Genomic DNA, 57,671 nt, shown 5'->3' on the forward strand with positions numbered 1-57,671 from the left:
ACGGGAATAGCTGATTTTGCTTATTTAGGATGGATCAACAAATTAGGTGGAGGCTTTTTCAGGGTTTTGAAAATTGTTTTGATTGTAAGTATTTTTATAGCGCTTTTTGAAAAAATTAATTTCAACCACACTTTTGCTAAAAAAGAAACTTTAGACGGTTATATTTTTTATAACCCAATTAAAAAAGTAGCTGCTTTTGTATATCCTTCGATTGAAAAAGGGTATGAAAGACTGAAAAAAGCGAATGCTGAGGAATCATCCAAAAAAGAATAACTCACTATAAATAACTTTAGTGTTTTCTTTATTAAGCCTGATTAGGTGCCTGAGGAAATAAATTTTTCAGAATAATCAGCATCATCCCGATTACATTTATAGATGAAGTGGTCAATAAAGTAATCAGCACATTCTCTGAAAGGTTCAGCTCCAGATTGTGATTGAAATACAAAATTGAGACTACAGCCGCCAGCCAAAGGAAAATGATAAAAGAGAAAATATAAGTAAGATATCTTCGCAGGATCGTGTCTTCTATAAACCTCCCTACTTTCGCATTTCCCAGCCTGTCTTCCAGGATCTGATTTTGTATACGGGCATTATCGATATCTACAGCACTAACTGGTGCACTATTTTCAATAGAAATCTGGCTTAAATTGAGTAACGACATCTTAGTTAGAAATTGGTTTTAACTTTTTATAATGCTCAAAAATGTCGTCATCAGAAATCACAGCATTCAAATCCTTTCGATATACTTTTTGCCATGGCGTTCCATCAATATGCGTTAAGGCACTTAAATATACTCCGTCAAACCTTCCGTATACCTCCCAAATCTTATCTAAAAACTGTTCATCTTCATTTGATATTCTTTCATTTTTGGTAGTATTCGGAATTTTTTCAGTGATTTTTTCTTTCTTATACTGCTTTATGCTGTAATACAAAGAAGGAAAAACAGGGCCGAAATCCCAGGCAATCGGGTTTTCATCAATAAGCTTTTGTTGTTTGTCTGTCAGCGCCAGATACCAGCCATATGCAATATAAGTTAGCTTGATAATTTTCATAGGGGTAAGATCTCCGTTTTTGGAATACTTCTCTATGAAATAATTAGCCACTGTTGTTGGATTGTAAGCCATAATTATAAAATATATTTATCAAAGTTAATTAAAATAACTTTGGAACGAAAATTTAACAACTTATTACAATGTGCATCAGCCTTTTTGCTTTGTAAATTAAAGAAAACCCGACAAATTTTAAATCTATCGGGTTTAATATTTTTTTACCTATAATTGAATTATCTTCTTATCTCCTTTTTTCAGATTGATTTCTCGCTTATTTTCTCCATAAATCAAGGTTGTTTTACCTCCTTTTTCAGAAGAAATAATTAGTTTGTCAAGTTTTTTATTTTTCCAACTCATTTCAATCTCAAAACCGCCTCTTGCACAAAGTCCTTTTACATTTCCGGTTTCCCATGCATCTGGCAAAGCAGGAAGCAATCTGATTTCATTTTCGTCTGACTGAACCAGCATTTCGGCAACAGCAGCAGCCCCTCCAAAATTTCCATCAATTTGAAATGGTGGGTGCGCATCAAACAAATTAGGATAAGTTCCACCACCTCTTCTCGGATTTTGTGTTTTCTTTCCATCAGGATCAACGTAACGAAGTAATTCACGGTACATTTTATAAGCTCTATTTCCGTCCAAAAGTCTTGCCCAAAGATTAATCCTCCAGCCTTTTGACCAGCCTGTGGTTTCATCCCCTTTTATCTCTAAAGTTGTTCTGGCAGCATTGGCTAAGTCAGGTGTTGTTAAAGGCGAAATATGATTCCCAGGAAACAATCCAAATAAATGAGACTGATGACGGTGTTTCGGTTCTTGGTCTTTCCAGTCAAAATACCATTCTTGCAAATTTCCAGCTTTACCAATTTGGTAAGGATATAATTTTGAAAGTGCCTTTTCAAGTTTCGTTCTAAATTCAGCATCCGTATTTAAAATTTTAGAAGCTTCAATTGCATTAGAGAAACACTGTCTAATCATGGCTAAATCTGCACTGCCACCGTACAAAGTAGCACCCACATAACCGTTTGGAGTAATATACATGTTTTCGGGAGAAGTAGATGGAGAAGTAACTAAATAACCATTCTTATCTTCAACTAACCATTCTAAACAAAATTGTGCTGCTCCTCGCATTAAATCATAACCTTCATTTTTAAGGTAATTTAAATCCTGAGAAAACAAATAGTGTTCCCAAATATGAGTACTCAACCAGGCACCGCCCATATTCCAACAAGCCCAGTTAGGATCTCCTCCACCAAAATTTCCAACAGGATTACTCATCGCCCAGATATCAGAATTATGGGCCACCGCCCAGCCATTTACTCCATAAAATGTTTTTGCTGTTATTTTACCAGTTTCAGAAATATTTTTAATAAAACTCAAAAGAGGCCTGTGTAATTCAGAAAGATTTGTATTTTCTGCAAGCCAGTAATTCTCTTCAACATTGATGTTGGTGGTATAATTACTGCTCCAGGGCGGACGCATGTAAGGATTCCAAACACCTTGCAAATTAGCCGGTGCACCCAATGTCCTGGAACTACTTATAAGTAAATATCGTCCGTATTGAAAATACAGAGTCTCTAAATTTTTATCTTCTTCACCATTTGAATAACGCAATAAGCGTTCGTCTGTAGGCAAATTAGGAGCAATTGTCTTTCCTAAATCCAAACTAACTCTTTTGAATAATTTTTGGTAATCTAAAATATGAGCTTTTTTTAATGAAGTATATGATTTAGAAATGGCTTTCGCCATATTTTCAGCTGCAATTGCCTTATCATCCAATCCTTCTGTCCTAGGATTTTTGTCAAAACCATTAAAACTTGTAGCTATAGCAACAAAAATCAAAGCTTCTGTTGCATTTTTTACGCCGATTTTATTATCTGAAGTAATAACAGAACCACCCGTATTTTTAATCTGAACCAAACTTGTAAAACGAGTACCTCTATTTTCATCAAAAAGAATTGGATTACTACTTTCAACATAACTTGGCTCTACATGATACGGCGCATAACCATTAATTTTTAATTGGTTATTACTCGTATCGGTTTTAAATTTCAATAAGCTTTCAAAATCTATTAAAAAATTGAGACTGTTTTTTTTATCAGCTGTTATCTTAATAACCATAATTTGATCAGGGGCAGAAACAAAATATTCACGAGTATATTTTACATTATCAATTTCATAATTTACTTTTGAAACTGCATCATTTATATCTAATTCCCTATAATAATTAGTGGCTTTAGTGCCTTCTGTAAAATGCGAAATATGCATTGTCCCAAGTGGCGAAAAAGACTGAGAATAAGACCCTTCTAATTTTTTATTTAATTCATCCGCTAACTTATAGTCTTCATTCTTCAATGCTGCCCTGATAGCAGGTACATTTTTATAGGCTTCAGGATTCATATTTGCATTTACGGGTTCACCTGACCAAAGCGTGATGTCATTCAGATAAATTTTGTCTGAACTCACTCCGCCAAAAACAGTCGCTCCCATTTTTCCGTTTCCTAAAACTAATGTTTCTTCAAAAAATTCCGCTGGCTGATTATACCATAAAACATGACTAGACTGTGCTGCTGCATTCTGAAAAAAAAGGAAAAATACGCAGCCTGTAATTATTTTTTTAATGAAGTGGAAATTCATTTACAAGGTTTTTTGGTTTGACTTATTCAATATATTATCATATTGTCCATTCACAGAGATTGGATGTGCAATATAATATCTTTTTGCAGCAATTACCCTTCAATCCTACCAGTTCTTGAAAACACAGGTGCTACGTGAGGTTTTTCTTTATTGAAACAATCATTTCATCAGAGTTCATTCCCATTTTTTTGAACGAACTCCAAAACAATACGGATATCCAGACAAGGATTTCAAACGCTTGCCGGATATTGTACCGCTATTTACTCACCTGATATTTTTCATTTACTGTAATCATTTCCCAATTATCGGTTCTGAATGGCGATGCTGGGAATTTTTCTTTGTTGAACAAATTGATATTCGTGTCATCGTCTGCCCAACCGTAATGTACGGCAACTGGATTTTTTACATTTTCGCTTGAAACGATTAGTTTATTGTCTTTGATTATCGCTTTCGCGGAATGAAAAACTTTGTCTCCACCGGCAATTTCGAAACCTTTTAATTCATCGTTATTTGGCGTTGATAATCCGCTGCCGATGTTGTCGAAAGTCAGTATAATTTGATTGCCTTTTATTTCCTGAGATTTATAAGTTGGTCCGCTATGAACTTGTTTTTTACCGTAAATATCGTTCATTGCGATTGCTGCCAAACGCAAACCAATGTCTTGTTTGTTGGTTGGGTGAATGTCTTTTGCATTTCCGATATCAGTCGTAACGGCCATTCCGGTGTTTGGCAATTTTAAAGTTTCAGACTGTGCTTCGCGAAGTTCTGCCCAACGGCTGCCTTTTTGGCTGTTGCCTCCAAATTCGTCGAAGGTTGATAATTGTACAAAATAGAATGGAAAATCGCCTTGTTTGAATTTGCTCCTCCAATCGTTGATCATTAACGGAAATGCTTTTTTGTATTGATTAGCTCTCCAAACATTCGCTTCGCCCTGATACCATAAAACACCCTGAATGGCATACGGAACCAACGGATTTACCATCGCGTTGTATAATAATGACGGATAACTATTTGGCGACAGAGCTGTTTTTACGGCAATCACTTTAAATTTCCATTTTCCGTCAAGCGGAATAATTTTAGTACCGAGAGTGATTTTTAAGTCGGAAGCTTCTCCATAAATTCCGCCACCTCCTCCGGTATCGACAATTCTTACTGCAATTACGTTAGTTCCTTCTCTTAAAATAGTAGTAGGAATGGTATATATTCGTTTAGCATCATAAAGCGTGTTTTTACCAACTTCAATTCCATTTACATAGGTGATATCTTCATCGTCAATTTTTGAGAGACTCAAAACAGCTTTATTTTTAAGATCTTCCGCTGAAAGCGTTATCGTTTTTCTCATCCAGACCACACCGTCTAAATTGCCTAATGGCTGATTTTCCCATAAGCCTGGCGTATTTAATTCACCCCAACTTGAATCATTGAATGTTATTTCCTTAAAAGAACCTTCATTAGCTGCATTTACCGGGCTACCCTGAATTTTTTCTACCCTTTCTTTCATTTTTACGGCATACAACTTTGAAATTGAATCCACGTTCATAACCGGCACACCGGCAATCATTGCTTTAAAATCAGGACTGTTTAAAAATGCTTCACGGCTTGTCCAGGTTTCTACATTGGTTCCGCCCCAGGAAGTATTAATGATTCCGATTGGGATTTTTAATTCTGAATATAATTTTCTGGCGAAATAATATCCAACGGCTGTAAAGTTGCCCACACTCTCTTTGTTGGCAACTTCCCATTTCCCTTGTTTTAAATCGTCTTTTGGTGTACCACTTAAATCTTGTGCAACACCAAAATGGCGAATCATTGGATAATTGGCATCTGCAATTTCTTTTTCAGCATTCATCGTTTTAAAAACCTGAAATTCCATATTCGATTGTCCACTGCAAATCCAGACTTCGCCAACCAAAACATTCTTGATGCTGATTTTATTTTTTCCGATAATGATCAACTCAAATGGTCCCCCGGCTTTTTCTGGACTTAAATTAATTGTCCATTTTCCATTTTTATCGGCTGTTGTTTTTTTAATTTGTTTGTTGAAATGGACTTCGATACTTTCATTTGCATCAGCAAAACCCCAAATCGGAATTTGTTTGTTGCGCTGCAATACCATTCCGTCAGAAAACAGCAAAGGCATTCGCACTTCAGCATTAGCTATAACACTAAATATCAACAAAATAAAAACAATTAACTTTTTCATTTTTCTACTTATTAAATGATTTAAACCACATAAGTGATATAAGTAAATTTAAGCATATGAAAATCAAAAACTAAAAATACCTTATATCACTTATATGGTTTTCAAAAAGATTTTTATAATAATCCTTCTTTTAAAGCGGTTAAAGCTTGTATATCAAAGACAGTATTATTGGTTCTGTTAATGATCCCGAAACCATTATTTCCTAGACTTCCTTCGTCCCAATAAAAAGGTAATAATCCGTTTGCTTTTGCTGTTTTAACTACCGTTTTTAAATAATAAGCTCTGGAGTTCAAATGTAAAGTTAAAGCATCACCAGTTAAAATTGTTCTTCTGATTGCTCCAAATTCTCCCAAAAGAACCGGAATTCCTTTGTCTACAAATTGCGTTTTCATTAATTTGAAGTTCTTTTCTAAATCTGCTTCTTCTCCCCAAGTTGCATTTCTTTCTGTATCGGTTGAAGAGTGAAAACCAGCTCCCCAATAGTAAAACATTTTACCCCAGGTTTCGTCTTTGGTTAAACCTCCAAAATTCCAAGGAGAATAGTAATGTACCTCAACCATCATTCGGCTTGCCACTTTATCGGTTGGCAATGTAGTCATTAATTTGTTTGTTTTTTCGATATCGGTTGTTGGCCCTTGAACTACCAAAGTTCTGTACGCATTTTTTCCTCCTGTCGAACGAACTGCATCAATAAAAGTTTGGTGATAGGAATTTAAAACTGCCATTTGAGCGGCGTCTTCAACCGCTGGTTCGTTGGCGCTTGCAAAAAGTAAATGCTCATCAAAACCTCTCAAGTGCGTTGCAATTTGTTCCCAAAAAGCTTTTTGTTTCGCATTGTTTTCTACTTTTTTGGCTTCGGTAATATTGTTTTCTAACCAGCCGCCGTCCCAGTGAATATTCACCAAAACATACATATCGTTATCTACACAATATTGAATCACTTCTTTAACGCGATTTAACCAATCGGTTTTGATTTTTGCCGTTGCCGCATTTTCTAGGTTTTGATTCCAGGAACACGGAATTCTTACGGCATTAAATCCGTTTGCTTTTACAGCATCAATTAAGGCTTTAGTTACTTTTGGATTTCCCCAAGCGGTTTCGCCTCCTGTTGCTTCTAAAGTGTTTCCGATATTCCAGCCCAATTTAATTTTTGCTGCCAATTGAACGGCTGTACTTGCCATTCCGGTTTGATCTGCTGCAATCGGATTGGTGTTATAACTTGGATATAATCCTGCAACGACAGTACCTCCAGCTTGAGAAACTTGTATTGTTACCGATTTTGATTCGTTAGAACTTAAAGTAAGAACGGCTGTTCTTGCTGTTTTTTCTGCATTTTCTAATGCTGTTATCTTAACGATAATTGTTCCTTTTGTTCCTGCAGACTGACTTACTTTTATCCAGCTCGCTGAACTTGCTAATGACCATGCCGTTGCATCTGAAGTAATTGTAACATCAACAGCATTTTCTTTACTTTCAAAATCAACTTTTGCTGTGCTGGCTGTTAAAGTTTTTACAGTAGTTTCCTGAGAAGTTTCTTTATCCGAACTGCACGCCAAAACTCCTAAAAAGGCAAAACTTAATACTATACTTAGAGTATAATCTTTTAGTGACTTTCTCATCTTATTTGATCGTTACAGCAATTTCTTTTTTAATATCTCTAGAAGAAGTTCCTACTTTAAGGGTATATTTTCCTGGCTCAACAACCCATTTTTTTGAAGTAACATCGTAATATGCTAATTCTTTTACAGGAACTTTAATTGTAACTGTTTCTGAACTTCCTGCTTTAACAGTCGCTTTTTTGAAACCTTTTAGTTCTTTTGCTGCACGTGTAACTTTAGAATCAGATTTTGAAGTATAAACCTGAACGACTTCTTTTCCGTCTGCTTTTCCTGTGTTTTTAACTTCAACAGAAACTTCGATTACGTCGTTTTGTGCGTAGTCTGTTTTGTTTGTTTTTACATTTTCTAAAGCAAAAGTCGTGTATGATAATCCGTAACCGAAAGGATAAAGTGGTGCTACATTTTTAGTATCAAACCAACGGTATCCAATTAAAATTCCTTCGGCGTAATTAACCGCTTTGTCTCCAGGGAAACTGTTTGTGGCGTGTGCAGGAGAATCTTTTAATTGTTTTGGCATTGTCCAGGGTAATTTTCCTGACGGATTTACTTTTCCTAAAATAACATCAGCCAAAGCATTTCCGCCTTCAGAACCGTTGAACCAGCTCCAAATTAAAGCAGAAGATTTCTGGCTTACTTCGTTAATATCAAACGGAGCGCCGGCAATCATAACCACAATTGTTTTTGGATTAACCGCTAATACTTTTTTAATCAATTCTTCTTGTCCGAAAGGCAAGTGTAAATCTCTTCTATCTGAAGCTTCTGTTTCGTAATCACGGTTTGAACCCGCAAAAATGATCGCAACATCTGAGTTTTTAGCTGCTTCTACAGCTTCCTGAACTTTTGCATCGTCTAATTTGTCGATGGTAACAGGCCCGTTAGCAGTAATATTTCCTAAGTTTCCTTTATTTTTCTCGTCGTAACGCTCTAAATATCCTTCGGCATAATTGATTTTTACTGTTGAAGGCAATCTGTTTTTAAGACCTTCAAGTGGCGTAACTTCTCTTTTTGTTTTGACACCAGCTCCAAATCCTCCAAGAGCGTTTTTCTTTGTTGCGTTGTTTCCGATTACCGCAATAGATTTTACTCCGTCTAATTTTAGCGGCAATGCATTATTTTCATTTTTCAATAATACGATTGCTTCAGCAGCAATTTTGTAAGCGTCTTTGTAATGCGCTTCGGTTGCAATGCTTCCTTTTGCACGTGTTCCGCCACCCATTGCTTTAATATGGAATAAACCACGTAAAATACGTTTTACATGAAGATCAATTTCTCTTTCTGAAACTTCTCCCGATTTTACAGCAGCAATTAATTTATCGGCTAAGAAAAATTCGTTGAAAGGTTTTGGTGTTCCCATTTCGATATCCAAACCGCTTTTTAAAGATTTTGCTGTTGAATGCACCGCAGCCCAATCTGAAACTACAATTCCTTTGAATCCCCATTCGTCACGAAGAATTTTGTTCAGCATATAATCATTCTCACATAAATATTCTCCTCTGAATTTATTGTAAGCGCCCATAATACTGTATGCTTTTCCTTCTTTTACCGTTGCTTCAAAAGCCGGAAGGTAAATTTCACGAAGTGTGCGTTCGTCAATCTGAACATCAACAAAATCACGATTCGTTTCCTGATTATTTGCTGCATAATGTTTTACACACGCCATAACATCTTTTTCCTGTAAACCAACTACCAAAGGCACAGCAATTTTTTTATTCAGAAACGGATCTTCCGACATGTATTCGTAAGTTCTTCCTCCAAGAGGTGTTCTTACCATATTGATGGCTGGCGAAAGCAGCATGTCTTTGTCTCTTGCACGTAATTCTTCTCCTAAACTGGTTCCAAAAGTGTGCGCCATTTCTGCATTAAAGGTTGCTGCTAATGCGCCACCAGCTGGATAATATGTTGCAAAATCATTCGTTAAACCAGCCGGAGCCCAGTTATCGAGTGAGATTTCTTCACGAACTCCCAAAGGTCCGTCTGCCATTTTTAATTCCGGAATTCCTAAACGTTTTACACCTGCGTTGGCAAACATGCTGTTTCCGTGAAGCATTCCGATTTTTTCTTCTAAAGTCATCTGCGAAATCAGTTTGTCGATTTCTGCATCGTGGTCTGTCCCTATTTCTTTTCCAACGTATTCTTCGGCCTCCGCCGAATTTGAAGCCGTTGTTTGAGCGTCATTTTTACAAGAAGTAAATAATGCCAAAACAACTGCTGATAACATGATCATTTTGTTTTTCATAGATAGTTAGATGTTTTTAGATTTAAAGATTTTGATTCCTCACACATCATCTGCAAATCCAGTTAATATATTGTTTGTGGTTTTTTGTTTATCGTTTAACCTATCGTTATATTTTTTTTAAACACATAAAATCATAGTTTATTGGAATCTTAAAAAAGGCGTTTCACTTGTTTAAATTCACATAGCTATGTGTTAGAAACTAGTTTCTTTTTGTTTTCTTTTTTTTTAAAAAACAAAAATCTATGTTACTATGTGTTTAATTTTTTAATTTATTGTTTAACTAAATTAAGAAAAACAACGTCGTTTTCATTGATTTTGAATTCTCTGCTAAAAGTTCCTTTTGCATCAATTGTGATTTTTTCTGTTGCAATCGGGTCGGCGTTATTTTTCTTTTTCATGGCATTCACTTGTTCACGCGTTAACTGACTTGGTTTATTCAAAGCCAGATAATCGGCATAAACATCGTTTACTTTGTAACCTACTTTATAGATTTCTAAAGTATATTTCCCTTTCTGCAATCCGTCAACTTCAACTTTAACGATTCCTTTTTCTTTTGATGGAAGATCCTGAACATAATAGGTCTGATTCCAAACTTTTTCGCCTGGATGCGTATTGGTAAAATCCCAAAATAAAAGCTGCACATCTCCTTTTGCGTTTTTGGTTGTCCATGATGTTTTATCTGAATTTTGAAGTTCTGTTTCTCCCAATTTGTTTAAAAACTGATACGAGAAATACGCTGGTTTTTTGATTCCCTGCGTATTCAACAATCCGAAACCGCCGTGAAATGGTGTAAATCTTGGTCCCGGTTCTTCAAAAATATCGGTAAAAACCCAATATGACATTGAAGTCGCTGCATTTCCAACTTGTTTTAATTTCTGCAAAATATAAGCTGCCGAATGATAACTGTCGTGAATTGGATCTGCCGGCGTGTAAGATGAACTCCATTCTGTATAATGCAATTCTAAATTTGGTTTAGCCGAATTGGTGATTTGCTTACGCGAATTAATAACGTCGCCGCTAATACTATTTTCATCTGGACTCAAAACGGTTCCCGAAGTTCCGAATTCATCTAAATATCCTTGATTTACTCCGTACGTATGCGTTGAAACAAAATCCATCGGCACATTGTTCTTGGCACAAAAATCAATAGTTTCTGGAACCCAACCTGCTCCTGCCGTTGCTGGTCCGCCAACTTTATATGCTTTGTTGACCGCTTTTACACCACGCGCCGCATAATCGTATAATTTGAAATATTCTGCCTGAGTTCCTGTCCAGAATCCTGGCGAAAGATTCGGTTCGTTCCAAACTTCAAAATACCATGTTTTTACTTCTTCAACTCCGTATCTTTCTGTAAAATGCTGGGTTAGATTTTTAATTAAATCTTCCCATTTTTTATAATCTTTTGGAGGCGTTACGTTTCCTTTCCACCAAAAAATCGTTTCTGGTCCGCTTGCCAATGCATTCGGCATAAAACCTAATTCAACAAACGGTTTCATTTTCAGACTCAGAATATAATCGAACAAAACGTCAACGTATTGATAATTGTATTCCGGATTTCCTTTTGAATCTTCACGATAAACCGCCATATCATCAGACAATAAACCATGAAAACGAATGTATTTAAAATCGCATTCTTTTTTTGCCAATGCTAATTGCTGCTGCCAGTCGGCGCGAAGACCTTCGTTTGCTCTTCCCGCTCCGATGCATTCTTTAAACATGGTGTTTAACTTTCCGGCCGATTTGTTGTAATCTACTTTTATCGTCCGGGTTTGCCCAAATAAATGGACTGAACTGATTAAAACTGCTGCTATTAAAAGTTTTTTCATCTGGAAATGATTTGTTTTTTGCCACAGATTAAAAGATTTGAAAGGATTCTAATCTGTGATAATCTTATTAATCTGTGGCAAAATATTTATTGTCTAACTACATGTTAGACGCACTGCAGTGCGTCTCTACGATTCACACCCTACGGAAGATAGAAATGATTATAATTTTTTAAATCTAATTGCTGTTCCGCCTGCACCTCCTAAATGCAATTTTAAAGAATCTGTTGCTTTCACTATTTTCTTAGAAATGGCAACGGCTTCCGGATTATGCGTTTCATCTGTTCCTTCTGCATCAGCGTAAATCTGAGCTTCGTATGTTGCATTTGGATCTAAAAAAGACAATGAAACTGTTAAATCCCTGCTTTTTTCATTTGTCATACTTCCTAAATACCAGTCTTCGCTATTTTCATCTTTACGAACGGTTGTCAGGTATTCTCCTATTTCTGCATTTAAAACTTTAGTGTCTTTCCAGTCTGTTGGAACATCTTTTAAAAACTGAAATGCAGGTACATTATAATTTTCAGGTAAATCAGCTAACATTTGAATTGGAGAATAAAAAGCAACATACATTGCCAATTGCTGCGCTGTTGTTCCGTGCACTCTTTTTCCCGGATAACCTTGTTTGATTTCAACATCTAAAACCCCAGGAGTATATTCCATTGGTCCGGATAACATTCTGGTGAAAGGTAAAATCACTACATGATTTGGCGGATTTCCTTCGCTCCAAGCGTTATATTCTTGCCCGCGAGCTGCTTCTCTGGCCAACATATTTGGATATGTTCTACGTTCTCCGGTATCTTTTATTGGTTCGTGATAGAAAACGGCTAAATCATATTCGGCCGCTTTTTGCAAAACGTATCTGAAATAATTCACACCAAATTGTCCGTGGTGCCATTCTTTCATGTTTAATTTTGAACCTACGTGACCAATTTTCACCGTATGAATTCCCAGTTTTTTGTATAAAGCAAAACCGGCATCAATTTGTTTCATGTAATTGATCAGGTTTGAACCTGTTTCATGATAACCAATTAATTCTACCCCTTTTTCTTTTCCATATTCAACCACTTTTTCCAGATCAAAATTATCGGCGCTTTGTGTAAAACTGAACATATGCATACGGTTTTCGTACCAGGCAGGTGTCCAGCCTTTGTTCCAGCCTTCGATCAATAAATGATGTAAACCTTCTTTTGCTGTAAAATCGATATATTCTTTGGCATGTGGCGTTGTAGCTCCTTGTTTTTCGCCTTCCCAAAAAGTATATTTCCCTATATGCATCGCCCACCAAATTCCGAAATATTTATAGGGTTTTACATAAGATGGATTTCCTAATTTGTTTGGCTCATTTAGATTTAAAACCAAATAAGAATCAATTAAATCTCCTGAATTTTCTGCAATTTGAATAGTTCTCCATGATGATGTAAACGTATCTTTTACTCGTACTTTTACTCCATCTGCCCATGGTACTAAATCTGTTTTTAGTTGGGTTCCTTGTGTATTTACCAAAGTTGTACTGGCAAAATCAATTAAGTTTGCTTCATGAAAACTCAATTTCAATCCGCTTTTACTTTCGATTGTTAATGGTGTATGTACGGTATCAAGCGTACTTACCGGAGATTGTTGGTATAAATATTCATAACGATTTTCTTTATACGCCGGAATCCACCATGCTTTTCCGTCTTCTTTTAAATTGAAAGTTGTTTTTTCATCCATGATAAAAATACTGTCTTTCGTTTTTATATTTTGTTTTGGATAAACATATCGAAATGCTACTCCATCATCAAAAGCTCTGAACTGGATTTGCAATTTTCTTTTGTTTCCTGTTTTTTGCTGTAAATCGACTACTAACTGATTGTAATGATTTCTGATGTTTTTCTTTTCTCCCCAAACTTGTTCCCAGGTTTCATCAAAAGTGGAAGTTTTAGCTCCTTTGATTTCGAAATTGGTACTTAAATCTTCATTTCCTTTTAGTAAAAATCCCATATCTGATGGTGAGATCACTTCGGTTTTTCCGTGTGAAACGCCATATTTTGGAGCATTTTTTACTAACTCAAATTTGATTTTATTCTGACCGTTTGGTGAAGCCAGTTCGTAAGCATTTTTTGTTTTCTGACTGTACCCGATCATGATCGAAAGCAGTACGGATGGGAGAATTAGATAGTTTTTCATGTTTTTTGGAATTATGTTTTTTGCCACAGATTAAAATGATTCGAAAGGATTTTTTTCTTTTTTTCTCGCAGATTCTGGAGATTAAGCAGATTTAAATCTTTTTAATTCTTTTAATCTGTGGCTATATTTTTTTGCCACGAATTTCACGAATGATCACGAACTTGAATTAGTGAAAATTAGTGCAATTCGTGGCTAACTTTTTTATTTAACCCACTCCGTTTTGAAAGTGGTTTTTCCGTTTAATGGATTTGTTGTTACGTCAAAATTGTTTCCGTTTTTAGTCACTTTTATTTCTTGTAAAGCGTCTCCATTTGGCAAGTATACTTTCGCGGAAGCGGTAGTTGTTTTATCACTTGCAAAAACTTTCAACGTCAGTTTGCTCCAATCCATATCTTTTGTAGATTGTGCTAAACCGATATGTGGAATTGCAGTTCCGTCTTTCACTAAGACAATAATCGGAATTTCGCCCGCTTTGATTTTATGCCAGCCTGATTGGTACACTTTTTTAGTTTGGTAGTCAATCCACGTTCCTTCTGGAAGATATACATCTCTTTCTTCAACCTCTTCAAAAAGCGGTGCGACCAACATACTTGATCCGAATAAATATTGATTGTCAACTAACCACGCTCCTGGATCGTTTGGATGTTCTACGAATAAAGCGCGCATCATTGGTAAACCTTTTTCTGAACTTTCTTTGGCTTGTGCGTAGATGTATGGCATTAACTCATAACGCATATTATCTGCTTTTCTAAATCCTTCCAAGAAATCTTTGCTGTACAACCAAGGTTCGCGAGGCGGTTCTCCGTGGCTTCTTACGTGCGAAGTCAACATTCCGAATGGTGTCCATCTTCTGTAAATATTCTCAGGAGATTTAGTTGCGAAACCTCCAACATCATGACTCCAAAAACTGAAACCTGAAAGACCTAATGAAAGTCCGCCGCGTAATTCTGCCGACATTGCTCCGTTTGTTGTTTCAGAATCTCCTCCCCAATGCAAAGGATAACGCTGACTTCCTGCCCAAGTACTTCTCGCCCAGATTAAAGTATATCCTTTTTCTTTCTGAGTGATTTCGGCAACGGCTTTGTTGTAACGTAACGGATATAAATTATGCTCATAGAAACCAGTTCTTCCCGAATGGTAAATTCCGTCTGGCGGTGCTGCTTCTCCAAAATCTACTTTGAAAACCGCAACGCCTTCATCAAATAATTTTTTCAATTTTCCTTGGTACCAAGAGATAGTTTCAGGATTTGAGAAATCTAAAACCGCATCTTCGTATGGAAGATTTCCTTTTCTGTCTCTTACTGCAAGATTCTTGTCCATAATTTCTGGAAACAATGTATTTTTTGGTGTGAAATACGGCAATTGCCATAAACAAACCTGAAAACCGTCTTTTTTCAAATCAGACATCATTTTTGTTGCATCCGGGAAACGGGATTTTGCAAACTCGTAATTGTTTCTCCAATCGACATCAAACCAGCCTGTATCAAAATGAATTACGTCTGTTGGGATTTTGTATTTACGCAAATCTCTGGCAACCTCACGCCCTTCTTTTTCTGAGAAATACGTAATACGGCTCATCCAGAAACCAAATGACCAAAGTGGTGGCATTGCAGCTTTTCCAGTCAAATTAGTGTATTGATCTAAAATGTCTTTTGGTTCTCCGATGAAGAAAAACAAATCGGCTTCGTCGTCTCCAATGTACATTTCGTTAGCACTTGAAAAATACTTTCCGAAGTCTACTGTAATGGGTGTTGAATGATGCATGAAAACCCCATAACCACGGCTGCTCATGTAAAACGGAATTGGTTTGTACATCGTTTCATTCTGGATTCCGTTGGCATCATCCGTCCATAAAACTACTTTTTGGCCGCGTTTGTTGAATTGTGTGAATGATTCTCCACAGCCAAATATTTTTTCGTCTGGTTCTAAACTGAACGCAGCGCCCATACTTCTGGAATAATCGCTATTTCTTCGAACGTAAGAAAATGGAAGTGTCGGTGTATACGTATTTTTAAAATCTGTATCGTGAAGCGTACTTGTCAAAAGTTTTCCTTTTTCATCGTAGATTTTTACGTGCCACGGTTTGATCAAAATTTCGACTTTCCCATGTTTGCTTGTATAGCTGTGACCGCCTTCGATTTTAGCATATTTCCATAATTCTGGGTGATTCGGAGCAACGCCGTCAACCAACATTAATGATTCTTTTTGTGGGTGAAACTGTGGTCCGGAAGTGGTTTTGATACGAACTGTTCGATCAGAAACAAACTGAATTTCAAAAGGCAAAACTGGTGATTCTGCGTATTCTGTTGTTGGGAATTCGTTTGCTTTTTCCACATCTGGTTTCATCATCATATTGTTGAAAGCCTGACGTGTTTTGTAGTTGTATCTCAAATATTTAATGGTTCCTTTTCCTGTTGCCGGATCAAAAGAAGCTAATTCATCGGCAAAATAAAAAGTGTTCAGGTAATTCTGAAAATCTTTACTGATGTCGATCGGTGCGTTTAATACGTCTGCATTCTGAATTTGTGCTGATGCGTTTGGAACTGTTAGAAGTCCAAAAGCGCAAATCGAAAACAAGGTTTTTAAATGTGATTTTTTCATTGGTTGTTTTTATTTTTTATTCAACAGCCTTTTTTAAACACATAGAATCATAGCTTTTCTTTGCGTTAAAAAGGCATTTCATTTGTTTAAATTCACATAGCTCTATGTGTTAGAAACTAGTTTCTTTCCATTTTCTTTTTTTAGAAACAAAAATCTATGTTTCTATGTGTTTCATTTTTTTACAACAGCCCGAGCGATAGCGAACAGGCGAAGCAATTGCACAAATTAAAATTCACGGGAATTCGTGTAATTTGTGGTTATATTTTCTTTTTAAAATCTGTTCATTAAATTCTTTTGGAAACCTTGTAGGAACGTGGTATTCTATTCTGCCGTAATTACGATTGTGTCTTGTTTTAGTCCATTCGCTTTAGCGGTCAATTCTAATCTTCCTGATTTATCTCCAGATTGAACAATCACCAAACATTTTCCTGCCAAAGCCGTATGTTTATTTCCTTTAAACGATTCATGACTAACTGGATCTCCGCTGGAAACACCAACTATTTTTCCGTCTCCTTTTAAAGAAAAATTAATTTCGTTATTGGCATTTGGCGCTAAAGTTCCTTTGTCATCTAAAATATCAACTGTTACAAAAGACAAATCATTCCCATCTCCTTTTATTGAAGTTCTGTCGGCAGTTAATTTTAATTGTGAAGGATTTCCGGCTGTTTTAATTTCTTTTTCTAAAACTACTTTTCCGCCTTTACGGGAAATCGCTTTTAAAGTTCCTGCTTGAAAAGGAATTCTCCACATTACATGTAAATCGTCTCCTTTTTTAGCTCTTTTTCCAACTGATTTTCCGTTTACGAAAAGTTCAACCTCATCTGCATTATTGTAATAGGCCCAAACATCAACGGTTTGTCCGGCTTTCCAGTTCCAATGTGGGAAAACGTGAAGGACTGTTTTGTTCGTCCATTCACTTTGGTACATATAATAAACATCTTTCGGGAAACCGGCTAAATCTACAATTCCGAAATAAGAACTTACCGATGGCCATTCGTATGGAGTTGGTTCTCCTATATAATCAAAACCTGTCCAGATATACATTCCTGAAAGGAAATCATATTTTTTTATCACTTTCCAGGTAGCTTCGTGTGTAGATCCCCAAGGTGCCTGAACCTGATCGTAAGCTGAAACCGTATTTCCTGTGTTTCCTCCTGTGAATTTAAGATCCCATCTTACTGGCCATTTTTTGATGGTGTCTGAAATGGCATCGTAATAACCTCTTGTCTGCAAACCTGAAGTGGTTTCAGTTGCTATGAAAGGAGTTTTTGGAAAGTTTTTTTGATGATATTCGAATGTTTGATGCGCATAATTGTATCCGATTAAATCTAAAACTCCCGATCCAGCAAGCGGATTAATCGAAACATTCTTTTTTTCAAATTGTAAAGTCACATCATCAATATTCATATTTACCGGCGGATTCATTCCTGCAGTAATTGGTCTTGTTTTATCGTATTGGCGTGTAATTGCTGCTAATTCTTTTGCGATTTCAATACCCGTTTCGTTCCATTGTTCCGGAATTTCATTTCCGATACTCCACATAAAAATACTAGCGTGATTTCGGTCGCGTAACAATTGATCGATTAAGTCTTGTTTATGCCATTTGTCCCAATCATTTGCGTAATCGTATTTGGTTTTGTTTTGTTTCCACATATCAAAAGCTTCATCCATAACGATGAAACCCATTTTGTCGCAAAGATCCAGAAGTTCCGGAGCGGGAGGATTGTGAGAAGTTCTGATTCCGTTTACACCCATTTCTTTCAGAATTTCCAACTGGCGTTCAATGGCGCGCGTATTGATTGCAGATCCCAACGGACCTAAATCGTGGTGCATACAAACTCCTTTTATTTTGACTTGTTTTCCATTTAAAATAAAACCTTTATTCAAATCGAATTTAAAATCTCTGATTCCGAAAGTCGTTTTGTATTGATCAACAACTTCATCATCGAGTAAAAGTTCTGTAACGGCAGTATATAATTCCGGATTTTCAACTGACCATAAAACCGGATTTTCAATTTGCATCTGCGTATTGTATAATGTTCCGCTTTTTGGAGTAAGTGTTATATATTGAGTAGCTGATGTTACTTCAGTATCATCTTTATAAATGGTAGTGAGTACTTTTATTTTTTTTGATTCTGAATGCTCATTCTGAAATCTTATTTCAATATTGACATCAGCATTTTGAACCGTAACTTTTGGAGTTGTTACGTAAGTTCCCCATTGATCAACGTGTAATTTATCTGTGGTTTCCAGCCAGACATTTCTGAAAATTCCTGAACCCGAATACCAGCGTGAATTGGGTTGTTTTGAATTGTCAACTTTAACAATTATTTCGTTGCTTTTATCTCCGTAATTTAGGTAAGGAGTAATCTCATATTGAAAACCAATATAACCGTTGGGACGTTTTCCTAAATAATGTCCGTTTACCCAAACCTCGCTGTTTCTGTAAACACCATCAAAAGTGATCGAAGTTATTTTTGTGCTGTCTTCTACAGCCACTTTGAATGTTTTTTTGTACCAGCCTAAACCTCCGTTAAGCGATCCGCCACCATATCCTGCCGGACTTTTTTCATCAAATTTTCCCTCGATGCTCCAATCATGAGGAACGTCTAAAGTTCTCCATTTTGTTGAAGTTCCGATAGTATCTTTATCTACAAGACTGTCATTAAGGTGAAAACTCCAATCTAAATTAAAAGAAACTTTACGGTTATTAAATTTTTGATCACCTGAGGTTTTACAACCTGCTATTAAAAGCAAGGCAACAAAAAGTAATCCGATTTTTTTTGATGAAATAAGCTGAATCATAGCATTTAAATTTAATAACCAAAGAGCAGTCTTTTAAAACTGCTCTCAAGTTACTACTAAATTAATAATCTTTTTATTAAGGAATTATATAATGGAAAACAAACCATTCATCCTTACCTGCATCATAAGATGTTCCAAACCAAATACCTTTTGTAAGGTAGTCATTATTGAATGCTTTCACTACTTTAAGAGTATTAGTCGATGGATTCATCCAGCTCGTTGGATTTTGAATAAGTTTATTTGTTCCTAAATGAACTTCATTTTTCTCTTCATCAATAGTAAATAATCCTGTCGTTACTGCGCCATCCTGACTTCTGGTATAATTAAGTTTCCCTCCAAATTGATCAAAACGGATCCATGAATTATCTGCTGCAGCTGCCCAATCGTCATTCCAACCCCAGTTGTATGAACTTGCTGCACCAGTTGTCCAGCCTTTTCCTTTTCCTAACCAGTCAATCGGATTTCCTTTCCCGTCTAAATTCCAAACTCTTCCCGTACCAACGCCTCCAGTAAGCATTTTTAATAATTCGCCAGGAGCAAATTTTGGGTTGAAGCCCTCATCATAAGTTGGTCCTGTTGCAGGCGGTACGTAACTGTCAGCATATGTTTTTGAGACAAAGTTCCAAATATACCACCATTGGCCCTCACTATTTGTTCTCAATATAGCAATTCGTAACTGATTTTCAGTAAGCTTTAAAATCTTAATATTATTGTTCCAATTGCTTGCGTTTGCAATATAATTGTCTGGTCTTAGAATCGTTGCTCCAGTAGTTGTTAAGGTATGTGTATTTATGTCTAAGAAATAAGTGCCGCTTTCTTTAAGTGTTCCATCAGGTTCATGCACTTTCAGGAATGGCCCTCCTTCAAGACTGAAAGTCATAGTTCTTCCCCAGTGCATATCAGCATCTGTACTTGAATTTGCATTACCTTCCGGTTCCCAGTTTGGTGTGAAGTTGTTCCACTCTACTGGTAATTCTGGTTTATTTGGATCTGCATATGACATTGCACCAGGAGCCATACCGTATTTACCATTGTCGGCAATCCATACTTTTTGTTTTCCTACTCCTCCGGATAAAGCTGTCCAAAGAGGATCATTTACATAATTTAAATTATCCTGAGTAACCGTAACAGTGTAAGGATCTAACTCTACAATACCTCCGCCGGTTACTGCCTTGATTTTAATAGTATAGTTTCCTTTAAAAGCATATTTTACCGTTTCAGTAGCTTTATTTGATTTACCTGTACCATAATCCCATGTTAATACGACTCCTGGGGTTTTATTTGTAAGTATCACCGTATTCCCTCCCGGATCTACTGCAAAATCCTGTTTTATTTCAAAATCAATATCCGACTTATCAGTCACTGCATCCAGTGAATAGGTATCTGGTGAACAAGATGACATTAGGAATACCAGTGTCAAAAATGTTGTAATTATTATTTTAATATTTTTCATTTCTTTAGTTTTTAGTTAAAATTACCAGCCGGCATTTTGTTTTAAAACATTCCCAGATAATGTAATCTGTGTATTAGGAATTTGCTGTAATCCTTTTGTTTCCTGAATTTTAGCTGCCGATATTGTTTTTGTATTAGCAACACCACCGCTTAATAAGGTCGTTGTTTCAGCAATAGTCGATGATGCTTTACCAATTCCCTGACGCAATAAATCCCAATATCTGACTCCTTCTAGAGCAAATTCTAAATGTCTTTCATTCATTATATTATCCTGAGTAACCGCAAGAGGAGTAAAATTAGATTTGTATGCCCTTTGTCTCACCTGATCAAAATATGACTGGGCGCTTCCGCTTCCTAATTCAGCTGCCATTAATAAAACATCAGCATATCTCAATACTACGTAATCCTGAAACTGGCTAATATCCCAAAACTGGCTTCCTAAAACGATAGGAAGTTCTTTTCCATCCTTATCAATCATTGGACAATATTTTTTATTGTAATAGCCAGTATATTCTCTTTGACTGTTTATTTTATTAAATGCTATATTTTCTTCATCAATACCAATTATTGTTGCCACACGTCTTGTATCATTAGCATCATAAGCATTCCATAATTTTGAATTTACTGTTACTCCCCATCCATGTGCATATGGATAAGATGAAAATTCTCTCATGCCAAACAATACAAGCCAATGATTTCCATCCGTATTACCGTTGTAATCACTTGTATAAGTATATTTTATAGAAAATATGAATTCTTTATTACTTTCACCTGCATATTTTTCAACCGAAGCAGCAGGCCATAGAGTAGAAAAATCATCTACTAACCCATGTCCGCTCCCTGAAATTACATCTTCTAAATGTGCTAAAGCCTGAGCCTTTGTTACTACACCCACTAAATCTGTTTTTCCATAATATCCTGTATAATATAAATAAACACGGCCTAGTAAAGATTTTGCTGCCCATTTAGTGATTCTTCCATTGGGTACAGAATTGTATGCCGCTGTTGGCAAATTGTTTGCTGCAAATACTAAGTCTTCTGCGATTAATTTATAAACATCTTCAGGTGATGCCTGAGGAACATTTTCTGTGGTAGGAGCTGTCAATAGAGGTATATTTCCCCACAAACGTATCATTTCAAAATAGATATAAGCTCTGATAAATTTGGTTTCAGACTCGTAAGTATTTCTTAAAGCAGTGTCTCCTTTCCAGTCAATCTGATCCATTTTCATCAGGAAAACGTTGCAACGATATAACGCCTTATAATAACTTTTCCAGTTTTCATTAAACAAATCTATATCAGATGGGGAGCGGCTCTTATCAAATTCATCTACCAACGCATAATTGTAACCATCGGAGGCGCCGGTTCCTCCAAAACAATCATCAGACATTACCTCGCTAATTACAGGAATACCGAGTCCTGAAGCTCCTGTAGCTACCTGCAGACCATCATAACAACCTACTAATGCGCTGTAAGCATCCTCTGTTGTTTTATAAAAATTAATATCCGTTTGTTGTGTTAAAGGTTCTGTTTCTAATTCACAGGAACCTAAAGACAATAAACTCAAACAGAAAATATATAAATAGGTATTTTTCATTATCGTATTTATTAAAGTTTAACATTTAATCCCAACATGTATGTCCTAGGTCTTGGATAATATCCAACATCAACGCCTGATGAAAACTTTTGGTCATCATTTGAAGAACCAAATCCAATTTCAGGATCCATACCGTCATATTTCGTAAAAGTGTAAAGGTTTAATACAGAGAAGTAAATCCTGAACTGACTTGCAAAAAATGATTTGGAATGATTCATTTTCGCTAAATCAAACCCTAATGTAACGGTATTGATTCTTAAGAAATCACCGTCCTGAACGTATAAGTCTGAAAATTGTGTAAAGTTTCTATTGTCTTCTGTTACCCTTGGTATTGTATTCGAAGACCCTTCACCATGCCAGCGGCTTAATATTCTGGAAGTATAATTTCCATAAGCTCCGGATTGGTTTCTGTAAGATTGTACTATCTGATTTCCTGCCACACCATTTGCCATCAATGAAAAGTCAAAAGCTTTATAATTTGCTGATAAAGAGAACCCAAATGTAAAGTCAGGATTAGGATTTCCGATACTTGTTTTATCTGAAGCGTCTATTTTATCATCGCCGTTTGTATTTACATAGATGATATCTCCGGGAGCGGCAGCAGGCTGTAACACTACGCCATTTGCCGATTTATAATTATTAATTTGTTCCTGATTCTGAAAAACGCCTCCGGTTTTATATCCCCAGAAATAACCCAATGGGAATCCGTTTTGTGCTCTGTAAAATTCACCTGAATTGTCATAAAGTTCATTATTCAATCCGTGGATAATACCATCAACATTGGGTATCTGACCAACCGTATTTTTATTGTAAGCACCGTTTGCACTAACACTATAATTAAAATCGCCAATTTTGTTTTGATAATTAAGGCTTAACTCAACCCCTTTGTTAACCACATCTCCGCCATTTATAAAAGGTGGATTAGCCCCGGCAGTTGCCAAAACTGGTGCCAGAATCAGCCAGTCTTTATTTGTTTTTTGATAAATATCAAAAGTAACACCTAAAGCATTGTTTAAAAATCGGGCATCCAAACCAAGATTTATTTGTTCAGAAGTCTCCCAATGCAAATCAGGATTTGAATATCTTTCCGGATAAGCCCCAGGCGTAAGAGTTCCTTCTTTATCTCCGAAAATATAGTTTGTATTGTTAGATTTCATTACAGCTAAATATTGGAAGTTCCCAACAGCCTGATTTCCAACCTGACCCCAGCTTGCTCTTAATTTTAGAAAATTAATAGCTTGTGAATCTTTCAAAAAAGCTTCATTAGACATTACCCAACCAGCAGATACTGATGGAAAATAACTCCACTGGTTTCCGGGAGAAAATTTTGAAGATCCATCGGCTCTTAACGTTGCGTTCAACAAATAGGTTTCTTTAAAATTATAATTCAGTCTCCCAAAATAAGACATTAATAAATTTTCTTCTTTTTTACCCTTAATGGTTATTTTAGCTCCTTCTTTATTAGTAGTATTATCAATCCAGGCATGCTCTAGATCGTTAAAAACAGAATCTGCATTATTTGCTTCTACAGAAGTTCCTGCATAGTTAATATATGAGGTTCCCGCTATGGCTTCAAAATGATGATTTCCGGCTAAATCGAATTTATATCCGAGTAAATTATCCCAGGTAATGCTTCTGTTTTTGCTCATGTTTTGATTCACTTTATCAAAAGCAGTGTTTGCATAAATAGATAATCTATAAACAGGAGTATAAGAATGTCCTTCAGACACATAATAATCAAGACCTAAAGTCGTCTTAAATGTTAAATTTTTTATGGGTTCAACCTGTAGATAAACATTACCGAGTAATTTTTGATTATTACTTTCATTTTGATTCGTATAATCCATTAATGCATAAGGATTTGCAATACCGGCAAGCCATGGTTGGCTGTCTTTTGTAGTATCATAATAATTACCTGCAGCGTCATACATTGGTAATAATGGATTTACCTGAAAAGCACTTCTTAAGGAATTATTATACTGATTTCCCACACCAACACCATTTTTGTCAACGTAAGCAAAACTTAGATTCTGCCCCAGAGTAAGTACATCTTTATAGAGTTTATGTTCTGAATTGAATCTGAAATTGTAACGTTCATAGTTCGATAAATCCTTTCCTCCAACAATTCCTTCCTGACCTAAGTAAGACAATGAGGTAGAATAAACTGAAGTCTCAGAACCTCCTGAAGCACCGAATGAAAAGTTTTTAGTAGCTGCATTATCCGTCAGCATTTTATCCATCCAGTTCGTACCTTTTCCTAATGCATTTATTTCATCATTAGTAAAGTACGGATTTTTACCAGAGTTTACTGCTGCTTCATTTATAATAACCGCATATTCTCTCGCATCTAACAAGTCCACTTTTCTGGCTACTGACTGAACTCCATAATACTGATCAAAAGTAATTTTCCCCGGAGAACCTCTCTTTCCTTTTTTAGTTGTTACCAAAACAACTCCGTTTGCGGCTTGCGAACCATAAATGGCTGATGAAGCAGCATCTTTAAGAACAGAAATAGATTCAATATCAGAATTACTTAAATATGTGATATCTCCCGTAAGAATACCATCAACTACGTAAAGCGGGTTGCTTCCTCCAGTAGTACCTAAACCTCTTATAACTACATTCAATTTTTCCCCAGGCTGCCCTGAAGTAGAAGTAATCTGAAGTCCGGCTGCCTGTCCCTGAAGTCCCTGAAGTGCATTGATTGTATTGGTTTTAGCCAGATTTTCACCATTTACCTGCGTAATAGCACTTGTTACTGTTGTTCTTTTTTGTGTCCCGTATCCAATAACGACTACCTCCTTAAGTTCAGCCGATTCTGTTTGCAGGGTTACATTAATTGTCTTTTGTACTCCGACAGTTAAGCGCTGAGTCTTGAACCCCATAAAGCTGATGGCTATTACATCACCCGTTTTTGCCTCAATCCTGAAATTCCCGTCAAAATCTGTTGAAGTTGCTCTTTTGGTTCCTTCAATTGCTACCGTTGCTCCGGGAATTCCCATTCCATCATCTGCCGATTTTACATTTCCGCTTACAAATTGGGATTGCTCTTGTGCAAATCCCGACTGCATCGTAAACACGCTAAACAACAGCATCAGATAAAACTGGAGCATTGTTGGTTTAATACAATAATTGCTTTTCATAATCATTAATAATTGGTTAAAGTTTGTTGTTAGTTGTTTTTAATCTAATTACCACGCATTAAATATTTGTCACATTTTTTTGTCAGCTGCTAACATTCTCCGTTTACTAAATTTCTATCTGTATTGAGGTTGAATTTTTTATGAAATAGACTTTGGTGAACTTTTTAATGAAATACACATGAATCATTCGAGAACTTCCTCAGTAAGTTTTTCTGATACGTCATTAACTTATGGTCAAAATACACTTATCTTATGGTTAATTTGACTACAAGTGTAGGGAATTTTTATATATTAACAAAAAATTACCCTTATTTTTTTGTATTTAGAATAATAATAAACACATTTTTACATATAAAATATTTAAAACCACAAAATCCTATTGACTATTATTTATAAATATTAATTTAATTGTTCAAAAAAGTAATTATTTTAATTATTTATCAGGATTATCATGCATTATTCTTAAAATCCACATACTAACACCACGATATTGAAAAATATGTAACTCTTTAAGTAGAAAGTGTTGTTTTTATTTATTTAATTTGTCAAAATTTTAACAGATGACCGACAATTTGAATAATGGCATTTTCGTAAAAAATGATCCTTCAGTGATGAATGCCATTACGATTGATTGCGTCATATTTGGTTTTGATCAGGGAAGTCTGGAAGTTCTTTTAATTCAGCACGGAGAAGGTATTAGTAAAGGAAAATGGGGACTACCCGGAGGATGGATTAATAAAAAAGAGAGTATAGATGATGCTGCACACCGGCTATTGAATGAACTTACGGCGTTAGACCACATCTATCTTGAACAGTTGAAAGCATTTGGAAATCCGGATCGATTTCCTCTCAGACGTGTTATTACAATTGGGTATTATGCCTTAATCAAAAGAGAGAATTATAATATTCAGCCCGGTTTTACGGCATCGGATGCAAAGTGGTATAAGATTAACCAGATTCCGGATCTGATTTATGATCATAGTGAAATACTGACTTATAGTCTAAAACAGCTGCGCGAAAGGGTTCGTCAGGCACCAATTGGATTTAATCTTTTACCGGAAAAATTTACATTGTTGCAATTGATGCATTTGTATGAAGAAATATTGGGAATAGAAATGGACAAATCTAATTTCAGGCGGAAAATCCTTCACATGAAATTGCTTGTAGCCCTTGACGAAAAACAGCAGGATGTTTCACACAGAGCAGCTAAGCTCTACAAATTTGATTCGGAAATTTATACAAAACTTACCGAAAAAGGATTTAATTTTGAATTTTAAAACAGCCTTATAAAAGCAACAAATGGCATTTTTACACTCAAAGAAAGCTTCTAAAACTTATGTAGGAGGACCTTCTGATATTCAAAATCCCGTAATCGACGGAGTAACGATTGACTGCGTGATATTTGGATTCAACAAGGGGAACCTCGAAGTACTTTTGGCACATCATGCTGAAGGAGAAAGCATGGGAAAATGGGGGCTTCTTGGAGGCTGGCTCAAAAAAGAAGAGAGCTCTGACGATGCAGCACAAAGAATTTTGTATGAATTAACTAGCCTGGACAATATCTATCTGGAACAGTTAAAAGCATTTACAGATCCAAACCGCGTCCCCGGAAGAAGGGTTGTAACTATTGGGTATTATACATTGGTGAATCGTGAAGATTATAATGTAAAAGCCGGACTTACCCTGATGGAAGCTACCTGGTACAAGATTAATGAACTGCCTGACCTGATTTTTGACCATAAGGAAATCATGCAATTCAGCTTAATGCAACTTCGTAACAGAGTGCGTCAGGCTCCAATCGGGTTCAATCTTTTGCCTGAGAAATTTACTTTACTGCAACTCATGCACCTCTATGAAGAAATATTGGGAATCGAACTGGACAAATCTAATTTCCGAAGAAAAATTCTGCATATGAAATTGCTCGTCGCCTTAGATGAAAAACAGCAGGACGTGTCTCACAGAGCCGCAAAACTGTACAAATTTGATCCGGAAATCTACAAAAAACTGACCGAAAAAGGATTCAATTTCGAGTTTTGAGACTGAAATTGGTTTTCAAAGACTAACTATCCGGCAACTACATTCCAGAATCCAAAACTTTGCGCTATATTTGCGCCTTAATAACACGCTCTAAAGTATTTACAGCAGGGCAGATTCATACCCAAAAATTACTAAAAACTCGTTTAGAGAACTGAATACGAAATGAAGAAGATACGTAACTTTTGCATTATTGCACATATTGACCACGGTAAAAGTACACTGGCAGACCGATTACTTGGCGCTACACAAACCGTTACAGCCCGTGAAGAAAAAGCACAATTGCTTGACAACATGGATTTGGAGCGTGAACGTGGCATCACCATAAAAAGTCATGCCATTCAAATGGAATATAAATACAAGGGAGAAGAATATATCTTAAACTTAATTGATACTCCTGGTCACGTTGACTTTTCATACGAAGTTTCACGATCTATTGCGGCCTGCGAAGGGGCACTTTTGATTGTGGATGCTGCACAAAGTATTCAGGCACAAACGATTTCAAACTTATATTTAGCTTTAGAAAATGACCTGGAAATCATTCCGGTTTTGAATAAAGTTGACTTACCAAGTGCTAATCCTGAAGAAGTTAGTGACGATATTATCGATTTACTTGGTTGTAAATTAGAAGATATTATTCACGCTTCCGGAAAAACAGGTTTTGGTGTTGAAAATATCCTCGCTGCGATTATTGAAAAAATCCCGGCGCCAAAAGGAAATCCGGAAGAACCATTACAAGCTTTAATTTTTGACTCGGTCTACAATCCATTCCGTGGAATTGAAGTTATTTTTAGAGTTGTAAATGGCGAAATCAAAAAAGGGCAAAAAATTAAATTCATGGCTACGGACAATGAATATTTTGCTGACGAAATTGGAACTTTAAAATTAAATCAGGTTCCAAAAAATGTAGTTTCTGCTGGAGATGTTGGATATTTGATTTCAGGAATTAAAGAGGCTCGCGAAGTAAAAGTAGGTGATACGATTACAGATGCAAAAGTGCCGACTACCAATATGATTACTGGTTTTGAGGACGTAAAACCAATGGTATTTGCGGGAATTTATCCTGTTGATACCGAAGATTATGAAGATTTGCGTTCTTCTATGGAAAAATTACAATTGAACGATGCTTCATTAGTTTTTGCTCCGGAAAGTTCTGCTGCTTTAGGATTTGGTTTCCGATGCGGATTCTTAGGAATGCTTCACATGGAAATTATCCAGGAACGTTTAGAGCGTGAGTTTGATATGACGGTAATTACTACCGTTCCAAACGTTTCGTATCTGGCGTATACCAAGAAACATCCGGAAACGGCATTAGTTGTAAACAATCCTTCTGACTTGCCCGAACCTTCTAAACTGGACAGAGTTGAAGAACCCTATATTAAAGCTACCATCATTACAAAAGCTGATTTCGTTGGAAACGTAATGAGTTTATGTATCGAAAAACGTGGTTTAATTACCAACCAAACCTATTTAACAACAGAACGTGTTGAATTAAACTTCGATATGCCACTTGCTGAAATTGTATTCGATTTCTACGATCGTTTAAAAACCGTTTCAAAAGGGTATGCTTCTTTCGATTATTCACCAATCGGAATGAGAACTTCGAAATTGGTAAAACTGGATGTGCTGCTGAATGCACAAACGGTTGATGCGCTTTCTGCCTTAATTCACGAAGATAACGCATACAATATCGGTAAAAAAATGACCGAGAAATTACGTGAGCTTATCCCAAGACAGCAATTCGACATTCCGATTCAGGCTGCAATTGGAGCTAAGATTATCGCTCGTGAAACGATTAAAGCACTTCGTAAAGACGTTACTGCAAAATGTTACGGTGGTGATATTTCGCGTAAGCGTAAACTTTTGGAGAAACAGAAAAAAGGTAAAAAACGTATGCGTCAGGTAGGAAACGTTGAAATTCCTCAAGAGGCGTTTATGGCTGTATTGAAATTGAATGATTAGATTTTAAGTACTTAGTCCCTAGTCCTTAGTAATGAGATATAACCCAATGACGTAAAAGTTGTTGGGTTTTTTGTTTATTTTTGATAAAAAGGAATTATGGAAATAATCAGCGGAGAGGAGTTTCAAAAAAAAATTTATTCAAACACTACAGAAACAATTTCCAATTATATTGTGGATATTAAAATCCCATTAAACATTGATTTACAAAATGTTAATTTGCTAATTACTTTTTCAAACTTAAAGTTCCAAGGAAAGCAAATACATTTTTATAAAATAAAAAAAGAGTGTTTGCATCGTTTTCAATTTGAGAAATGCACATTTGAATCCGATATATTTATCGAAAGTGATTTTGAAGACATTACATTTATATCAAATACATTTAATTGCAATAAATTTCACATACAAAAATCAACTATCGGAGTTTTAGAGTTTTTTAATGATGAATATAATAATCAAACCGTTACATCAAACATTTTTAAAAAAGGAAATTTAAAAATAGCGGACTGTGATTTCGACACTGTTTTTTGGTTAAAAAATGTTGAATTTATAAAAAATACATCTGTTGATATCAATAATAATAAATTTCTTGAAGGATGCTACTTTGATTCTATTTCATTAGACCAGATAATATTTTACGATTGTAATTTTTCTAAAGAATTTAGATATGATGCTTCTTACAATAGATCACAGTTCAGAGAATGCTCTTTTTCAGGATTAACGACATTCTCAGATTTACAAAATGTAAATTCTTCTTTTTTATGGTTTGAAAATTGTCACTTTTATAAATTTACAAATTTCAACAACTATTGGTTACATAAATTAAGAATTGAAGAAACTACTTTTTCTGATAATGTTTCCTTCCAACAGACATACTTTGATATAGTATGTTTTATAAGAATCATTTTTGAAAAAAAGGTTTGGTTTGATGATATTCAAATTAAAAAAATAGACGATTGTGACAAAATAACAATTAGGACAATCAAACAAGAACTTCAAAAAGCTGAAAACAGGATTGATTTTAATCGCTTTAGAGCATATGAATTAGCTGCACATTACAAAGAATTAGACTGGAAATGGAATTCTGGATTCATAGATAAATCAATTTTATTTGTTACTAAAATTTCTACTGATTTTGGAAATAGCTGGAGACGTGCATTAGTATTCACATTAATTAGTGGCTTTTCAATTTACTTACTACTTTATATTTTTGAGAATCGTGATTACCAAATTGCTATATTGAACTGTGATAATTGGGCAAGATTGTTTTCCGGTTTCTTTAGATTTTTATTGGTTACTGACTTTTATAATCCTTTAGAAGCTGACAGAGTCTATTTAACTAATCCTTTTAGTTGGCTAATATTTATCTTTGGAAAAATTGTAATTGCTTTCGGAATTTATGAAATGATTCAATCATTTAGAAAATTTAAAGCTTAAAATCATTTTTTCATTAACTTTGTTATTATGGAAACTATAAAACTAAACATCAATCTTAGTGTTAACCAATTGGTTGAAGCAGTAAAGCAATTATCTCCCAAAGACAGGTTAAAAATCAATGATGCAATCTGGAGTGACAATGTGGAAATTCCTGTTGAACATCAGGAAATAGTTCTAGACAGAATGGCAAAAGCTAAAGCAAATCCTAAAAGACTTTTAGACTGGGATGAAGTTTCTAAAAATCTATAATTTTTGAGCTACTTTTTAAAAATAGACAATGACGCATTCAATGACATTCTAAATACTTCTGAATGGTATGAGGCGCAATTGAAAGGTTTAGGTTTACGGTATAAAAATCAAGTCAAAAAGCAGATAAATTCGTTAAAGAAAAATCCACATCTGTTTTCTATAAAATATGATGAAATACGATGCCGTAAAATTGAAAAATTCCCTTTTCTAATTCATTATAAAATTGATGAGAATTTAAAATTAATAAGTGTTTTTGCTGTTTTCCATACTTCAAGAAACCCTGAAATCTGGAAAAAACGACAATAAATAATCCAAACCCAATGCCCAAAGTTGTTGGGTTTCTTTTTTCTCTAAAGAAGCCCGCCACAAATTCCCAATCCAATTAATAGATAAACCGCTGCTAAAATAAACAACACTTTTGCTGTTGTTGGATTGTTCTTTTTAACGGCAAATCCAATAATGGCAAGTAAAATTGGAGGGCCAACCATAATAGCCACAAAAATTATCACTATTCCGCCTAAATTGCCTACTTCTAATGCTGTCATAATCTTAAATTTTACTTCTTAATTCTTCTAATCTTTCTATTTTGTCGTCCCTGTAAAACAAATTCATGGTTTCAAACGGGATTATTTTATTGTCTTTGTTGACAATATGTACACATGATTTTTTAATTGCCCTGACATCAAAATTATAGGCATCTATAAACTGCATGATAATAATTCTGAACAAGTTATCGTACCCTAACTCAGGAGCATCAATATTGGGCAGACAGCAAAGAATTGACTTGAGATTTTCCTGAGCGACTTCTACCGAATTTCCTGTACTGAACAATTCAATCATTTTTCCGTGCAGCACTTCGTCCTGTTCGTAAATAATGGTGTTTTTGCTATTGTCCAATAGATCATTCGGATTAATGTATCGGGTTAACGGAAAAACCTCATCACCCAGTTTCAAAGCATAACCCATTACCAAAGCATCGGGATTGCAGGGAACGGGAAGCAAATCATCTGAATTAAAAATGGAGGTTTGTTCCAAAATTTTCCTTCTTACTTCGGTTAGTGTCATCCGATCCTTTTCGGGGTTGAAGTTTTCCAGCCTTCCGGCAATTTGTGTGGGTTGAAATGTAACACCCCGCACACATTTTTGCTTTAGTGCAAATTCTACTATTTTACCTATTTCGTTATCATTCAGTCCTTTTTGAAGCGTAACCACCAGTGTTGTGGACAAATTAAGCTCATTCAGGTTTTCTAACGCCTGTTTCCGTATTTCGCTCAAATCGGCACCACGAAGTTCCTGCAATACACTATCTTCAAAAGAATCAAATTGCAGGTAAATTTCAAAATCCGGCGAATAGCTTTTTAGCCTTTGGGCAAATGCTTTGTCTTTTGCGATTTTGATTCCGTTAGTGTTGAGCATTAAATGCCTGATCGGAAGTGACTTTGCATAATCTAAAATCTCAAAAAACTGAGGATGAATCGTCGGTTCACCTCCGCTGATCTGGACAACATCAGGTTCTTTTTCGTTTAAAACAATTGTGTCCAGCATGATTTTTATTTCTTCGAGCGTTCTGTGCCTTCCATACGAAGGTGATGAACCGGCGTAACAGGTCGGACAAGTCAAATTGCATCGGTCTGTAACCTCCACAACCGTAAGGCAGGAATGCTGTTCGTGATCCGGGCAAAGGCCACAATCATACGGACAGCCGTAATGTGTTTTGGTATTAAAGGTATAAGGTGTTTCAGAAGGTTTGTTGTAGTTTCGGATGTTTTTATAGTACGGAATATCATCTGCAATCAGCACCTTTGAATTTCCGTGTTCCGGGCATCTTTTGAGCATGTACACATTCTCGTCTTCAAAAACAATTTTAGCATCAATCCGCTTTAAGCATTCCGGACAAAGGCTTAAGGTAAAATCATAATAAGTGTATTTTCTAACTGGCATTTTTTACGAATAAATTTAAAATTGTTTTGTGATAATAAAGCAGACAAATTAAGCATAAAATCTGAATCGAACTCAGCCCTGCAACAAAGAAATGATTGGGTTTTATAAATTCTATACAGAATCGGAATGTAAAATAAGCAATCATAAAATACTGAAATAACAGACCATTTTTAAGGTTTTTGCTTTGTATCTTTTTCAGAAAAATAAATAATACGACCAAAAAAAGCAACTCATACAAGGCAATCGGATGGCGTTTTATATTATCGCCCAGATTCATTCCCAGAAAAAAAGTGGTTGCTTTTCCATACGTAAATTCATTTGTTCCGGATAAAAAGCAGCCGATTCTCCCGATAAAAATTCCCAGAATAATCGGAAACGTAAACAAATCGCCCGAGGATTCTTTTTCACCAATGATTTTTTTGGCAATCTCAACTCCTAAAAGCCCGCCAAACAATCCGCCCATAATGGTTTTGGTATTGAAAAGCCCTAAAAAGGATTTAATATCAGAAATAACAACTGGGTGCTCTAAGAAACCGACAATCCTTGAACCCAAAAAAGCGCCGAGTGCAGCGCCTAAAATAATAGATAACCGATTGATTGTTATGATGCTGTCTGTAGTTCTTTTTCGTAAAAAAGCATAATACCGATAGCCTATAAAAAAGGCCAGGTATTCTAGAACTAAATGGATATTAATTTCATAACCAAACAGGACTGGTTCAAACGGAAGCTTCATTAATTGCGATTCAGATTGTGATTTAACATTACAATTCTGTAAAGATGCAAAAATTTATTGTTCATAGATTATTTTTTAAATAATGTTGTGGATTTGGATTGTTTAGATGCACTACTGTGCATCTCTACTGTGCATCTCTACGTTAAACAGAAATATGAATTTAGAAAATCCTTAGTATCTTAGCAACTCTAAAACCTTAGAACCTAAAAAATGCTCGACGAAACCCCAAAACGATTTGACCGGATTGTTGCCATCCTGATTCAATTGCAATCTAAAAAAATTGTAAAGGCACAGGAATTGGCAGATCGTTTTGAATGTAGTCTGAGAACAATTTACAGGGATATCAGAACCCTTGAAGCTTCGGGTGTTCCTATTTATAGTGAAGCTGGAGTGGGTTATGCTTTAATGGACGGTTACAGATTGCCTCCGGTTATGTTTACGCGTGAAGAAGTTAGCAGTTTTATTGCTGCCGAAAAACTGATGCAGAAATTTACCGATCCTTCTTTGGGAACACATTATGCATCGGCGATGTACAAACTGAAATCGGTTTTGCGAAGCAATGACAAAGACTATCTTTCGAATATCGAATCGCGGGTGGTAATGCAGACTGCTGAACCTCTGTTTAACGACAATTCTCCCAATACTTTAGCAGTTCTTTTTGAAGGAATTGCCGAGAAAAAACAAATTCTGCTGACGTACAAAACGTATGAAAAAGACGAAACTACACAGCGGAATTTAGAACCTGTTGGTGTTTTTCACGATCATAATAATTGGTATTTTTTGGGATACTGCCATTTACGAAAAGATTACAGGCAATTTCGAACAGACCGGATTCAGGCAATAAAAAAAACAGATTTTGATTTTACTATCGAACACGATTCTCTCGAAACCTATCTCAATAAAAACGAAGCAATCCCCACAACAAAGGTTCGGATTCTCATAGAAAAGAAAATTGCAAGATATCTGGAAACGGAAAAAAAATACCATGGTTTTGTTTCTGAAAAAGAAATCGACGGACAAATCGAAATGACTTTTATGTGCCGTGATATCGATAGTGGTTTCCCTCGTTGGTTTTTGATGTTTGGAGATTACGCCACAATTCTAGAACCTGAAAGTCTTAAAACAAGAGCTTTAGAACTATTAGAAATCAACAAACAAAGGCTTTTGTAGAAAAAAACTCCTAAAGAAACAAAGTTGCATTAGGAGTTTTTTGATTTTTAATGCTGCTGTTTTACAACATTATAAAAATTATAATCGGTGTTTGAGGCATCTGTAATTCCGATATTCCGGCCCATCGTTACAATCTGGCCTCTGTGATAAGTGCCGTGATTAATAACCTGAAGCAGATAATCCGAAATAGGCAATTCGCATTCAAACCACGGATTAACGATTTTAACTTCTTTCATTAAATCTTCTTCCGGCAATGAATTGATTAAATGTTTCAATTTTAGAGATGAATTTAATAAACCTTCAAAGATTTCTTCTTTCGACAATTCACTTTCGGGTTTCTTTTCTGATAAATCAGTTTCAGAAATAACAGAAAACCAATATTCTTCTGTTGACCAGATATGATCAAGTGTTTTTATAATTGTTGAAAAACTTGAAGGTACTTCTGCATAGAGCAATTCATCAGATTTCGGCGAAAGCCAGTTTACGAATTGGTGGTTTACCCATAAATTATAATCTGCATAATTGGACATTATTTTCTTTAAACTCATAGCCGTTATTTTTAGATTTATTAATAAAGTTACGATGAAAATTTCATCTGACTATCTTTCCCAAAAAAATGGAGGCTCGATATTTAAAGCTCTTAAATAGACATAAGCCTGACCGCGGTGGTGGATCTCGTTGTCTATAAAGTATAAGATATTCTGAATAATCGGAAATTCATACTGCCCAAAAAGCTTAAAAGTCTCGTTGAAATCTTCTACAGATAATTGCTCCCAGTATTTATTGATTTCTGCTGTAGCTTCATCCCATTTTTCAAGATATTGCGCTTTGAAAATCAGTTTCTCCTCTCCTTCAGTATAAGGCTGGCTGTCGCGGTTTACAATTGCTTTAAGTCCAGGAGCTGCAATTGCCAAAAGTTCATCAATCAATTTCGCAAATGGGCGCATTCCTCCTATTGAAAATTCGAAGAAATCCTTTTCCGGAAAAAGTTCAATTAAACGACGGGTTAATGCTCTGTGTCCCTGCCAGTGTTTCAATAAATCTTCTGAAGTAATTACTTGTGCTTCTAATGTTTTCATGATTTTAAAGTTTTAATTTGTTTAACACTTCAAAATTATGGAGGGCCGGTGACAACAGTTTGTCAGCAGGAAAAAATAAATTTTATTTATTTTTTAATCATTTGTTTTTCAGCCATTCAAACAAACGATTGGCATCTTCAAATTTAAACAATTGTGTTCCTTCATTCATTGTAGCTGCAGATCCGCAGGCGACTCCCCAACGAATAACTTCTTTCAGGTTTTTATTCTGCGACAATGCCCAAACGATTCCTCCTACCATGCTGTCTCCTGCGCCAACGGTACTTTTTTTGGCAACATTCGGTGCCGGCACAAATTCGCATTGATCTTTAGTTACCAATATCGCACCTTGCGGACCAAGTGAAACCACAACAATTTCAGCACCTCCTTTAGCAATGATTTCTTTGGCTGCTTCGTCAACTTGTTCGGTTTCCAAACGTTCAACCCCAACCAGTTTTGCTAATTCACCAACATTAGGCTTAATTAAATAAACACCGGTTTCTACTACTTTTTTCAATGCTTCGCCGGAAGTATCAACAATTAATTTTGAGTTTGTTTCCTTCGCAATTTCGGCTACTTTCTGATAAAAATCTGAAGACAGACCTTCATTCAGGCTGCCGCTTGCTACCAAAAATTTTGGTTTTAACTTCGAAATCGTTTCTAAAAGCTTTTCAACTTCTGAATCGGACAACACATCTCCTGTAAACCCAAAACGATATTGTGAATTGGTATTATCATCAACTGCAATGAAGTTTTCTCTTGTTGCTGTTTCAGTTTCGATTGCTTCAAAATCAACTTTTTCTTTAGCTACTAAATCTTTCAGCATCTCTCCAACGGGTCCACCTGATGTAAAAACTGCCAGCGAACTTCCGCGAAGACGGGAAATTGCTTTAGAAACATTTATTCCGCCACCTCCAGCATCAAATTGAGGCTCTTTGCACCTTATTTTCTGTTCTGCAACCAAACCAGAAAAATGGGTGCTTTTATCTACTGAAGGATTTACTGTGACGGTAACTATATCAAATGATTTCATGTTTACAATATTAGAATAAGACTATAAATTAAAACTTCTTTGCAATTTAACAAAATTAAAAGTGGAAAACTTTTTTTGTAAAACACAGGTGCAAATCATAAAATACTGACAATCATAATTTTAAAACCAAATAATTTCGTAACTTTAAGTAAATCAATTAATAAAATATGAATTATGAGATCTGCTCTACTTCTGGTTTTATTATTTTATTCAACTATATCTTCATCACAAGGAATTATAGTCGACACTACAAGCTTGTCTATACCGGAACTGGTTCGGCAAGAATTGATGCAGAATGCGTGTACCATTGAAAGTAATTTCAAATTTTCATCCCGGCTGGGCATTGGAAAATTTACCAATACCAACCCTAATTTTCCCATTACAAACGGAATTATTATTCGGAATGGTATTGCCAAACATACTGAAGGATCTTATACGGGCTTGAATGAAAGCAGTCGGCTTAATAATAACAACGATCCCGATTTGCAGAATATTAGTAATGAAAACGGACAAATTGTTCCTATTACTGATGTGAGTTATGTTCAGTTTGATTTTACCCCTTTGTCGAGTAATTTTAGTTTTGATTTTCTTTTTGCTTCCAATGAATATGGCGAATTTCAATGTGGCTTTAGTGATGTTTTTGCCTTTATACTGACAGATTTAACGACCGGAATTTCTAAAAATCTTGCTATAGTACCGGGCACAACAACACCCGTTTCCGTTAAAAACATTCGCGATCAGCAGTATAATTCTGCCTGTTTGTCTGCCAACGCCAATTTGTTTGACCGTTATAACGTTACCAATCCGGCAGGCTCTGCGATAAATATGAGAGGAGAAACCAAAGTTTTGAAAGCTTCTTCAGCCGTAATTCCAAATCGGACATACAGCATAAAACTTGCCATTGGAGATTATAATGACAGTAATTACGACTCGGCAGTTTTTATAAAAGGAGGCAGCTTTATCACCACAATGGATTTAGGTCCGGACAGAATTATCTGCGAAGGAGAAAGTGTCACATTACAATCCGGACTTGTGGGGAATTACAATTATATATGGACTCTCAATGGGACTGAAATTCCCGGAGAAACAAACAGCACTTTAACAGCTAATCAAGCCGGAACTTATGGACTTACAGCAACACTTTCAGGCTGTGTGATCAAAGACGAAGTAGTTATTAAAGATTTGATCATTAAAACGCCCAAAGATTTAATTGCCTGCTACAATACAAATGGCGTTTATCAATATAACTTAACCCAGAATAATTTAGCTGCTTTGGGGATCGACCCTGCCAAATATACCATTTACTATTTTGATTCGTTAACCTCAGCAAATGCAAACGGTCCGTCGATACCTCAAAATCAATTAAATTCTTTTACAAGTTCAGGAAACCAGACTATTTACATAAAAGCCGTACCTGTAAACAACAATGGCTTTTTCTGTAACAACTTAATCTCTTTCAATTTGCTGGTAACACCTGCTATCAACATTGTAAAACCTTCTGACATTAACATTTGCAACAATATTTCCGGAAGAGTCATGGTAGATTTAACTACTCAGGAAAGTACCATACTAAACGGACAAAACCCTTTAGATTACAAAATCAGATATTACACCAGCCAGGCAGCCGCAAACAGTGCTACAAATAACATAACAGATCCAAAGGCTTTCAATACTTCCACGGCGCAAACACCACAAACGATTTGGGTGCGGGTCGAAAACATTTCGAGTTCGGTTTGTTTTGCTACTGTCAATTTTAATATAAACATTTTTTCTCTTCCACCAGTAGATGATATTCCGGATGTAGTAGCCTGCAACAGCTACACTTTATCACCAATTACAGCTGGGGAATATTATACGGGACCAAATGGAACAGGTACTAAACTGAATCCCGAAGATATTATTACCAAAAGTGGAGCCTACTATATTTTCAACAGATCTGCAGCGAACGGTTGTACCAATGAGACTTCTTTTAATGTAATCCTGATATACGAACTTAGTTTTAAAAAAGAAGCCTGTGGTCAATATACGGTTCCGCGTGTAGCTGCCGGTGGTTTTTTTACTGCTTCCGGAGGACAGGGAAATGCTATTCCGGCAGGAACAATTTATACCACAAGTCAGACTATTTATTATTATGCCAGAATTAATGGAACAGTTTGTCGTGACGAAGCTTTATCCTTTGTTGTTTATCCTTTGCCTTTAGTGGATAAACCAGGTAATGTGGTGACTTGTAACTCTTATATTCTGCCTCCTTTAGTAAATGGGAATTATTACACGGCAACAGGAGGTAAAGGAACTCTTTTAAATGCCGGAACTACGATAACTTCAAGCCAGACAGTATTTGTTTTTGCAAATGACGGAAGGTGTACTAACGAATATTCCTTTAAAATCGACATTATCAATTCTGCTGCTTTTGTTCCAATTAGCAGATGTGGAAACTATGTTTTGCCACCCGTTGTAATAGGGGGTTATTATACTGCTCCTTCCGGGCAAGGGCAAAACATTCCTGCAGGAACCAACATTACCACTTCACAGACCGTGTATTATTATGCCGTCACCTCAACTTCTCCAAATTGTACCGATAACTTAAAATATGAAATTACTATAAAAACACTGCCACCGGTAGATAAGCCAGCCAATAGACTGGAATGTGAGCGTTATGTCCTGCCTCCTTTGTTAAATGGTAAATATTATACCAGAACCAACGGCGGAGGAACAGCATTAAAAGCCGGAGACGTTATCACCACAACGCAGACCATTTATGTGTATGCCGTTGGCCCTGAGTGTACAAACGAACATAGTTTTATTGTCGAAATCAGGAAACGCCCTTTGGTGGATAGTTTTACAGATGTCGTTAGCTGTACGGCTTTTAAACTTCCTGTATTGAAAAATGGAAAATACTATACCGCAACCGGAGGCCCGCATGGTTTAGGAACACAAATCGCCGAAGGAACACTCATAAACACAACACAGACTATTTATATCTATAATGAATGGGCAGATTTTGCGAGTTGCAGTAATGAGACTTTTTTTAAAGTCAATTATAACGGAATAGACGTTGGCACCTTTGCAAACATTAATGTTTGCGACAGCTATACCCTGCCTCCGTTACAGTTAGGTAATTATTATACACAGCCCGGAGGAAAAGGCACTGTTATCCCGGCAGGGACTATATTGCGAACCTCACAAACTATTTATGTTTACGCTGTTTCAGGGAACCGGTTAATTTGTACCAGCGAAAAAAGTTTTTCAGTTACCATTTCTGTAACACCAGTACTAAGCATTACACCCGACGTTGCAATTTGTCAAAAATATATACTGCCTGCCTTAACCGTTGGACGATATTACACTGGACCAAATGCAACCGGAACACAGCATTTTGCCGGAGAGCAGATAACTTCCAGTCAAAAAATGTACATCTACGCCTCAGCAGCAACCAATGCCAGTTGCTTTTCACAGGATGATTTTGATATTACGATTTATCCATTAAAAAACTTTACCGTACAAAGCGCAATCATCTGTGTCGATTATGAAACAGGAGCCGCACTCAATTCAGTACAGCTGAACTCCGGAATAACTTCAAACGATTACACCGTTGAATGGTATCTAAACGGCAATAAAGTAGGCACAGGATTTACCTATACTGCTATTCAGGAAGGTACTTATACCGTTATCCCTGTCAAAAACACACCCGATATTGGCAGTGACTGCGGCTATAGTCCTGCAACCGTTACGGTCGAAAAATCCAGTCCAGCCGTTGCAACCGTAACAGTGTCTGATAGTTTTGCGGAGACTATTGATATTATTGTAAATCTAATTAGTGGTTTTGGAACATACGAATATCAACTCGACGATGGTGATTTTCAAACCAGCAATGTTTTCTCTGATGTAGATTCAGGAGAACACGCTATTACGATAAGAGATACCAAAGCAAATTGCGACAATTTGATTTTATTTGCCAAGGTGCTCAAATACCCTAAATTTTTCACACCCAACAATGATGGGTACAATGACACCTGGAACATTCCCGATCTCGCTTTTCAGCCCGAGGCCGTGATCAATATTTATGACCGCTATGGCAAATTCTTAAAACGAATCAGTCCTGCAGGTCCTGGTTGGGACGGTAATTACAACGGAGGCCCGCTTCCTACTACCGACTATTGGTTTGACGTTACTTATACTCTAAACGGAACATCCCAGGTATTCAGAGCTCATTTTAGCATGAAACGATAATTATTTGGACCTGCCACCATCCCGATAGCTATCGGGAGCGTTACTTCGGTAACCTGCTCCCATCCTTCACGCGGTTATAAGAACATTTGTAAGTTTGAGATTATTATTTTTTTATATTTGGGAAAAAGTAAAAAATTGATGTATACATCTAATTTTGGGTAGATTGGCGCTATTTTGTAGTGGCTTATATACGAGTTATACGTCAGTGTAAAAAGAACATAGATGAAAATATTAGCAATTATATTAATTTTATTATTCAATATTTCCTGCAAAAACAAGGAAACAAAATCAGTTAAAAAAGTAGATAATTTCAAAGAAATAGAAAAGACAATTTCTGAGAATAAAAATAAATCTGACACTACTGATATTAAAAATTACCCAAATGAAGTAATGAATGAAAAAGACATTCTTTTTAATGGAAGCCTAAAAAGATATTTTACTATTAACGAGTTCGAAAAAGTATTTGGAGTAAATGATAGTATTAAATTAGTCTCAGAAGAGGAACCTTGTTATACAATTTTTGAAAATGAAGATGGAAGTGTTGATCCGGAAGACAAATATCTTTATAAAGATGGTTCACGATTTGAAAACTCAAAAGACAAGGTAGCCGTGGATGAATTTAGATTTACAAAAAGTAATTTTATTTTATTTAAAGGGATAAAATTAAAATCAACTACATCAATAAGTGAACTTCAAAAGCTCTTTCCAAATGCAACTAGAAATATTGGGAAGATTGATGTTTACGGAGAGGGCAAGCTAAAAGTAATTCATCTAAGAGAGGATGACAAAAATACTTCTGACGGACATATAAAAATATTTATTAAAAATGATAAATTATACTTTATGCATTGGTGGTACCCTTGTTAAAACCTCACTCTGATATTCGTTTGCAACGAGTACCTACATAAATTAAAACTATATCGTAGCGTTTGTAACTCGGCTCCTGAAACAGATTTTTTTTAAAAGCCGCGTTGCAAACGCTTTAATTGTGTACACAAATAACGGGTACATTTTATATTAGCTTTTTCAATGTAAAAAATACTCAAAATACAAGTCTCGCAAAATTTGCAAATTCAGGAGAAAACCTATTTTATACTATTTTAGTATAGTCGATAATATTCACTTTCATAAGATGCTAACTGAACGAGATACTGAAACATTAGTATTAATTTGGAAACCATCTATCAATCAAAGTTTTTATTTCCAATTTAGCATTTTCAAGAATTGAATTTAATTGGTCTCTATTTTGGTCAACCCCAAAAGCTGAAATCTGTTCTGAAGAGATACCCATAAAATCAAAATTTTGTTTTATTGTAGATGACGCAAATTCCCTGATAGTATCGGAATTATTATAATCGAATCCACTCACTACTATTGATAAAGCTTTTTTATCTTTACAAAGACCACTAAAGCCTGTTTCAGGGCTAAAAGAAAATGTCTTATCACTAACGACAATAGCATCTATCCAGGCCTTTACCGTGGCTGGCATTGTAAAATTGTAAATAGGAAAAGCCAATACGATATTATCAGCTGCAATAACTTCATCTATAAGTTTATGATGATTAGACAGTGTTAAGAGTTCTGTTTCTGAAAAATCTCTTTTACCCATATTCCATTCCATTATTAAATTCAAGTTTTTTTCTAGTAATAATTCAGGTGGAGTTTCAGTTAAATTTAAATGTTTTATTTCTGTTTTTCCTTTTGCCAGTTCTACAAATTCATCAAATAAAATTTTTGTGTAGGAGCCTTTTCTGGGTGTGTAGTTTATTACTAATGTTTTTGTCATTTTATTTTTTTTAATAGTTTATTACTAATTTTTTTGTCATTCTTTTTACAAATATAGAATCAACACATTGATAATTTTAATTATTTTTGTTTGCTTATTTATAATATATGTTATGATTAATTTAGAATGGTTGAGAACTTTTAGCGCTATTTATGAATGCAACAACATTACAGAAGCTTCAAAAAAATTAAATATGACTCAGCCTGGAGTTAGTAAACATTTATCTGCTCTGGAAAGCCATATTGGAAAAAAACTATTTGAAAGAACTACCCGGAAATTAGAACCTACTGAATATGGAAAATTTTTATATTCACAAATTAATAATCCATTAAGTGAATTAGAAAAGGTAGAATATTATTCAGGTCAAAGAGCAAAAAAACAACGATCTGCAATAACAATTGGTTGTACTACAGACTTTTTCAGGAAAGAATTAATACATGATATTTATACTTTTGACATGTATATAGTGACCCAATTTGGAAATGAAAAAGAATTGATTGAAGCTCTTGAAACGGAAAAAATTCAATTATTGGTTGGAATAAAAAAACACGATACTTACGAACATCAATTCACATACTTAAAGAATGAAGAGTTAGAATTAATTTGCTCCAATTCTATTGTTATTCCGGAGAATATTGAAAAAAATGATACCCAATTCATCACATGGCTACAAAAGCAAACCTGGTTTACATATGATAATAACCAAGATGATATAAAAAAGTTCTGGGATTCCAGATTTAATACTAATCCAAGAATAGTTCCAAGATATATTTTACCCTCTTATCTGGACATCATAGAAACTTTAAAAAATAATAGCGGATTTAGTATCGTTCCTAAACATTTATGTGATGAAGAGTTAGACAAAAATTTAATTAAAACACCAATTCAGTCTTCTAAAATAATAGAGCAAAAACTATTTTATTCATTCAAGCTGAAGAATAATAACCTGAAAGAAATTAACCTTTTTATAGAAAAGATGAAAAAAACTAATTTACCACCTTATTAAATTAGTTTTTAAGAACACACCTAATACTATACAAAAGCTTTATTTTGTTTACACAAATAACGGGTATTTGTTACAAACAAAGCGCCAGACAAAATATTATGAAGCTGAGTTTACAATCGAATTTCCCGAAGAAAAAATTGGCAGAATACTTGATTTTACTTTCAAAGACGTAAAAATCGCAAAGGCAAAAAGCAGACTGGTCTAATATCTTTTTTTTGTAAACACATGATCATAAAAGACCAATATTCGCTTTTTTGTAGGTTTGCTATTATTATTTTCTATATTTGAAACAGTAAAAAAACTTCTCAATTCTTTCCTAATTTAGGTATATAGAAGTTGTGTTATATTACAAAAATAAACGAAGAACATTCTTCAAAAAAGAAAATTAATTTTAAAAACAAATCAAAATGGGATTTTTAGATTCACTCAAAGATTCACTTAAGTTTCCAAGGTTTTCGGAAAAATACGAAATGGGTTTTCCTGATATAAGTAGCGGTGAGAAACCAGTTATAATTCAATTCAGAGAAAATGAAGTAGAATTTAAAATATTGACAGGATTTACATCTGTAAAAAAAATTATTAAACCAGATGACATAATAGAAGTTGGATTAAATCAAGAATCTTACAGATCGGCAGGAAAAGCAGTTACAGGGGCTGTTATTGGTGGAATTTTAACTGGTGGAATTGGATTATTAGCTGGTGCTGCTATAGGTGGAAAAAGAAGAAAAGAAAATCAATTGACACTAATAGTAAATAATAACGGAAACGAATGTGACATTTTTTTAAAACAGAGTAAAGATATTCCAAAAATATATTCAGAATTAAAAAGATTGTTAAGTAAACAAACAGCAAAACCTATTTCAAAAGAGTCAGAGAATTCAAACAATGAAACTAAATCAAATTTAGCCGAAGACTTAGAAAAACTACACAACTTACTTGAAAAAGGAATTTTGACACAAGAAGAGTTTAATGAGCAAAAAAGAAAAATGCTAGAATAAGAAAATATGAATATTTCCTTTTAGCCCACTTTGGTGCTCGTTTGTAAAGAGTAACTATATAAGTTAAAAACTATATAATAGCGTTTGGAATGCGACTCCTGAAAAAAAATCATCTTTTAAGCTGATAATTTATCTAAAAAGCCACATTCCAAACGTTTTATTTTGTTTACTCAAGTAAAAGTACTCTTTACAAACGAACACCAGACTCTGGATTACAGTGGCTATTGGTGTAATTATAACTATCAATTAATTTTTATCTCTAAACAATTCAATTCTCAAAATGAAAAAACTACTATTACTTACTTATTTGTTTTTATCAATTTCGGCACAATCTCAGAAAGTATCACCATATTACCCAGCAAAGCATGTTGTAGATGACCCTTCTACTTTTACAAGCCAAATAACTTATTTTGATATGAATTACATTACAAATAATATCAGTGAGTTTCTTACTTATAGTATGTATATGGTTTTAACAAAAAGTGATGATAGTAAATTACTTTATGATGGTGGATCTTATACAATAACCTACACTGATAAATTTGCTCAGTCAGGAAATAAAAAACTTATTTTTGATTACAGCATTGGAAAGGTTGACGATGTTTATACAATTAAATCTTTGAAAATTACAGGATCAGAAGATAGGTTAATTACTTTCTTTGTAGAGTTTTGGCAAACAACTAAAAACTTTACAGCTCCTGCAGGCAATTCGGATGTATCACTTTTAACAGGTCAGGATGTTGCAAAATTTTATTTTAACAAAGGCAAGCCTTATATAACTGTTACAAATAATACCTTTAAATCAATAGAAGAATTTAAAGAATATTTCCATAAACTAAAAGGTTAGAAACCCAAAGCCATCTCGCTGGCACTAGCGTCCCCTTGTGAATGCAAAGTATTTTTTACTAGTTATTTTCAAATAATAACAAAAAAGCCAAGTATCTCCTTATAGCCCTGATTGCAGTGAAAATCCTTTTGTGCCGGTGTTCGGCGCAAAAGATTATAATGAAAAGCGGGACCAATGCCCACAAAAAAACCAAATCTTTCCGCTTCAAATCAATAATCGAACTTCGTTTATAGTTATTAAATCCTCAACTTCGTACCTTTGCAGCCTTGGTAAATCCAAAAAGCAATAGAAACAACATGATCGAAGATAAAAACCCACAACGTACCAGTATAGCGCAATTAGGCGAGTTTGGTTTAATAGAACATTTAACCAGACATTTTGATGTAAAACAAGAATCGACTTTAAAAAGCATTGGCGATGATGCAGCTGTCCTTGATTTCAAGGATAAAAAAGTGGTGGTTTCGACCGATTTACTGATTGAAGGCGTGCATTTTGATTTGGCTTACATGCCTTTGAAACACCTAGGATACAAATCTGTTGTAGTAAATGTGTCTGACATTTGCGCCATGAATGCAAAACCAACGCAAATAACGGTTTCTGTAGCCGTTTCTAATCGTTTCCCTCTGGAAGCCTTAGAAGAATTATTTGAAGGAATTACACGTGCTGCAAATGAATATAAAGTAGATGTTATTGGCGGAGACACCACCTCATCTCAAAAAGGATTGATTATTAGCATCACGGCAATTGGTGAAGCATATGCTGATGAAATTGTGTACCGAAACGGTGCCAAACAAACCGATTTGTTAGTGGTAACCGGAGATATTGGCGCTGCCTATATGGGATTGCAGGTTTTGGAACGCGAAAAACAGGTTTTTCAGGTAAACCCAAACAATCAGCCTGATTTGGATCCTTACACATATCTTGTTGAAAGACAATTAAAACCGGAAGCCCGAAAAGATGTCCGAACACTTTTGCATGCTCTCGAAATTAAACCGACTTCGATGATTGATATTTCTGACGGACTTTCATCTGAAATCATTCATTTGTGCAAGCAGTCAAAAGTGGGCTGTAACTTATATGAAGACAAACTGCCTTTGGACCCTCAGTTTATTTCGACTTGTGAGGAGTTTAATATTGACAGTACAACTGTTGCGATTAATGGCGGTGAAGATTATGAACTGCTTTTTACAATCGACATTAATGATTTTGACAAAATAAAAGGAAATCCAAATTTCTCTATAATTGGCCACATGACAGATGAAAGCGAAGGAATTCATCTGGTGACAAGAGCGAATACCAAAATTGCCTTAAAAGCTCGTGGCTGGGATGCCCTGAGTGAGTAATTTTAAAAATTTCAAATAAAAAAATTCCAAATTCCAACGATACAATATATTGGAATTTGGAATTTTTATTTTTTGGATTTCACTTTAAAAAAGCCCCTTGTTTTTGGCTTCTTTTACCAAATCATCGTCTGAATCCGTTTTTATTTTGAGAAGCTCTTTAAGTCCCTTTTTTCTTCTTCTTATGGCATTGATAGAAATAGGAATATAATGCGGCATTTCTTCTTCAGAAGTTCCTTTAGACAAATGAAATAAAATCTGTTTGTCGAATTCATCAACTTCAATAGCATTATGAAGCGACTGGTTGAGCATTTTCTGAACGGACTGACTATAATATTTGTCGCTTTTCATTACTTTATCAAAAGCAAAAAGCAATTCATCAAATGTCAGGTCATTTTTAATAATAAGGCCATTGGGCTGTATGGTACGGATGATGGTTTTAATTTTGAGCAATTCGGTATACATGGTCAGCAGGATAATCTTGCAGTTTGGCATGTATTCCAGGATTAGTTTTGCGATATCCTCTCCTGAAAAAATTTCTTTTTCATCATAAGCAGGCATGCTGATATCTAAAAATGCAATATCGAAAGGAATAGTTTCAGGGTTGGTAATAATTTCATAAGCCGATTTACAATCTTTGGCCTGCGAAATCAAAAATTCATGGGTTTCAGGATTATAACGTGTTATAGCATTTTTATAACCTTCAATAATAAACGGATGGTCGTCTACAATTAAAATATTGCTTATTTGCTTAAGCGATGGTGGTAAATCAGCTTTCATTATGAATTTTATTTATTTTTTGATCTATTGGTATCTTTACCAAAATAGCAGTTCCTTCACCCTTTGCCGAGTTTATTTCAACATTTCCGTCACATTCTGCTGTTCTGTAAATTATATTTTGCAGCCCAATTCCTTTTTTGGTTTTATGGGCATTAAACCCTATTCCATCATCGGATATTGATAAAACTAAATAATTGATCTCACTTTTAAATTCAACAGTAATTGTTTTTGCCTTTGCATATTTATTACAATTCTGAAGTGCTTCCTGAATTATTCTGTATAAATTAATTTTTACAACATTGCTTACCAAATCCCATTTGATATTGGAGTCAATGTTATAAACCAGTCTGGTATTGAATGTATTTGACTGATTTTGAAACAGCTTTTCCAAAATCGCAACAAAATTATTAATCAACCCGGATTTTTCTTTGTTCAAATCATGCGAAATTTCCCGGATATCCTGTTCAATCTCTTTTAATTCAAGCAGATACTTTTTTCTTTTATCAGCTGCAGTTTCCTCATCTAGTTTATCCAGACTGTCTAAACTGATCCTGACACCAAACATTCTTCCTAAAACTCCATCATGCAGCTCCTGTGCTACTTTTTTCTTTTCCCTGATTCGCATGGTTTCGATTGCGTTTTGCTGCGAAATCATCAAATTATAAATATCCTCGTTTGCAATTTGCTGTTGCTGCTTGAAAAGCAATTCCCTGTTTCTTGCCTGCTGTGTTTTGTAAATGTAAAAAAACAAACCTATCAGCGAAAGAATACTAAAAACATACACCAAAGTCCTGTTCTGTATTTCTAAACTCGAATTTTCGCTTTTTATTTCATTGGTTTCATATTCTATTCGGGTAAATTTATCTCCCATTTTACGTTCAGCCATTTGCAGACTGTCATTTATGCGAATATAATCTTCTGAAAATTTTGAAGCTTTTTTGGGATGAATTAAAGATAACTGCTTCAAAGCAGCAAGTACATTACGATAATTTTTAGTGCGTTTTGACACTATAAGTGCCTGATTTGAATAGTGTAAAGCTTTAGCAGTATCTTTCTTTGCTGCAAAGTACTCAGATAAATGCATTTTACTCGCTGTTATACCTGCTGTCAGTTTTAAACTATCCCTTATTTTGAGTGCCTTGTAAAATAAACCAGGAAGCGATTTGCTTTGATTTAATTTAAACTGCGAATACGCTAAATTATCCATCAGAATCGCATACAATTCAGGTTTTTGATTAAAGAGGTTTTTTTCTTTTAATCCTTCCTGAAAATAAAAATTAGCTTTTTTGTAATCGTTAAGGTTTTGATATACGAATCCAAGGTTGTTTAATGACGTTGCTTTTGACTGGAACTCAGCCGGAATGATCTTATCATCTATACTCGCAATCGCTTTATTATGAAATTCAATCGCCTTTTCATACTCACCCAATTCATTGTATAGAATTCCAAGCAGGTTATAAGCCTCATATAAAATATCATTATTGTTTTTCCCCCTAATGACCCTTAAGGCATTGAAAATAGCCTTCTCACTGCCGTAAAAATCTCCTTCGTTATATTGCAGTAAAGCTTTGCTAAGTCTTGTTTTAGCTAAATTATAATAGTCATTACTTGCTAAATATAATTTTTCGGCTTTATAATAAAAGGCAAATGCACTGTCTGAAGATGTTTGAGAACTGTAATAATCCCCTAAATAAATATAAGCTTTAGACATTGAAACCGAATCCTTTGCTTTCTCAGCTTTTTCTAAGACAATTTTAACGGTTTTATTATAGTTATTCCAATCTCTCATATTAAAATAACGATTGGCTACCTTAAAAAGATTTACCCTTTTCATTGAATCATCAGGCTGGCTCATAATGACTTCAAAAGCTTTTTGATTGTACTTTTGCTTTATCGCGACGGGTAGTTTGTATTCGTTAGCCAATGACAAATACAGATCAAGACTATCTCTTGACTGACTGGATACACGAGTGTTTTCATTTTGCTTTGTACAGCCAATAAAAAATAGAAGTAATATCAGATAGTTTTTTTTCAATTCTGTCTTAAAAATTTACTCAAAAATACAAAACTATACATTAGACATAAAGAAAAAGACCGTCTAATTTAGACGGTCCTCTCTATATTTAAATGAATTACAGCTAATTAATCCACTTTTCTGCTTTGTCCTGCTGACTGATTTCCGTCAATGCTTAGTTTTTGATTTGATAAATCAGAACCCATCATATCCACTTTTCTGCTTTGTCCTGCTGACTGATTTCCATCAATACCAATTGTTGTATTGTTTACTATAATATCATTAGTAGTTTTTGCAGAAGTATTAAAAGAAGTTAATACCATTACTAAAGAAAATAATCCAGTTGTTAAAGCTAATTTTTTCATGATTGTCGAGTTTTATATTGTTATACTTTTTACTTTTTTTATCCCGTTTTGTTCGGAATTCTTTGGTAAAACTAAACAGTTAAGCGCAACAATCACCTAAAAAAAATGCGTTTATGGTCAATGCTATCCGTTCATTAGTGAATGGATAGCAAATCAGGGCAGATGGTTTTATTTTAAGTTTCTATATAATTTTCATTGGCAAATTCACTAATTATAAAATCAACATTTGCTTTATAAGACTTTGAAAAAGGGAGTTTAATAGTCGTTTTTTTTATATAACATAAGGAGTTTCCTGTATGGATTCTTGAAATATAATTTCTATTTACGATATAACTATTATGAATTCTGATAAATGGATTTGACAAAACGGTTTCAAAATGTTTTAAGGTTTTAAAAGCCGTAATCATTTCTCCATTTTTCAGATGAATATCAGTCGAATTATTATCAGCCTGAAAATAACAGATTTCATTTGAATCAATATAACGGTGATCACCATATGATTTTACACATAAAATAAAGGATTTCCGGTTTTTATTGATTTGAATTCCTTCTTCCTGATTTTGTTTTTTTTCTTTTGGCTTGAGTTTCTGAACCAGAAGCACTTCATCCTCATTGTATAATTTATTCAATTTATGAATCAACTTTACCAGATCAATTGCTTCAATTGGTTTTAGAAAATAATCATTTACTTCATACTGAATACAATCAAACGCTAAATCTTTACTTTTTGTTGTGACAATAATTTTTGGCAGCTCTTTTAAATACATTAGTAAGCCATTAATTAAGCTCAGGGAGAGTCCGCTGGCTTTATCTTTGGGATCAATTTCTAAAAAAACCAGATCAGGCGTATGTTTTAAGATCAGGTTTATACCATCTGTATAATTGTCTGCAGAAGATATAAAATTCAGCTCTGAAAACTCATTTGCTAGTGTCCTGATTCTTTCAACACTTACCGGATCATCATCTAAAATAATGTAGGTGTAATTCATTGCTTTTGGATTAAATTTTGGGGTTAATCTTAAATTTGGAGCTATTTTTTCTTAAAAGAGAACATCTAAAGTTATAAAAAATATTGAAATACCTGTCCACATAAACAAAAAACACTTGAGTTAAACGTATAAAAAAATCCCAAACTCCTATTCGGAATTTGGGATTTAATATGTTGAAAATTAAAAAATTACATTTTCATCAACCAGTTTTTCATCGAAACTTCGTTTTCAATAATATCTCTTAATTCAGAAATTTTCACACGATCTTGTTTCATGGTATCCCTATGACGAATTGTTACCGTTTCGTCTTCAATAGTTTGATGATCTACTGTTATACAGAATGGCGTTCCAAGAGCATCTGCTCTTCTGTAACGACGTCCTACAGCATCTTTTTCATCATACGCTACATTGAAATCCCATTTTAAATCTTCAATGATTTTTTTAGAAATTTCTGGTAATCCGTCTCTTTTAATCAATGGTAAAACTGCTGCTTTTGTTGGAGCTAGAACTGCCGGTAATTTCAGCACTGTTCTTGTGGATCCGTCCTCTAAAACTTCTTCCTGCAACGATGTTGCAAAAACAGCTAAAAACATACGATCCAGACCTACAGAGGTCTCTACAACATACGGAACATAGTTCTCATTCAGTTCCGGATCAAAATATTGCAGTTTTCTTCCGGAATATTGTTCATGTGCTTTTAAATCAAAATCGGTACGGGAGTGAATTCCTTCTAATTCTTTAAACCCAAATGGGAAGTTAAATTCAATGTCTGCAGCGGCATTAGCGTAGTGCGCTAATTTTTCGTGATCGTGAAAACGGTAATTCTCTTTTCCTAATCCTAAAGACAAATGCCATTTCAAACGTGCTTCTTTCCAGTGGTGGTACCATTGCATTTCTTCACCCGGACGCACAAAAAACTGCATTTCCATTTGTTCAAATTCACGCATACGGAAAATAAATTGTCTTGCCACAATTTCGTTTCTAAAGGCTTTACCGGTTTGGGCAATTCCAAAAGGAACTTTCATACGGCCAGATTTCTGTACATTCAGGAAATTTACAAAAATACCCTGAGCCGTTTCCGGACGCAAATATAAATCCATTGCAGAATCTGCAGAAGCTCCAAGTTTTGTTCCGAACATCAGGTTAAACTGCTTCACATCTGTCCAGTTTTTAGAACCGGTTTCAGGATCAGCAATCTCCAATTCTTCAATTAAGGCTTTTACATCCTGAAGATCTTCACTCATTCCTTTTGCAAGCCTTGCCAAAATTTCTTTCTTTTTTGAAAGATATTCTACAACACGTGCATTGGTTGTAACAAATTCTTCTTCATTAAAAGCATCTCCAAAACGAGCTTTTGCTTTTTCGATTTCTTTTTGAGCTTTTTGATTTAACTTTTCAGCATAATCTTCAACCAGGACGTCTGCTCTATATCTTTTTTTCGAATCTTTATTATCAATTAACGGATCATTGAAGGCATCAACGTGGCCTGAAGCTTTCCAGGTTGTTGGATGCATCAATATTGCAGCATCAAGGCCCACAATATTTTCATTCATCTGAACCATTGATTTCCACCAATATTCACGGATATTCTTTTTTAATTCGACGCCATTTTGTGCATAATCATATACAGCACTCAGTCCATCGTATACTTCGCTTGACGGAAAAATAAATCCGTACTCTTTTGCGTGCGAAACCACATTCTTAAATAAATCTTCTTGTTTTGCCATAGTGATGCAAAAATATAAAAAGTGAGTTTAAAAAAAAGAAAAATAGTTGAAGATTGCCCATTGATTACTAAATTTTTAGTAATAAACAACGGTTTTTCGGTTTCAGAATAAAAATTTATATTTTTTATAATTAAGAGGCTGCTTATTTTGCTTTTCTAACTATTCAGTTACACTTAAAATGGATCTATAGGCTACTATTCAAAATTAATTTCAATTGCATTAAAATATTTTTTAAGAATAAAAATAGCAATCAATTGTATTTTTTGACGCTTTTATCTTACATTTATTTTTTTTAAATAGTTACAAAATGCTTGAGTCTTTAAAAAATCTCTTTTTTCCTAAAGTTTGCGCCGGCTGCCATTCGCTTTTAATGACAAATGAAAATGTCTTATGTACCAGCTGTCGCCATGAAATGCCTTTGACACAATACTATTTAGATACTAATAATGAAGCAGTCAAGAAATTTTATGGAAAAATTGACATTGAACATGCATCGGCATTTTTGTATTTCAACAAAAAAGGAATTGTACAGGAGCTGATACACAATCTGAAATACAAAGGATATGAAGAAATTGGAACCGTCCTGGGAGAGTGGTATGTGGAAGATTTAAAAACCATTCAGCCTAAAGTACCTTTTGATGCTGTAATTCCTGTACCGCTACATCGAAAGAAATTTAAGGAACGGGGCTATAATCAGATAGCTACTTTTGGAAATGCTTTGTCCAAAGGATTGGGTATAGACTATAATGAAACTATTTTGTTTCGGAAGAAATATTCTAAAACCCAATCCAAAAAGAATCTTTTGGGAAGATCAGAAGGAATAGAAAATTTATTTGATGTGTATTTTTCAGAAGAAAATCATAACAAACATTTCTTGCTTGTTGATGATGTTCTCACAACAGGTGCCACATTAGAAGCCTGCTCACGGGCATTACTCAAAATTCCAGGAGCAAAAATCAGCATTGTATGTATGGCAATGGCTAATTCTTAAATTAGTTTATCAGTATCTTTTTGACAATCTTTTTACTGCCATTAAGGATGGTTACTAAATATAATCCGGCAGATGCTTTTTTTAACTGAATGTTTTGATTAAAATAAGCTCCTTTACCAAAATTTTCATCATATACATTTTGGCCAAGGATATCATGTACTAATACTTCTACATCTTTAGTAGGGTCACATTCAAACTGAACAGTAAAATTACCATTATTTGGATTTGGATATAATGCAAAATCCACGTTTTCGAATTCAGAATCATCCAGAGTAAATGTCTGACTGCAAATAGTTACAGATGCCGAATTTATAGTTCCGAAACGTCCCGAAACAGCATCACGAACCTCAAATTTCCATGTCCCCTGAGGATTTTGCCCTTTAAATGCATTTAAAAATTCTGCCGGCACAACCATCTGACTCGTTGTATTAGAACAATCTAATTCGGTCCCTGAATCATCGTAATTCAGTGTTAAAGTAGCATTAGTGCTGCCACAATTTTTATCAAACAATTTTACGACTGTTCCAAGTGGACTTACTATTTGAATTTCTAAATCTGAAAACCTTTCGTGTGTTACATTTACTGCGACTTTTACATCAGAAACTATTCCTGTGGAAGCAGGCACATTTACTGTTTTTGTAGTAAAGGAAGATCCAAACGGTATAGTAAAAGAACTTCCGAAACTATAAGAATCGCAAGTCGTTGCTGATGTATAACCTATAGCAAAAGGACTAGCATTTAAGGCATAATAAATGTTACCGACTGGCTCAATTAGCAGCCTGCAATTTGTAGCGGTAATATCAGAAGGTACTGTTATGGTCTGTGAGCCATCGTTTGGTGTATTTGCTTCAAGAATGACAGGAAAAGTCAAACCTCCATCTATAGACAATTTAATATTTACATTGTTGGAACCGGACAATGTATTCGTATTCTTTACATCCCAGTTTATGGTCTGAAAAGAACCTTTTTGCCACCCTATATCATTGGTGTTTTGTGAAGTTACTGCAAACGGGCCAACCGTAGTATTTACGGTAACAATCATGTTATCAGTATTAGTCTGAGGTATTGTTAAGGCTGCATTATCTCTTCCTGTAAGTGAAAAATGCAAAGTTCTTGCGACTGACGAAACTGATTCCCAGGTTGTGGTTAGCCTATTTTGAAGTACTGTATTTAAGCTTGGCATATACCTGACAGGGGAATTGTTTGGCGGAAGAGATCGAAATAATGGTCCGTCTGGTTTAGCCGGATAAGCAATACTATTACTTCCGGATGTAGTGGTCGAACTATCATTTTGCTCCCAGCAATAAGTAACAGTATCGCCATCAGGATCAGAGCCTGTTCCCGTTAAAATAAATGGGGTGTTAAACGGAATGGTATAATCGGAACCTGCACTTACGACCGGTGGATTATTATTGATTGGCGAACTAACCGGACATGATTTAGTAGCAAGATTATCCTGGATTTGTAAAATACTTGTATAGGCAAAGTAATCATCCGAAATATTTTGAATATCATAATCATTTGTTACACCTGCATATCCCATAATAGTAGAACCGCTACCCGGTTCTACATTTGTTCCTGTGCCTTCAATTTCATGAGAAAAAGTATGGGTACCTCCTAACTGATGTCCCATTTCATGTGCTACAAAATCGATATCAAATGTATTACCTTCAGGAATTCCATCTGAAGGAGAGGTATAAGCACTACCTTTTGCCTGGTCATCTGACGTAGAAACAGGATTATCACATACACAGCCTATACAACCCGCATCGCCTCCGCCTCCTGAACGGCCAAATAAATGCCCAATATCATACCCACTGTTGCCAATAACCGTAGTTAATGTTTGCTGAACTTCTAAGTTCCAGGCACCATTTGCACCCTGCGGTGCATTAGAATAAGGATCTGTCGCCGCATTGGTGTAGATAATGTCTAAATTATTTGGTATTATAGTTAATTGTACAGCTAAATCTTTATTAAAAACCGCATTTACTCTTGTCATAGTGGCATTCATTCCGGCTAATGCGCCTGCTTTTGTACCTCCAAAAAATGAAGCGTACTCACCTGTACATGATAAGGCAAGCCGAAGTGTTTTTAAGGTTTTAGTATTAGAAGCTGTTTTTGCTGTTTTATTAGAAGCTGTTTTATTAGTTTCCCCTTTTGTTTTACAAATCAGCGATTTTGAAGTATTTTTATTTTTAGATGTAAACAATACATATTGTGACTTATTCTCTGGATTTTGCTCAATAAATTCAGATGAATTGTCTGAGCGAAGTACCATGGTCTGAACCCCTATTGGAGCTACACTGAAATGAATTTTTGCTGTTTTATCGTCTAATCCCGTACCTGAATAAGCTCTTATTTCAGGATATTTAGCCTGCAATTCCGGATCAAAATTGGAAGATTCCCAAACCATAAACCGCTCTAAAACACCCTCAGCATTTGGAACCGTGATTTCAGAAAAGGCACTTTTTGCCGTTTTGCCTGAATCTGCAATTTTCTGAATTAAAAGATTTTCATTCAGTTTATAATATAGCTTTTCCTGATTAAGAACGTTTCCTGTTTTTTTTGCCGAAACCGAATTCACTTTCTCCCAAAGAACATTGGTTTGCGCGTGAACTGTAATACAGAAAAAGATAGAAAGCAGAATTAGTAGCTGTTTTTTCATAATCAAGGGGGTTATTTAGAGAATCAAAATTAAATTAATTAAGTCAAATTCTTCCCTATTCTCGACAGATATTTATTTTGAATCGACAAATTACTCCTTTTTCACAAAAACTAAAAGAATCAAATTAAAAATCAATTCAGGTTATTATCAGATTTAAAATAGATAGTATAAATTTGCAGCATCTTAAATAATTTGTTTTGAAGCTCTTTCATTCTATTAACGATTTCCACTCGGCCAAGAAAACGATTTTAACTCTTGGCACTTTTGATGGCGTACATATTGGTCATAAAAAAATTCTGGAAAGAATTACTCAAAACACTGAAAACGGACAATATGAAAGTCTTGTTCTTACCTTTTTTCCACATCCCAGAATGGTCCTTCAGGAAAAATCAGAAATAAAACTTTTAAATACGATTCAGGAAAAATCTAAACTTCTGGAAGCAACCGGAATTGAAAACCTTGTTATTCATCCATTTAATGAAAGTTTTTCAAGATTAACTGCCGAAGAATTTGTGCGCTCCATTTTAGTAGATCAGTTTCATATCCATAAAATAATTATTGGCCACGACCATCGTTTTGGGAGAAACAGAACAGCCAATATTGATAATTTAATCGCTTTTGGAGCTGAATATGGTTTTGAAGTGGAACAAATTTCGGCTCAGGAAATTCAGGATGTTTCAGTAAGTTCTACCAAAATCAGGAAAGCATTGCAGGAAGGAAGTATGGCTTTAGCCAATGAATATCTGGGTTATACTTATTTTCTAACTGGTGATGTCGTAAAAGGAAAGCAGCTTGGAAGAACAATTGGTTTCCCAACAGCAAACATTCAAATTGAAGAAGATTACAAGTTAATTCCAAAAACCGGTGTTTATGTGGTTAAAACCTTAATCAATCAAAAAGAAATTTTCGGAATGATGAATATCGGTTTCAATCCCACTGTAAATGGGCAAAAGCAGACCATCGAAGTAAA

General features: G+C 35.1%; 43 protein-coding genes (2 of these 43 only partly in view). 17 read left to right on the forward strand and 26 right to left on the reverse strand.

The genetic code is table 11. From position 1 onward, the window contains the following. A protein-coding gene (locus tag OZP09_RS11390; RefSeq protein WP_269233792.1) for a CvpA family protein crosses the window boundary here: on the forward strand, positions 1-273 show its 3' portion. The gene continues 258 nt to the left of window position 1, outside the view; only the last 273 of its 531 coding nucleotides appear in the window; its start codon lies off the left edge, out of view; its stop codon occupies positions 271-273. Positions 274-304: 31 nt separating this feature from the next. Here OZP09_RS11390 and OZP09_RS11395 read toward each other — a convergent pair whose 3' ends face one another. From OZP09_RS11395 to OZP09_RS11455, 13 genes are all read right to left on the reverse strand, one after another. After that, a complete protein-coding gene (locus OZP09_RS11395; protein ID WP_269233794.1) occupies positions 305-661 on the reverse strand; it encodes a hypothetical protein in 357 nt (118 codons plus the stop codon). Between the two features lies 1 nt (position 662). Next, positions 663-1,124, reverse strand: coding sequence for a Panacea domain-containing protein (locus tag OZP09_RS11400; protein WP_269233795.1), 462 nt, complete (start codon positions 1,122-1,124; stop codon positions 663-665). 147 nt (positions 1,125-1,271) lie between these two features. Beyond that, positions 1,272-3,683, reverse strand: coding sequence for a glycoside hydrolase family 95 protein (locus OZP09_RS11405; protein ID WP_281309408.1), 2,412 nt, complete (start codon positions 3,681-3,683; stop codon positions 1,272-1,274). 256 nt (positions 3,684-3,939) lie between these two features. Continuing rightward, entirely contained in the window at positions 3,940-5,886 is a 1,947-nt protein-coding gene (locus OZP09_RS11410; protein WP_281309409.1) for a sialate O-acetylesterase, read from the reverse strand. 113 nt (positions 5,887-5,999) lie between these two features. Beyond that, the gene (locus tag OZP09_RS11415; protein ID WP_269233802.1) at positions 6,000-7,505 is read right to left on the reverse strand and encodes a cellulase family glycosylhydrolase; all 1,506 of its coding nucleotides are present in this window, start codon (positions 7,503-7,505) and stop codon (positions 6,000-6,002) included. A 1-nt stretch (position 7,506) separates the two neighbouring features. Beyond that, the gene (locus tag OZP09_RS11420) at positions 7,507-9,741 is read right to left on the reverse strand and encodes a glycoside hydrolase family 3 C-terminal domain-containing protein (protein ID WP_269233803.1); all 2,235 of its coding nucleotides are present in this window, start codon (positions 9,739-9,741) and stop codon (positions 7,507-7,509) included. Between the two features lie 269 nt (positions 9,742-10,010). After that, positions 10,011-11,567: a GH39 family glycosyl hydrolase gene (locus OZP09_RS11425; protein ID WP_269233804.1), complete on the reverse strand. Its 1,557-nt coding sequence runs from the start codon at positions 11,565-11,567 to the stop codon at positions 10,011-10,013. A 159-nt stretch (positions 11,568-11,726) separates the two neighbouring features. Continuing rightward, positions 11,727-13,733 (reverse strand): glycoside hydrolase family 97 protein, encoded by a 2,007-nt coding sequence (locus tag OZP09_RS11430; protein ID WP_281309410.1) that lies wholly within the window; start codon positions 13,731-13,733, stop codon positions 11,727-11,729. A 201-nt stretch (positions 13,734-13,934) separates the two neighbouring features. Next, positions 13,935-16,334 carry a glycoside hydrolase family 31 protein gene (locus OZP09_RS11435; protein WP_281309411.1) on the reverse strand — a complete coding sequence of 800 codons (2,400 nt, stop codon included), beginning with the start codon at positions 16,332-16,334 and terminating at the stop codon, positions 13,935-13,937. A gap of 321 nt (positions 16,335-16,655) precedes the next feature. Next, the gene (locus OZP09_RS11440) at positions 16,656-19,139 is read right to left on the reverse strand and encodes a glycoside hydrolase family 2 TIM barrel-domain containing protein (protein ID WP_281309412.1); all 2,484 of its coding nucleotides are present in this window, start codon (positions 19,137-19,139) and stop codon (positions 16,656-16,658) included. Between the two features lie 76 nt (positions 19,140-19,215). Beyond that, positions 19,216-20,592 (reverse strand): hypothetical protein, encoded by a 1,377-nt coding sequence (locus tag OZP09_RS11445; protein ID WP_269233807.1) that lies wholly within the window; start codon positions 20,590-20,592, stop codon positions 19,216-19,218. A 21-nt stretch (positions 20,593-20,613) separates the two neighbouring features. Beyond that, positions 20,614-22,188, reverse strand: coding sequence for a RagB/SusD family nutrient uptake outer membrane protein (locus OZP09_RS11450; RefSeq protein WP_269233808.1), 1,575 nt, complete (start codon positions 22,186-22,188; stop codon positions 20,614-20,616). 11 nt (positions 22,189-22,199) lie between these two features. Next, positions 22,200-25,331: a SusC/RagA family TonB-linked outer membrane protein gene (locus OZP09_RS11455; RefSeq protein WP_281309413.1), complete on the reverse strand. Its 3,132-nt coding sequence runs from the start codon at positions 25,329-25,331 to the stop codon at positions 22,200-22,202. A 560-nt stretch (positions 25,332-25,891) separates the two neighbouring features. On the opposite strand from OZP09_RS11455, the gene OZP09_RS11460 reads away from it, so the two are divergent. The 6 genes from OZP09_RS11460 (at position 25,892) to OZP09_RS11485 (ending at position 31,316) form a co-directional block, all read left to right on the forward strand. Beyond that, on the forward strand, positions 25,892-26,608 hold the full coding sequence (locus tag OZP09_RS11460; protein WP_269233809.1) for an NUDIX hydrolase: 717 nt from the start codon (positions 25,892-25,894) through the stop codon (positions 26,606-26,608). Between the two features lie 22 nt (positions 26,609-26,630). Beyond that, complete coding sequence (locus tag OZP09_RS11465) at positions 26,631-27,368, forward strand: NUDIX hydrolase (RefSeq protein ID WP_269233810.1); 738 nt, start codon at positions 26,631-26,633, stop codon at positions 27,366-27,368. 162 nt (positions 27,369-27,530) lie between these two features. Beyond that, complete coding sequence (lepA, locus tag OZP09_RS11470; RefSeq protein ID WP_278011459.1) at positions 27,531-29,327, forward strand: translation elongation factor 4; 1,797 nt, start codon at positions 27,531-27,533, stop codon at positions 29,325-29,327. A 171-nt stretch (positions 29,328-29,498) separates the two neighbouring features. Beyond that, positions 29,499-30,761, forward strand: coding sequence for a hypothetical protein (locus tag OZP09_RS11475; protein ID WP_269233813.1), 1,263 nt, complete (start codon positions 29,499-29,501; stop codon positions 30,759-30,761). Between the two features lie 27 nt (positions 30,762-30,788). After that, entirely contained in the window at positions 30,789-31,010 is a 222-nt protein-coding gene (locus OZP09_RS11480) for an addiction module protein (RefSeq protein WP_269233814.1), read from the forward strand. A 3-nt stretch (positions 31,011-31,013) separates the two neighbouring features. Further along, positions 31,014-31,316: a type II toxin-antitoxin system RelE/ParE family toxin gene (locus OZP09_RS11485; protein WP_269233815.1), complete on the forward strand. Its 303-nt coding sequence runs from the start codon at positions 31,014-31,016 to the stop codon at positions 31,314-31,316. Positions 31,317-31,360: 44 nt separating this feature from the next. Here OZP09_RS11485 and OZP09_RS11490 read toward each other — a convergent pair whose 3' ends face one another. The 3 genes from OZP09_RS11490 to OZP09_RS11500 are packed head-to-tail and all read right to left on the reverse strand — an operon-like array spanning position 31,361 to position 33,684. Further along, positions 31,361-31,555: a hypothetical protein gene (locus tag OZP09_RS11490; RefSeq protein ID WP_269233816.1), complete on the reverse strand. Its 195-nt coding sequence runs from the start codon at positions 31,553-31,555 to the stop codon at positions 31,361-31,363. 4 nt (positions 31,556-31,559) lie between these two features. Then, a complete protein-coding gene (locus OZP09_RS11495) occupies positions 31,560-32,951 on the reverse strand; it encodes a radical SAM protein (protein WP_281309414.1) in 1,392 nt (463 codons plus the stop codon). Beyond that, positions 32,941-33,684 carry a prolipoprotein diacylglyceryl transferase gene (locus OZP09_RS11500; RefSeq protein WP_281309415.1) on the reverse strand — a complete coding sequence of 248 codons (744 nt, stop codon included), beginning with the start codon at positions 33,682-33,684 and terminating at the stop codon, positions 32,941-32,943. The genes OZP09_RS11495 and OZP09_RS11500 overlap by 11 nt, the downstream gene beginning before the upstream one ends. A gap of 210 nt (positions 33,685-33,894) precedes the next feature. Here OZP09_RS11500 and OZP09_RS11505 point away from each other — a divergent pair, with 210 nt between their 5' ends. Further along, positions 33,895-34,854 (forward strand): helix-turn-helix transcriptional regulator, encoded by a 960-nt coding sequence (locus OZP09_RS11505; RefSeq protein WP_281309416.1) that lies wholly within the window; start codon positions 33,895-33,897, stop codon positions 34,852-34,854. A gap of 47 nt (positions 34,855-34,901) precedes the next feature. Here OZP09_RS11505 and OZP09_RS11510 read toward each other — a convergent pair whose 3' ends face one another. From OZP09_RS11510 to OZP09_RS11520, 3 genes are all read right to left on the reverse strand, one after another. After that, complete coding sequence (locus OZP09_RS11510) at positions 34,902-35,402, reverse strand: DinB family protein (RefSeq protein ID WP_269233820.1); 501 nt, start codon at positions 35,400-35,402, stop codon at positions 34,902-34,904. 51 nt (positions 35,403-35,453) lie between these two features. Beyond that, positions 35,454-35,933, reverse strand: coding sequence for a DinB family protein (locus tag OZP09_RS11515; protein WP_269233821.1), 480 nt, complete (start codon positions 35,931-35,933; stop codon positions 35,454-35,456). Between the two features lie 97 nt (positions 35,934-36,030). Then, on the reverse strand, positions 36,031-36,963 hold the full coding sequence (locus tag OZP09_RS11520) for a 1-phosphofructokinase family hexose kinase (RefSeq protein WP_269233822.1): 933 nt from the start codon (positions 36,961-36,963) through the stop codon (positions 36,031-36,033). A gap of 174 nt (positions 36,964-37,137) precedes the next feature. Here OZP09_RS11520 and OZP09_RS11525 point away from each other — a divergent pair, with 174 nt between their 5' ends. Then, positions 37,138-41,193 (forward strand): T9SS type B sorting domain-containing protein, encoded by a 4,056-nt coding sequence (locus OZP09_RS11525; protein ID WP_281309417.1) that lies wholly within the window; start codon positions 37,138-37,140, stop codon positions 41,191-41,193. A 222-nt stretch (positions 41,194-41,415) separates the two neighbouring features. Continuing rightward, complete coding sequence (locus OZP09_RS11530) at positions 41,416-42,060, forward strand: hypothetical protein (protein ID WP_269233826.1); 645 nt, start codon at positions 41,416-41,418, stop codon at positions 42,058-42,060. Positions 42,061-42,358: 298 nt separating this feature from the next. Here OZP09_RS11530 and OZP09_RS11535 read toward each other — a convergent pair whose 3' ends face one another. Continuing rightward, positions 42,359-42,979 (reverse strand): FMN-dependent NADH-azoreductase, encoded by a 621-nt coding sequence (locus OZP09_RS11535; RefSeq protein ID WP_269233827.1) that lies wholly within the window; start codon positions 42,977-42,979, stop codon positions 42,359-42,361. 112 nt (positions 42,980-43,091) lie between these two features. Between OZP09_RS11535 and OZP09_RS11540 the strand changes: the two genes are divergently transcribed. From OZP09_RS11540 to thiL, 5 genes are all read left to right on the forward strand, one after another. After that, complete coding sequence (locus OZP09_RS11540; protein WP_269233828.1) at positions 43,092-43,985, forward strand: LysR family transcriptional regulator; 894 nt, start codon at positions 43,092-43,094, stop codon at positions 43,983-43,985. A 67-nt stretch (positions 43,986-44,052) separates the two neighbouring features. Further along, complete coding sequence (locus OZP09_RS11545; RefSeq protein WP_269233829.1) at positions 44,053-44,190, forward strand: hypothetical protein; 138 nt, start codon at positions 44,053-44,055, stop codon at positions 44,188-44,190. Positions 44,191-44,392: 202 nt separating this feature from the next. After that, positions 44,393-44,983 (forward strand): SHOCT domain-containing protein, encoded by a 591-nt coding sequence (locus OZP09_RS11550; RefSeq protein ID WP_269233831.1) that lies wholly within the window; start codon positions 44,393-44,395, stop codon positions 44,981-44,983. Between the two features lie 280 nt (positions 44,984-45,263). Beyond that, positions 45,264-45,830, forward strand: coding sequence for a hypothetical protein (locus OZP09_RS11555; protein WP_269233833.1), 567 nt, complete (start codon positions 45,264-45,266; stop codon positions 45,828-45,830). 296 nt (positions 45,831-46,126) lie between these two features. Next, the gene (thiL, locus tag OZP09_RS11560) at positions 46,127-47,173 is read left to right on the forward strand and encodes a thiamine-phosphate kinase (RefSeq protein WP_269233834.1); all 1,047 of its coding nucleotides are present in this window, start codon (positions 46,127-46,129) and stop codon (positions 47,171-47,173) included. Between the two features lie 84 nt (positions 47,174-47,257). On the opposite strand, the gene OZP09_RS11565 is transcribed toward thiL, so the two are convergent. The 5 genes from OZP09_RS11565 to OZP09_RS11585 form a co-directional block, all read right to left on the reverse strand. Continuing rightward, positions 47,258-47,950 carry a response regulator gene (locus OZP09_RS11565; protein WP_269233835.1) on the reverse strand — a complete coding sequence of 231 codons (693 nt, stop codon included), beginning with the start codon at positions 47,948-47,950 and terminating at the stop codon, positions 47,258-47,260. After that, positions 47,940-49,985 (reverse strand): ATP-binding protein, encoded by a 2,046-nt coding sequence (locus OZP09_RS11570; protein WP_281309418.1) that lies wholly within the window; start codon positions 49,983-49,985, stop codon positions 47,940-47,942. Before OZP09_RS11570 ends, OZP09_RS11565 begins: the two co-directional genes overlap by 11 nt. 107 nt (positions 49,986-50,092) lie before the next feature. Next, positions 50,093-50,329 (reverse strand): hypothetical protein, encoded by a 237-nt coding sequence (locus tag OZP09_RS11575; protein WP_269233836.1) that lies wholly within the window; start codon positions 50,327-50,329, stop codon positions 50,093-50,095. Between the two features lie 173 nt (positions 50,330-50,502). After that, a complete protein-coding gene (locus OZP09_RS11580; RefSeq protein ID WP_281309419.1) occupies positions 50,503-51,318 on the reverse strand; it encodes a LytR/AlgR family response regulator transcription factor in 816 nt (271 codons plus the stop codon). Positions 51,319-51,506: 188 nt separating this feature from the next. Beyond that, entirely contained in the window at positions 51,507-53,045 is a 1,539-nt protein-coding gene (locus OZP09_RS11585) for a glycine--tRNA ligase (RefSeq protein ID WP_281309420.1), read from the reverse strand. Positions 53,046-53,352: 307 nt separating this feature from the next. Here OZP09_RS11585 and OZP09_RS11590 point away from each other — a divergent pair, with 307 nt between their 5' ends. Then, positions 53,353-54,036, forward strand: coding sequence for a ComF family protein (locus OZP09_RS11590; protein ID WP_281309421.1), 684 nt, complete (start codon positions 53,353-53,355; stop codon positions 54,034-54,036). 1 nt (position 54,037) lies between these two features. On the opposite strand, the gene OZP09_RS11595 is transcribed toward OZP09_RS11590, so the two are convergent. Beyond that, the gene (locus OZP09_RS11595; protein ID WP_269233838.1) at positions 54,038-56,701 is read right to left on the reverse strand and encodes a zinc-dependent metalloprotease; all 2,664 of its coding nucleotides are present in this window, start codon (positions 56,699-56,701) and stop codon (positions 54,038-54,040) included. 197 nt (positions 56,702-56,898) lie between these two features. Here OZP09_RS11595 and OZP09_RS11600 point away from each other — a divergent pair, with 197 nt between their 5' ends. Beyond that, positions 56,899-57,671, forward strand: partial view of a bifunctional riboflavin kinase/FAD synthetase gene (locus tag OZP09_RS11600; RefSeq protein ID WP_269233840.1) — the 5' portion only. Its footprint extends 166 nt past the window's final position; only the first 773 of its 939 coding nucleotides appear in the window; the start codon lies at positions 56,899-56,901; its stop codon lies off the right edge, out of view.

It is taken from the genome of Flavobacterium flavigenum (assembly GCF_027111255.2).
GTDB lineage: Bacteria > Bacteroidota > Bacteroidia > Flavobacteriales > Flavobacteriaceae > Flavobacterium > Flavobacterium flavigenum.

Bases quoted from the DNA above. Each gene is read 5' to 3' on its own strand.
- OZP09_RS11395 (WP_269233794.1), bottom strand. From the start codon at position 661: ATGTCGTTACTCAATTTAAGCCAGATTTCTATTGAAAATAGTGCACCA.
- OZP09_RS11400 (WP_269233795.1), bottom strand. From the start codon at position 1,124: ATGGCTTACAATCCAACAACAGTGGCTAATTATTTCATAGAGAAGTAT.
- OZP09_RS11405 (WP_281309408.1), bottom strand. From the start codon at position 3,683: ATGAATTTCCACTTCATTAAAAAAATAATTACAGGCTGCGTATTTTTC.
- OZP09_RS11410 (WP_281309409.1), bottom strand. From the start codon at position 5,886: ATGAAAAAGTTAATTGTTTTTATTTTGTTGATATTTAGTGTTATAGCT.
- OZP09_RS11415 (WP_269233802.1), bottom strand. From the start codon at position 7,505: ATGAGAAAGTCACTAAAAGATTATACTCTAAGTATAGTATTAAGTTTT.
- OZP09_RS11420 (WP_269233803.1), bottom strand. From the start codon at position 9,741: ATGAAAAACAAAATGATCATGTTATCAGCAGTTGTTTTGGCATTATTT.
- OZP09_RS11425 (WP_269233804.1), bottom strand. From the start codon at position 11,567: ATGAAAAAACTTTTAATAGCAGCAGTTTTAATCAGTTCAGTCCATTTA.
- OZP09_RS11430 (WP_281309410.1), bottom strand. From the start codon at position 13,733: ATGAAAAACTATCTAATTCTCCCATCCGTACTGCTTTCGATCATGATC.
- OZP09_RS11435 (WP_281309411.1), bottom strand. From the start codon at position 16,334: ATGAAAAAATCACATTTAAAAACCTTGTTTTCGATTTGCGCTTTTGGA.
- OZP09_RS11440 (WP_281309412.1), bottom strand. From the start codon at position 19,139: ATGATTCAGCTTATTTCATCAAAAAAAATCGGATTACTTTTTGTTGCC.
- OZP09_RS11445 (WP_269233807.1), bottom strand. From the start codon at position 20,592: ATGAAAAATATTAAAATAATAATTACAACATTTTTGACACTGGTATTC.
- OZP09_RS11450 (WP_269233808.1), bottom strand. From the start codon at position 22,188: ATGAAAAATACCTATTTATATATTTTCTGTTTGAGTTTATTGTCTTTA.
- OZP09_RS11455 (WP_281309413.1), bottom strand. From the start codon at position 25,331: ATGAAAAGCAATTATTGTATTAAACCAACAATGCTCCAGTTTTATCTG.
- OZP09_RS11460 (WP_269233809.1), top strand. From the start codon at position 25,892: ATGACCGACAATTTGAATAATGGCATTTTCGTAAAAAATGATCCTTCA.
- OZP09_RS11465 (WP_269233810.1), top strand. From the start codon at position 26,631: ATGGCATTTTTACACTCAAAGAAAGCTTCTAAAACTTATGTAGGAGGA.
- lepA (WP_278011459.1), top strand. From the start codon at position 27,531: ATGAAGAAGATACGTAACTTTTGCATTATTGCACATATTGACCACGGT.
- OZP09_RS11480 (WP_269233814.1), top strand. From the start codon at position 30,789: ATGGAAACTATAAAACTAAACATCAATCTTAGTGTTAACCAATTGGTT.
- OZP09_RS11490 (WP_269233816.1), bottom strand. From the start codon at position 31,555: ATGACAGCATTAGAAGTAGGCAATTTAGGCGGAATAGTGATAATTTTT.
- OZP09_RS11495 (WP_281309414.1), bottom strand. From the start codon at position 32,951: ATGCCAGTTAGAAAATACACTTATTATGATTTTACCTTAAGCCTTTGT.
- OZP09_RS11500 (WP_281309415.1), bottom strand. From the start codon at position 33,684: ATGAAGCTTCCGTTTGAACCAGTCCTGTTTGGTTATGAAATTAATATC.
- OZP09_RS11505 (WP_281309416.1), top strand. From the start codon at position 33,895: ATGCTCGACGAAACCCCAAAACGATTTGACCGGATTGTTGCCATCCTG.
- OZP09_RS11510 (WP_269233820.1), bottom strand. From the start codon at position 35,402: ATGAGTTTAAAGAAAATAATGTCCAATTATGCAGATTATAATTTATGG.
- OZP09_RS11515 (WP_269233821.1), bottom strand. From the start codon at position 35,933: ATGAAAACATTAGAAGCACAAGTAATTACTTCAGAAGATTTATTGAAA.
- OZP09_RS11520 (WP_269233822.1), bottom strand. From the start codon at position 36,963: ATGAAATCATTTGATATAGTTACCGTCACAGTAAATCCTTCAGTAGAT.
- OZP09_RS11525 (WP_281309417.1), top strand. From the start codon at position 37,138: ATGAGATCTGCTCTACTTCTGGTTTTATTATTTTATTCAACTATATCT.
- OZP09_RS11530 (WP_269233826.1), top strand. From the start codon at position 41,416: ATGAAAATATTAGCAATTATATTAATTTTATTATTCAATATTTCCTGC.
- OZP09_RS11535 (WP_269233827.1), bottom strand. From the start codon at position 42,979: ATGACAAAAACATTAGTAATAAACTACACACCCAGAAAAGGCTCCTAC.
- OZP09_RS11540 (WP_269233828.1), top strand. From the start codon at position 43,092: ATGATTAATTTAGAATGGTTGAGAACTTTTAGCGCTATTTATGAATGC.
- OZP09_RS11550 (WP_269233831.1), top strand. From the start codon at position 44,393: ATGGGATTTTTAGATTCACTCAAAGATTCACTTAAGTTTCCAAGGTTT.
- OZP09_RS11555 (WP_269233833.1), top strand. From the start codon at position 45,264: ATGAAAAAACTACTATTACTTACTTATTTGTTTTTATCAATTTCGGCA.
- thiL (WP_269233834.1), top strand. From the start codon at position 46,127: ATGATCGAAGATAAAAACCCACAACGTACCAGTATAGCGCAATTAGGC.
- OZP09_RS11565 (WP_269233835.1), bottom strand. From the start codon at position 47,950: ATGAAAGCTGATTTACCACCATCGCTTAAGCAAATAAGCAATATTTTA.
- OZP09_RS11575 (WP_269233836.1), bottom strand. From the start codon at position 50,329: ATGAAAAAATTAGCTTTAACAACTGGATTATTTTCTTTAGTAATGGTA.
- OZP09_RS11580 (WP_281309419.1), bottom strand. From the start codon at position 51,318: ATGAATTACACCTACATTATTTTAGATGATGATCCGGTAAGTGTTGAA.
- OZP09_RS11585 (WP_281309420.1), bottom strand. From the start codon at position 53,045: ATGGCAAAACAAGAAGATTTATTTAAGAATGTGGTTTCGCACGCAAAA.
- OZP09_RS11590 (WP_281309421.1), top strand. From the start codon at position 53,353: ATGCTTGAGTCTTTAAAAAATCTCTTTTTTCCTAAAGTTTGCGCCGGC.
- OZP09_RS11595 (WP_269233838.1), bottom strand. From the start codon at position 56,701: ATGAAAAAACAGCTACTAATTCTGCTTTCTATCTTTTTCTGTATTACA.